At 67.6% G+C, this 54,588-nt stretch carries 54 protein-coding genes, 2 tRNA genes and 1 pseudogene (2 of these 57 running past the window's edge); 21 read left to right on the top strand and 36 right to left on the bottom strand.

Features of this window, described 5'->3' with window-relative positions; translation table 11 throughout:
* The 4 genes in view from AC3A6Y_RS26150 to surE are tightly spaced (at most 11 nt apart) and all read right to left on the bottom strand, a layout consistent with a single transcriptional unit that may run on beyond the window.
* On the bottom strand, positions 1–208 hold the beginning of the coding sequence (locus AC3A6Y_RS26150; RefSeq protein WP_487871143.1) for a sigma-70 family RNA polymerase sigma factor. The gene continues 824 nt to the left of window position 1, outside the view; the window shows 208 of its 1,032 coding nt (coding positions 1–208); it begins with the start codon at positions 206–208; the stop codon falls past the left edge of the window.
* Positions 209–216: 8 nt separating this feature from the next.
* Positions 217–1,152 carry a peptidoglycan DD-metalloendopeptidase family protein gene (locus AC3A6Y_RS26145; protein ID WP_487871142.1) on the bottom strand — a complete coding sequence of 312 codons (936 nt, stop codon included), beginning with the start codon at positions 1,150–1,152 and terminating at the stop codon, positions 217–219.
* A gap of 11 nt (positions 1,153–1,163) precedes the next feature.
* Positions 1,164–1,937, bottom strand: a complete 774-nt coding sequence (locus AC3A6Y_RS26140; protein WP_487871141.1) for a protein-L-isoaspartate(D-aspartate) O-methyltransferase — start codon at positions 1,935–1,937, stop codon at positions 1,164–1,166.
* 2 nt (positions 1,938–1,939) lie between these two features.
* Positions 1,940–2,704, bottom strand: coding sequence for a 5'/3'-nucleotidase SurE (gene surE, locus AC3A6Y_RS26135; protein WP_487871140.1), 765 nt, complete (start codon positions 2,702–2,704; stop codon positions 1,940–1,942).
* A 123-nt stretch (positions 2,705–2,827) separates the two neighbouring features.
* Between surE and AC3A6Y_RS26130 the strand changes: the two genes are divergently transcribed.
* Positions 2,828–3,814, top strand: coding sequence for an NADPH:quinone oxidoreductase family protein (locus AC3A6Y_RS26130; RefSeq protein ID WP_487871139.1), 987 nt, complete (start codon positions 2,828–2,830; stop codon positions 3,812–3,814).
* A gap of 64 nt (positions 3,815–3,878) precedes the next feature.
* Here AC3A6Y_RS26130 and AC3A6Y_RS26125 read toward each other — a convergent pair whose 3' ends face one another.
* From AC3A6Y_RS26125 to AC3A6Y_RS26095, 7 genes are all read right to left on the bottom strand, one after another.
* A complete protein-coding gene (locus AC3A6Y_RS26125; RefSeq protein WP_487871138.1) occupies positions 3,879–4,328 on the bottom strand; it encodes an H-NS histone family protein in 450 nt (149 codons plus the stop codon).
* Positions 4,329–4,336: 8 nt separating this feature from the next.
* Positions 4,337–4,412, bottom strand: a tRNA-His gene (locus AC3A6Y_RS26120).
* Between the two features lie 30 nt (positions 4,413–4,442).
* A complete protein-coding gene (locus tag AC3A6Y_RS26115; protein WP_487871137.1) occupies positions 4,443–6,371 on the bottom strand; it encodes a peptidylprolyl isomerase in 1,929 nt (642 codons plus the stop codon).
* Positions 6,372–6,433: 62 nt separating this feature from the next.
* Positions 6,434–6,509: transfer RNA gene (locus AC3A6Y_RS26110), tRNA-Val, on the bottom strand.
* A gap of 16 nt (positions 6,510–6,525) precedes the next feature.
* Complete coding sequence (locus AC3A6Y_RS26105) at positions 6,526–6,798, bottom strand: HU family DNA-binding protein (RefSeq protein WP_007830705.1); 273 nt, start codon at positions 6,796–6,798, stop codon at positions 6,526–6,528.
* Positions 6,799–7,043: 245 nt separating this feature from the next.
* Positions 7,044–8,129 (bottom strand): tartrate dehydrogenase, encoded by a 1,086-nt coding sequence (locus AC3A6Y_RS26100; RefSeq protein WP_487871136.1) that lies wholly within the window; start codon positions 8,127–8,129, stop codon positions 7,044–7,046.
* The gene (locus tag AC3A6Y_RS26095) at positions 8,126–9,028 is read right to left on the bottom strand and encodes an alpha/beta fold hydrolase (RefSeq protein WP_487871135.1); all 903 of its coding nucleotides are present in this window, start codon (positions 9,026–9,028) and stop codon (positions 8,126–8,128) included. Before AC3A6Y_RS26095 ends, AC3A6Y_RS26100 begins: the two co-directional genes overlap by 4 nt.
* Positions 9,029–9,102: 74 nt before the next feature.
* Between AC3A6Y_RS26095 and AC3A6Y_RS26090 the strand changes: the two genes are divergently transcribed.
* Positions 9,103–10,050, top strand: a complete 948-nt coding sequence (locus AC3A6Y_RS26090) for a LysR substrate-binding domain-containing protein (protein ID WP_487871134.1) — start codon at positions 9,103–9,105, stop codon at positions 10,048–10,050.
* A gap of 12 nt (positions 10,051–10,062) precedes the next feature.
* On the opposite strand, the gene AC3A6Y_RS26085 is transcribed toward AC3A6Y_RS26090, so the two are convergent.
* From AC3A6Y_RS26085 to uvrC, 3 genes are read right to left on the bottom strand one after another with little or no spacing between them, the layout of a single operon-like run.
* Positions 10,063–10,950: a DMT family transporter gene (locus tag AC3A6Y_RS26085; RefSeq protein WP_487871133.1), complete on the bottom strand. Its 888-nt coding sequence runs from the start codon at positions 10,948–10,950 to the stop codon at positions 10,063–10,065.
* Positions 10,947–11,513, bottom strand: a complete 567-nt coding sequence (pgsA, locus tag AC3A6Y_RS26080; RefSeq protein ID WP_487871132.1) for a CDP-diacylglycerol--glycerol-3-phosphate 3-phosphatidyltransferase — start codon at positions 11,511–11,513, stop codon at positions 10,947–10,949. The genes AC3A6Y_RS26085 and pgsA overlap by 4 nt, the downstream gene beginning before the upstream one ends.
* A gap of 44 nt (positions 11,514–11,557) precedes the next feature.
* Complete coding sequence (gene uvrC / locus AC3A6Y_RS26075; protein ID WP_487871131.1) at positions 11,558–13,522, bottom strand: excinuclease ABC subunit UvrC; 1,965 nt, start codon at positions 13,520–13,522, stop codon at positions 11,558–11,560.
* Between the two features lie 77 nt (positions 13,523–13,599).
* Between uvrC and earP the strand changes: the two genes are divergently transcribed.
* The 3 genes from earP (at position 13,600) to AC3A6Y_RS26060 (ending at position 16,421) form a co-directional block, all read left to right on the top strand.
* A complete protein-coding gene (gene earP / locus AC3A6Y_RS26070; RefSeq protein WP_487871130.1) occupies positions 13,600–14,670 on the top strand; it encodes an elongation factor P maturation arginine rhamnosyltransferase EarP in 1,071 nt (356 codons plus the stop codon).
* Positions 14,671–14,804: 134 nt separating this feature from the next.
* Positions 14,805–15,359: an elongation factor P gene (gene efp, locus AC3A6Y_RS26065; protein ID WP_487871129.1), complete on the top strand. Its 555-nt coding sequence runs from the start codon at positions 14,805–14,807 to the stop codon at positions 15,357–15,359.
* Between the two features lie 195 nt (positions 15,360–15,554).
* Positions 15,555–16,421, top strand: coding sequence for an LOG family protein (locus AC3A6Y_RS26060; RefSeq protein WP_487871128.1), 867 nt, complete (start codon positions 15,555–15,557; stop codon positions 16,419–16,421).
* 84 nt (positions 16,422–16,505) lie between these two features.
* Here the strand turns inward: AC3A6Y_RS26060 and AC3A6Y_RS26055 are convergent, their stop codons facing one another.
* From AC3A6Y_RS26055 to pncB, 5 genes are read right to left on the bottom strand one after another with little or no spacing between them, the layout of a single operon-like run.
* A complete protein-coding gene (locus AC3A6Y_RS26055) occupies positions 16,506–17,666 on the bottom strand; it encodes an MFS transporter (protein ID WP_487871127.1) in 1,161 nt (386 codons plus the stop codon).
* On the bottom strand, positions 17,663–19,012 hold the full coding sequence (locus AC3A6Y_RS26050; RefSeq protein WP_487871126.1) for a DNA recombination protein RmuC: 1,350 nt from the start codon (positions 19,010–19,012) through the stop codon (positions 17,663–17,665). Before AC3A6Y_RS26050 ends, AC3A6Y_RS26055 begins: the two co-directional genes overlap by 4 nt.
* Positions 19,013–19,019: 7 nt before the next feature.
* Positions 19,020–20,006, bottom strand: coding sequence for a 2-hydroxyacid dehydrogenase (locus AC3A6Y_RS26045; RefSeq protein ID WP_487871125.1), 987 nt, complete (start codon positions 20,004–20,006; stop codon positions 19,020–19,022).
* 2 nt (positions 20,007–20,008) lie between these two features.
* A complete protein-coding gene (locus tag AC3A6Y_RS26040) occupies positions 20,009–21,439 on the bottom strand; it encodes a sodium:proton antiporter (protein ID WP_487871124.1) in 1,431 nt (476 codons plus the stop codon).
* Positions 21,436–22,647 (bottom strand): nicotinate phosphoribosyltransferase, encoded by a 1,212-nt coding sequence (gene pncB, locus AC3A6Y_RS26035; protein ID WP_487871123.1) that lies wholly within the window; start codon positions 22,645–22,647, stop codon positions 21,436–21,438. Before pncB ends, AC3A6Y_RS26040 begins: the two co-directional genes overlap by 4 nt.
* A gap of 188 nt (positions 22,648–22,835) precedes the next feature.
* Between pncB and AC3A6Y_RS26030 the strand changes: the two genes are divergently transcribed.
* Positions 22,836–23,069 (top strand): CsbD family protein, encoded by a 234-nt coding sequence (locus tag AC3A6Y_RS26030; RefSeq protein WP_487871122.1) that lies wholly within the window; start codon positions 22,836–22,838, stop codon positions 23,067–23,069.
* Positions 23,070–23,099: 30 nt separating this feature from the next.
* Entirely contained in the window at positions 23,100–23,519 is a 420-nt protein-coding gene (locus AC3A6Y_RS26025; RefSeq protein WP_487871121.1) for a hypothetical protein, read from the top strand.
* 63 nt (positions 23,520–23,582) lie between these two features.
* On the opposite strand, the gene AC3A6Y_RS26020 is transcribed toward AC3A6Y_RS26025, so the two are convergent.
* The 3 genes and pseudogenes from AC3A6Y_RS26020 to AC3A6Y_RS26010 form a co-directional block, all read right to left on the bottom strand.
* Positions 23,583–24,020 carry an acyl-CoA thioesterase gene (locus tag AC3A6Y_RS26020; protein ID WP_487871120.1) on the bottom strand — a complete coding sequence of 146 codons (438 nt, stop codon included), beginning with the start codon at positions 24,018–24,020 and terminating at the stop codon, positions 23,583–23,585.
* Between the two features lie 4 nt (positions 24,021–24,024).
* Positions 24,025–24,165 carry a hypothetical protein gene (locus AC3A6Y_RS26015; protein ID WP_487871196.1) on the bottom strand — a complete coding sequence of 47 codons (141 nt, stop codon included), beginning with the start codon at positions 24,163–24,165 and terminating at the stop codon, positions 24,025–24,027.
* Positions 24,137–24,656 (bottom strand): annotated as a pseudogene (locus tag AC3A6Y_RS26010) (arginase family protein); the annotation flags it as partial. The pseudogene AC3A6Y_RS26010 and the gene AC3A6Y_RS26015, both read right to left, overlap by 29 nt.
* A 175-nt stretch (positions 24,657–24,831) precedes the next feature.
* Between AC3A6Y_RS26010 and AC3A6Y_RS26005 the strand changes: the two are divergent.
* Together AC3A6Y_RS26005 and AC3A6Y_RS26000 are read left to right on the top strand one after the other, a co-directional pair.
* The gene (locus tag AC3A6Y_RS26005; protein WP_487871193.1) at positions 24,832–25,392 is read left to right on the top strand and encodes a phasin family protein; all 561 of its coding nucleotides are present in this window, start codon (positions 24,832–24,834) and stop codon (positions 25,390–25,392) included.
* A gap of 146 nt (positions 25,393–25,538) precedes the next feature.
* Positions 25,539–26,297: a 3-hydroxyacyl-CoA dehydrogenase gene (locus tag AC3A6Y_RS26000; protein ID WP_487871119.1), complete on the top strand. Its 759-nt coding sequence runs from the start codon at positions 25,539–25,541 to the stop codon at positions 26,295–26,297.
* Here AC3A6Y_RS26000 and AC3A6Y_RS25995 read toward each other — a convergent pair.
* Positions 26,245–27,198, bottom strand: coding sequence for a YihY/virulence factor BrkB family protein (locus AC3A6Y_RS25995; protein ID WP_487871118.1), 954 nt, complete (start codon positions 27,196–27,198; stop codon positions 26,245–26,247). The two genes, AC3A6Y_RS26000 and AC3A6Y_RS25995, sit on opposite strands and share 53 nt — an antisense overlap.
* Positions 27,199–27,287: 89 nt before the next feature.
* Here AC3A6Y_RS25995 and dnaG point away from each other — a divergent pair, with 89 nt between their 5' ends.
* From dnaG to AC3A6Y_RS25975, 4 genes are all read left to right on the top strand, one after another.
* Positions 27,288–29,171, top strand: a complete 1,884-nt coding sequence (dnaG, locus tag AC3A6Y_RS25990; RefSeq protein WP_487871117.1) for a DNA primase — start codon at positions 27,288–27,290, stop codon at positions 29,169–29,171.
* A 318-nt stretch (positions 29,172–29,489) separates the two neighbouring features.
* Positions 29,490–31,832, top strand: coding sequence for an RNA polymerase sigma factor RpoD (rpoD, locus tag AC3A6Y_RS25985; protein WP_487871116.1), 2,343 nt, complete (start codon positions 29,490–29,492; stop codon positions 31,830–31,832).
* A gap of 154 nt (positions 31,833–31,986) precedes the next feature.
* Positions 31,987–33,225 (top strand): multidrug effflux MFS transporter, encoded by a 1,239-nt coding sequence (locus AC3A6Y_RS25980; protein ID WP_487871115.1) that lies wholly within the window; start codon positions 31,987–31,989, stop codon positions 33,223–33,225.
* A gap of 4 nt (positions 33,226–33,229) precedes the next feature.
* The gene (locus AC3A6Y_RS25975; RefSeq protein WP_487871114.1) at positions 33,230–34,387 is read left to right on the top strand and encodes an HPP family protein; all 1,158 of its coding nucleotides are present in this window, start codon (positions 33,230–33,232) and stop codon (positions 34,385–34,387) included.
* Here the strand turns inward: AC3A6Y_RS25975 and AC3A6Y_RS25970 are convergent.
* Positions 34,305–35,258: a LysR family transcriptional regulator gene (locus tag AC3A6Y_RS25970; RefSeq protein ID WP_487871113.1), complete on the bottom strand. Its 954-nt coding sequence runs from the start codon at positions 35,256–35,258 to the stop codon at positions 34,305–34,307. The genes AC3A6Y_RS25975 and AC3A6Y_RS25970 overlap by 83 nt on opposite strands.
* Before the next feature lie 107 nt (positions 35,259–35,365).
* On the opposite strand from AC3A6Y_RS25970, the gene AC3A6Y_RS25965 reads away from it, so the two are divergent.
* From AC3A6Y_RS25965 to AC3A6Y_RS25950, 4 genes are all read left to right on the top strand, one after another.
* Positions 35,366–35,527: a hypothetical protein gene (locus AC3A6Y_RS25965; RefSeq protein ID WP_487871112.1), complete on the top strand. Its 162-nt coding sequence runs from the start codon at positions 35,366–35,368 to the stop codon at positions 35,525–35,527.
* Positions 35,524–36,177, top strand: a complete 654-nt coding sequence (locus AC3A6Y_RS25960; protein WP_487871111.1) for a DsbA family protein — start codon at positions 35,524–35,526, stop codon at positions 36,175–36,177. The genes AC3A6Y_RS25965 and AC3A6Y_RS25960 overlap by 4 nt, the downstream gene beginning before the upstream one ends.
* A gap of 43 nt (positions 36,178–36,220) precedes the next feature.
* On the top strand, positions 36,221–36,838 hold the full coding sequence (locus tag AC3A6Y_RS25955) for an NAD(P)-dependent oxidoreductase (protein WP_487871110.1): 618 nt from the start codon (positions 36,221–36,223) through the stop codon (positions 36,836–36,838).
* Between the two features lie 124 nt (positions 36,839–36,962).
* On the top strand, positions 36,963–38,099 hold the full coding sequence (locus tag AC3A6Y_RS25950; protein ID WP_487871109.1) for a branched-chain amino acid ABC transporter substrate-binding protein: 1,137 nt from the start codon (positions 36,963–36,965) through the stop codon (positions 38,097–38,099).
* A 54-nt stretch (positions 38,100–38,153) separates the two neighbouring features.
* Here AC3A6Y_RS25950 and AC3A6Y_RS25945 read toward each other — a convergent pair whose 3' ends face one another.
* From AC3A6Y_RS25945 to AC3A6Y_RS25910, 8 genes are all read right to left on the bottom strand, one after another.
* Complete coding sequence (locus AC3A6Y_RS25945; protein ID WP_487871108.1) at positions 38,154–38,858, bottom strand: ABC transporter ATP-binding protein; 705 nt, start codon at positions 38,856–38,858, stop codon at positions 38,154–38,156.
* Positions 38,851–39,573 carry an ABC transporter ATP-binding protein gene (locus tag AC3A6Y_RS25940; protein WP_487871192.1) on the bottom strand — a complete coding sequence of 241 codons (723 nt, stop codon included), beginning with the start codon at positions 39,571–39,573 and terminating at the stop codon, positions 38,851–38,853. Before AC3A6Y_RS25940 ends, AC3A6Y_RS25945 begins: the two co-directional genes overlap by 8 nt.
* Positions 39,574–39,665: 92 nt before the next feature.
* Positions 39,666–40,634: a branched-chain amino acid ABC transporter permease gene (locus AC3A6Y_RS25935; RefSeq protein ID WP_487871107.1), complete on the bottom strand. Its 969-nt coding sequence runs from the start codon at positions 40,632–40,634 to the stop codon at positions 39,666–39,668.
* Entirely contained in the window at positions 40,631–41,506 is an 876-nt protein-coding gene (locus AC3A6Y_RS25930) for a branched-chain amino acid ABC transporter permease (protein WP_487871106.1), read from the bottom strand. Before AC3A6Y_RS25930 ends, AC3A6Y_RS25935 begins: the two co-directional genes overlap by 4 nt.
* A gap of 16 nt (positions 41,507–41,522) precedes the next feature.
* Positions 41,523–42,698, bottom strand: coding sequence for an ABC transporter substrate-binding protein (locus AC3A6Y_RS25925; RefSeq protein WP_487871105.1), 1,176 nt, complete (start codon positions 42,696–42,698; stop codon positions 41,523–41,525).
* A gap of 168 nt (positions 42,699–42,866) precedes the next feature.
* Positions 42,867–43,877, bottom strand: coding sequence for a PDR/VanB family oxidoreductase (locus tag AC3A6Y_RS25920; protein WP_487871104.1), 1,011 nt, complete (start codon positions 43,875–43,877; stop codon positions 42,867–42,869).
* 17 nt (positions 43,878–43,894) lie between these two features.
* A complete protein-coding gene (locus AC3A6Y_RS25915; RefSeq protein WP_487871103.1) occupies positions 43,895–44,662 on the bottom strand; it encodes a GntR family transcriptional regulator in 768 nt (255 codons plus the stop codon).
* Positions 44,659–45,771 carry an aromatic ring-hydroxylating dioxygenase subunit alpha gene (locus AC3A6Y_RS25910; protein WP_487871102.1) on the bottom strand — a complete coding sequence of 371 codons (1,113 nt, stop codon included), beginning with the start codon at positions 45,769–45,771 and terminating at the stop codon, positions 44,659–44,661. The genes AC3A6Y_RS25915 and AC3A6Y_RS25910 overlap by 4 nt, the downstream gene beginning before the upstream one ends.
* Before the next feature lie 146 nt (positions 45,772–45,917).
* On the opposite strand from AC3A6Y_RS25910, the gene AC3A6Y_RS25905 reads away from it, so the two are divergent.
* The 3 genes from AC3A6Y_RS25905 to AC3A6Y_RS25895 are packed head-to-tail and all read left to right on the top strand — an operon-like array spanning position 45,918 to position 49,119.
* On the top strand, positions 45,918–47,039 hold the full coding sequence (locus tag AC3A6Y_RS25905; protein WP_487871101.1) for a 5-methyltetrahydropteroyltriglutamate--homocysteine S-methyltransferase: 1,122 nt from the start codon (positions 45,918–45,920) through the stop codon (positions 47,037–47,039).
* 38 nt (positions 47,040–47,077) lie between these two features.
* Positions 47,078–47,746: a glutathione S-transferase family protein gene (locus AC3A6Y_RS25900; RefSeq protein WP_487871100.1), complete on the top strand. Its 669-nt coding sequence runs from the start codon at positions 47,078–47,080 to the stop codon at positions 47,744–47,746.
* The gene (locus AC3A6Y_RS25895; protein ID WP_487871099.1) at positions 47,743–49,119 is read left to right on the top strand and encodes a phospholipase D-like domain-containing protein; all 1,377 of its coding nucleotides are present in this window, start codon (positions 47,743–47,745) and stop codon (positions 49,117–49,119) included. Before AC3A6Y_RS25900 ends, AC3A6Y_RS25895 begins: the two co-directional genes overlap by 4 nt.
* Before the next feature lie 8 nt (positions 49,120–49,127).
* On the opposite strand, the gene AC3A6Y_RS25890 is transcribed toward AC3A6Y_RS25895, so the two are convergent.
* Both AC3A6Y_RS25890 and AC3A6Y_RS25885 read right to left on the bottom strand, forming a co-directional pair.
* The gene (locus AC3A6Y_RS25890; RefSeq protein ID WP_487871098.1) at positions 49,128–50,255 is read right to left on the bottom strand and encodes an ROK family protein; all 1,128 of its coding nucleotides are present in this window, start codon (positions 50,253–50,255) and stop codon (positions 49,128–49,130) included.
* Between the two features lie 30 nt (positions 50,256–50,285).
* Positions 50,286–51,074 carry an alpha/beta fold hydrolase gene (locus AC3A6Y_RS25885; protein WP_487871097.1) on the bottom strand — a complete coding sequence of 263 codons (789 nt, stop codon included), beginning with the start codon at positions 51,072–51,074 and terminating at the stop codon, positions 50,286–50,288.
* Between the two features lie 110 nt (positions 51,075–51,184).
* Between AC3A6Y_RS25885 and AC3A6Y_RS25880 the strand changes: the two genes are divergently transcribed.
* Entirely contained in the window at positions 51,185–52,717 is a 1,533-nt protein-coding gene (locus AC3A6Y_RS25880) for an ABC transporter permease/substrate-binding protein (RefSeq protein ID WP_487871096.1), read from the top strand.
* A 32-nt stretch (positions 52,718–52,749) separates the two neighbouring features.
* Here the strand turns inward: AC3A6Y_RS25880 and AC3A6Y_RS25875 are convergent, their stop codons facing one another.
* Together AC3A6Y_RS25875 and kdgD are read right to left on the bottom strand one after the other, a co-directional pair.
* The gene (locus tag AC3A6Y_RS25875) at positions 52,750–54,186 is read right to left on the bottom strand and encodes an aldehyde dehydrogenase family protein (protein ID WP_487871095.1); all 1,437 of its coding nucleotides are present in this window, start codon (positions 54,184–54,186) and stop codon (positions 52,750–52,752) included.
* A 124-nt stretch (positions 54,187–54,310) separates the two neighbouring features.
* Positions 54,311–54,588 carry the end of a 5-dehydro-4-deoxyglucarate dehydratase gene (kdgD, locus tag AC3A6Y_RS25870; RefSeq protein ID WP_487871094.1) on the bottom strand. 634 nt of this gene lie beyond the right edge of the window, so the window shows 278 of its 912 coding nt (coding positions 635–912); its start codon lies off the right edge, out of view; it ends in the stop codon at positions 54,311–54,313.

The raw sequence follows: 54,588 nt of genomic DNA, 5'->3' as shown, positions 1-54,588 counted from the left end.
GCAGGTAGAGCGTCAGCGAATCGCCGCCCTCGCCGCCCAGATCGAGCGGGGCGGCTTCACGCGAAGTGTCTTGCGCCTCCTCGCCGCCGACACGCTCGCCCGCCTCGTCCGAAGGAACGGCAGGACCGAAGGCACCGAATGGGACTGTGCCGCCGTTACCCGCCGCGCGCCGCACGATGCGAGCGCGACGCAGGCGAGAGGCAGCCATGCATGGTCCTAGCGGGCGGGCAGATAGCGCGCCGGGTCGACAGGCTTGCCCTGCCGGCGAATTTCGAAGTGCAGCTTCACGCGGTCAGCGTCGCTGTTGCCCATCTCGGCGATCTTCTGCCCTTTCTGCACCGATTGGTCTTCCTTCACCAGCAGCGTTCGGTTATGCGCGTAGGCGGTGAGATAGGTGTTGTTGTGCTTGAGAATGATCAGGTTGCCGTAGCCGCGCAGGCCGGCACCCGCATAGACGACACGCCCATCGGCCGCGGCGAGCACCGAGTCGCCGGCCTTGCCGCCGATGTCGAGGCCCTTGTTCTTGGCCTCGTCGAAGCCTGCTATCAATGAACCCTGGGCAGGCCAGATCCAACCCACGTCTTCATCGCCCGAAGCCGTGGCGGCCGGCGTCGCGGGCGAAGCCGTGACGATGGAAGGCGTGGGCTTGGCAGCCGCGCTCGCCGCCGCTGCGGGAGCCGGCACTGCAGCGGCGGCAGTCCCTGTGGCGGGTGTGGCGACAGCGGTCCGTGCCGCATCGGTGGCAGCAGACCCGGGCGGCACTGCCGCGGTTGCGGCCGCACCCGCAGGCGGGATCACACGCAGCACCTGGCCCACTTCGATCAGGTCCGGATTGTCGAGATTGTTCCAGCGCGCGATATCGCGCCAGTTCTGGCCCGTCTCCGTGCCGATGCGGCGAATGGTGTCGCCGGGACGCACGGCGTAGTAGCCGGGCTTGCCGTAGTTCTCGATCCCCGGCAGCGGCTTGCCCGATGGATCGGTGGTGATGGGAGGTGTGCCCGGGACGGCTGGCGCGGCAACAGCCGGCGCACCGATCATCGTGCCGCGGTCCTCGACCGGAACGGGCCCGCGCTTCGCGGCACACCCCGCAATCAAGAGTGCGACCAGCAGCGTCACGCCAGCAAGCCAGCCCCGATTGCCAATACCCTGCATGTGTTCTTCCTTCAAGCAATTCCCGATTTTAGGGGGACAAAGTGAACCGCCTCAAGAACGCGGCGCTCGAGTCCGCGAGCGGTTTTGTCGATCACGACGAGGGACTGTCCACCCGCCGCCGACTGTGTCGGCGCGACGATGCGGCCGCCGACGGCGAGCTGCGCGAGCCATGTCTCCGGCACTGCCTCGCCGCCGGCCGCGGCGATGATGCCGGCATAGGGCGCACCCTTTGCATAGCCCACCATGCCGTCGCCCAGGAGCAGGTGCACGGTGGCCAAGCGGAAGTGACGCAGATTGGCGCGCGCGCGCTCGTGCAGGCCGCGCAGGCGCTCGATGCTGTAGACCTCTGCCGCGACATGGCTCAGCACGGCGGCCTGGTAACCGCAGCCCGTGCCGATCTCCAGCACGCGCCCGAGCCGATCGCCCGGCTTGTTCGCCAGGGCGGGCGCGCCGAGCAGCAGCTCGATCATCCGCGCCACCACGCTGGGCTTCGAAATGGTCTGGCCCAGCCCGATCGGCAGGCTGGTGTCTTCGTAGGCCTGATTGACCAAGGCGCTGTCGACGAAACGATGGCGCTCGACCGTGCTCATGGCCCGCAACACGCGCGCGTCGGCGATGCCCTGCGCGGCAAGCCGCTGGACCATGCGCGCGCGAACGGCGTCGGAGGCCATCGACGGCGTGTGATGAACGAGCGGCTTCGCCGGAACGGCGGAGGTGCGCCCGCGCGTCGCCGCGGACGCAGTGGGCGTGAGCCGCACGGGAAACCCAGGCCGTTGGCTCGCCATGGTCAGGAGAGCTCGCCCAGCCGTGCCACGGTGTCGCGCCACTGCCCGAGGTGAGCGTGGTCGGTCAGGTCGATCTGCAACGGCGTCAGCGCGATGTGGCCGGCGGCCGTCGCGTGGAAGTCGGTGCCCTCGCCACTGTCCTTGGCGCCGCCCGCGCCCGCGATCCAGTACATGGTCTCGCCGCGCGGGCTGTCCTGCGTGATGACCTTCTCCGCTGCATGGCGGCGACCCAGCCTGCACACCTTGATGGGCTTGAGCTCCTCGAAGGGCAGGTTCGGCACGTTGACGTTGAGCAGGAAGGTCGGGCCTGCGAGCATGCGCTCACGCTCGATCTGCTCCACCAGCCGCCGCGCCGCACGCGCCGCAGCGTCGACATGCGCCCAGCCCTTCTCGATCTGGGAGAAGGCGATCGCCGGAATGCCGAAGAGGTACGCCTCCATGGCGGCGCCGACGGTGCCCGAATAGATCGTGTCGTCGCCCATGTTGGCACCGTTGTTGATGCCGGACACCACGAGATCGGGCCGGTAGTCGAGCAGCCCCTTGAGCGCGATGTGCACGCAATCGGCCGGCGTGCCGGTCACATAGCGAAAACCGTTGTGTGCCTTGTGCACATACAGCGGTGCCGCGAGCGTGAGCGCATTCGACTTGGCGCTGTTGTTGTGCTCGGGCGCAACCACTTCGACTTCCGCTATCTCCTTGAGCGCATCGTGCAATGCAACGATGCCGGGAGCCTGGAAGCCATCGTCGTTTGAGATCAGTATCTTCATGGCGTTCGTAGTGCGCGCGATTGTAGGCGGCGGGCGCGTCACGACAGGGACAATGCCCGCCTGTGGTCCCGCCTATCATGACCTGGATCCGTTGCCCCCAGATTCACCCAAGGAGACCCGAGCATGCACGCATGGCTCTGCGAAAACCCGACCGGCGTCGACGCGCTGACCTGGAAAGAACTGCCGACCCCCACGCCCGGCCCGGGCCAGGTGCTGATCGAGATCAAGGCGGCCAGCCTGAACTTTCCCGATCTGCTGATCGTGCAGAACAAGTACCAGATCAAGCCGCCACTCCCTTTCGTGCCGGGGTCCGAATATGCCGGCGTGGTCTCCGCCGTCGGCGAAGGCGTCACTCACTTGCGCGTCGGCCAGAACGTCGCCTGTTTGTCGGGCACCGGCGGCTTCGGAACCCACACCCTGGCGCCCGCTGCGCTCTGTATGCCGCTGCCCGAGGGCTTCGGGCATGTCGACGCAGCCGCCTTCATCATGATCTACGCGACCTCCTGGCACGCATTGATGGACCGCGCGCAACTCAAAGCCGGCGAAACCGTGCTGGTGCTGGGCGCGGCCGGCGGCGTCGGCACCGCCGCGATCCAGATTGCCAAAGCCGCAGGCGCCAAGGTGATTGCCGCAGCATCGACGGACGAGAAATGCGAGTTGTGCCGATCCATCGGCGCGGACCTCACGATCAACTACACCACGCACGCGCTTCCCAATGGCTTTCGGGATGCAGTGAAGGGCGCGACGGACGGCAAAGGTCCGGACGTGATTTACGACCCCGTCGGCGGAGAATTCGCGGAGCCCGCTTTCCGCTCCATTGGCTGGAGGGGACGCTATCTGGTGGTGGGTTTCGCATCCGGGCCGATTCCCTCGCTCCCGCTCAATTTGATGCTGCTCAAAGGCGCATCGTTGGTGGGCGTGTTCTGGGGCGATTTCGCCAAGCGCGAACCCGCGGCCAATGCCCAGATGATGGCCGAATTGGCGAAGTGGTACGGCCAAGGCAAGATCAAGCCCGTGATCGACCGCACCATGCCCATGGCAGAGCTCAAGGCCGCCTATGCGCACATGGGTTCGCGCGGCGTCAAGGGCAAGCTCGTCATGGTCAACTGAGGGCGCCATTGGCTCCATTGAAAAAGCCCGCAATGCGGGCTTTTTCAATGGAGAGGACAAAAGACTAGCGGATCTCGAAGTCGGACAGCGATTTGCCGGCGGCCAGCGCCTCGGTGATCCAGCGCGGCTTGCGCCCACGTCCACCGGACCAGGTTTCGCCGGTAGGGCTGCGGTACTTCGCAGCAGACTTCACCGCCGCAACGGGAGCTCCCCGCCGGCCACTGCGGCCTGTGAGCTTCAAATCGGCCGCGGTCAGCCCGTATTCGGCGATCTTCTTGCGCAACTCCTCGACCACGCCCGCGCGCTCTTGATTGCGCAGTTCCTCGGCTTGCTTGCGCAATTGCGCAATCTGCTCGTCGTGCTTCTTGATCTGGGAATTGATGTCGGCAAGTGTTGAGGCCATCGGTGAAAGCTCCTCCGAATTAGGAAGCCCGAATTCTAATTCAAGTCCGAATTGCCGCAAGCGCGGCCGGCCCAAAAAAAAAGCGCCGGTCGATTGACCGGCGCTTTTCATCAAAGGTTTGGGGTGGCTGATGGGACTCGAACCCACGACGACCAGAATCACAATCTGGGACTCTACCAACTGAGCTACAGCCACCGCAGAGCCGGCAATTGTAGCCGGAAAAAACTAGCGCCCGACGACCATGCCCGCATCGACGGGCTTCGGCGCCAGGATCTCGGCCTTGAACCGGCTCTTCAGCAGTTCGTAGTAGGCAGCAGCCTCCGCCGCAGCCGTGGTCATTGCGACCTGCTGGATTTCCTGCTGCGCCGCTTCCGGCGCAGGCGGCGTGCGCGGAACGGCCTTGTTGACGCGAACGACCGCATAGCCTTGTGCGCCCAGATCCACCCCCACCACCGAGGGCAGCTTGGCCGGGTCGGCGCGCAGCGCACTCTCGATGATCGGCGTGGGCTGCGACTGTGCGTCGAGCCGGGAAACCGTCACCGCCGCGCCGAAGTTCGCCCCTGCCGCGTTCGATTGCCAAGCCGCGAGCTTGGCCTCGCCTTCGGTCTTGGCCAGCGCCGACGCGCGCTCGGCGACGAGTTGCATGCGAACCTTGTCCTTGACCTCGTCGAAAGGCTGCGCCCGGGCCGGCGAGTGCTGCGTCACCCGTCCCGATGCAAGCTGGTTGGGGCCAATCTCGATCGCCTCCGTGTTGTGCTTGCGCTCGAGGGAATCGGCGGCAAACAGGGCGCTCATGAAATTGCGGCTGGCCAGGGCGCCCGTCGCCCCGGGCGCCGGCGTCCGCTGCACCTTGTCCGCAGTCCGAAGCGTGAGCTTCAGCTTGTCGGCCGCCGGCTTCAAGCTGTCGGGCTGCTGATAGACGGCATCGGTGAAGGTCTCGGCCGCCTTGGCGAACTCCTGCGTGGCTTGTTGCGCGCGGACCTCGTCCTCGATCTTCGCGCGCACCTGCTCGAAAGGCGCCACCACGCCCGGCTTGATGTCGTTGAGCTGGATGATGTGGTAGCCGAACTCGGTCTCGACCACGTCGCTGACCTCGCCCTTCTTCAGAGCGAACATCGCGTCCTCGAAAGGCTTCACCATCGCGCCGCGCGTCACGAAGTCGAGGTCGCCGCCCTTCTCCGCCGAGCCAGGGTCCTGCGAATTCTTGCGCGCGAGCTCGGCGAAGCTGCCCGGTGCCTTCTTGATCTCGGCCAGCAACTGCTGCGCCTTCTCGCGCGCCTTTTCACGCTCTGCGGCAGGGCCCCCTGAGGCCGCGGTAATCAGGATGTGGCTGGCACGCCGTTCCTCCTTCGTGCCGAAGCGCTCCTTGTTCTGTTCGTAGTAGGTCCGTAGGTCCGCCTCGTTGACGGCGATGTTCTTCTTGGCAGCCTCGAGATCCAGCACGAGGTATTCGATGTTCGCCTGTTCCGGCACCTGGAACTGCGCAACGTGCTGCTTGTAGTAAGCCTCGAGATCCGCATCGCTCACATTGACCTTCGCCGCGAACTCGCCGGGGGCGAAACGCGCGACCTGGATCTCGCGCTGGTCATAGAAGGCATTGAGCGTCGCGGCGGCCTGCGCCGGCGCTGCGAAGGCGGTATCCGCGATGCCCTTCAGCACCTGCTGGCGCGTCATCTGCGCAGCGAGCGCGGCCTGGTGCTGCTCGGGCGTCATGCCCGTGGCACGCTGAAAGAGCTCGCGATCGAACTGGCGCTTGCCATCCTTGACAACCACGAAGCTGGCCAGCCCCGGGTCGTTCTGGAAGATCTCCAGCTGCCGCTGCTCCGTCACCACGAAGTGATCCTGCGCCGCGGCCGCCGCCAGCACGCGGTCGCGCACCATGCGCTCCAGGGTCGCGAAGCGTTCCGTATCGGTATCGAACATCGCCGCATCCACGTCCGGCCTTTGCTGGCGGATGCGATCGATGTCGTTGCGATGTTGCGCGTCCCAGTCGGGACGGCGAATGCTCTCGCCTGCCACGCTGGCAACCTTCTCGCCCTTGTCGCCCGAACCGCTGTAGCGATCCAGCACGCCGACCACCACGAAAGACGGCACGATCAACAGGAACAAGACGACCATCAGGACTTTGTTGTGCTGTCGGATGAAATCGAACATGGATGGGTGTCTCTGTAGCGAAAAACAAAAAAGGCGAACTGCTTGTTCGCCTTTGCATCGGTTGGTGGGTGCTGAGGGGTTCGAACCCCCGACCTACGCCTTGTAAGGGCGCCGCTCTACCAGCTGAGCTAAGCACCCAACCGGAAACCGTTCATCAGTTCAGCGCATCTTTCAGCGCCTTGCCGGGACGAAACTTCGGGATCTTGGCGGCCTTGATTTTAATCGCGTCGCCGGTGCGCGGATTGCGACCGGTGCGCGCAGCGCGTTTGCCCACAGCGAAAGTACCGAAACCGACGAGCGAGACCGAGCCGCCCTTTTTGAGCGTCGTACGAATGGCGCCGATCGTCGATTCCAAGGCGCGCGTGGCAGCGGCTTTGGAGATGTCGGCGTTTTTTGCGATGTGCTCAATCAGTTCGGTTTTGTTCACAAGGACCCCTTGTAGGAAAAGATAGTTGATCGGGTAGCGTCAGAAGCGGTGCCGGCCCCGTGACGAAGCCAAGGGGTCCGATGAAGAAAAAAGGATGGCAGTTCTGACGCGCCGGCAGCGCACTGCCGAGAAGGATTACAACCACTGGTCCACAGGGTGTCAATATGACACTCACCCGTGCAATCCAGCGAGGACCGCGATTTTAGTGGGGTTTGGCGCCGGTCCTCCTTTCCGGCGCCTGGCGCTCAGAGCGCCTGCGCGATCGCGCGGCCCAGGTCGGCCGTGGTCGCATTGCCGCCGATGTCCGGCGTGCGCGGCGCCCCGCTCGCCGGCGCCAAGACCTTCTCGATGGCACTCAGGATCGCATCGTGCGCGTCCTTGTGGCCGAGGAATTCGAGCATCATGGCCCCGCACCAGATCTGGCCGATCGGATTGGCGATGCCCTTGCCGGCGATGTCGGGGGCTGAACCGTGCACCGGCTCGAACAGCGAGGGCGTCGTGCGTTCCGGGTTCAGATTAGCGCTCGGCGCGATGCCGATGGTGCCGGTGCAGGCCGGACCCAGGTCCGAGAGGATGTCACCGAACAGGTTGCTGGCCACCACCACGTCGAAGAAGTCGGGACGCTGTACGAAGTGCGCCGTCAGGATGTCGATGTGGAACTTGTCGAGCTTGACGCCCGGATAGCTCTTCGCCATCTCGGCCACCCGCTCGTCCCAGTACGGCATGGTGATCGAGATGCCGTTGGACTTGGTCGCGCTGGTCAGGTGCTTCTTCGGCCGCGACTGCGCCAGCTCGAAGGCGAACTCGAGGACGCGGTCCACGCCCGTGCGCGACATCACCGTCTCCTGAATGACGATCTCGCGCGCCGTGCCTTCGTACATCCGCCCGCCGATGCTCGAGTACTCGCCCTCGGTGTTCTCCCGCACGATGTACATGTCGATCTCGCCGGGCTGCCGCGGGGAGCCGTCGCGCCGCACCACCGGTGCGATGATGCCGGGCATCAGGCGCGCCGGCCGCAGGTTGACGTACTGGTCGAACTCGCGGCGGAACAGCAGCAACGAACCCCACAGCGAGACATGGTCCGGGATCTTCTCCGGCCAGCCAACGGCGCCGAAGTAGATGGCGTCGTGGCCGCCGATCTGCTCCTTCCAGTCGTCCGGCAGCATCTTGCCGTGCTTCTCGCAGTAGTCCCAGCTGGAGAAATCGAAGTGGTCGAAATGCAGGTCGATGCCGAACCTGCGGGCCGCGGCATCGAGCACCTGCAGTCCCTCGGGCATGGTTTCCTTGCCGATGCCGTCGCCGGCGATGACTGCGATGCGGTGCTTGCTCATGGTCTCTGTCCTTGGTCTGTGCGCTGAAGAAAGAAAGGCAGCGCCTCGGCCAGCAACTCGCTCGGCGCCTCTTCGGGAATGTAGTGGCCGCAGGGCAGCGTGCCACCGGACACCTCGAGAGCGCGCTCGCGCCACAGCGCGAGCACATCAAAGCAGCGGCCCACCACGCCATGCTCGCCCCACAGCACGCGCAGCGGCTGCGCGAGCTTGCGGCCGGCGACGATGTCCGCGCGATCGTGCTCGAGATCGATGCTCGCCGACGCGCGGTAGTCCTCGCACAGAGCCTGGGCCGTGCCCTCGATCGCGATGCAGCGCTCGTACTCGGCCAGCGCGTCGGGGGCAAAGGGGGCCAGCCCCGCGTAGCGGCCGCCCATGACGCTGCGCACATAGCGCACCGGGTCGGCATCGATCAACGCCTCGGGCAAGGGGGGTGGCTGGATCAGGAAGAACCAGTGCCAGTAGGCGCGCGCAAAGGCTTCCGTGGTGTTCTCGTACATCGCGAGCGTGGGTGCGATGTCCAGCAGCATGAGGCGCTCGACTGCAGAGGCATGGTCCGCCGCCAGCCGATGGGCCACGCGCGCGCCGCGATCATGCGCGAGCACGCCGAAGCGGTCGAAGCCGTGGTGCTGCATGGCGGCCAGCGCATCGAGCGCCATCTCGCGCTTGCTGTAGTGCAGGTGTTGCGCGTCGGCCGGCGGCCGCCCCGAATCGCCATAACCCCGCAGATCGATCGCGACGACGGTGAAGTGCTCCGCCAGCGCCGGCGCCGCGCGATGCCAGATGGCATGCGTCTGCGGATGGCCGTGCAGCAGGAGCAAGGGCGCGCCACGCCCACCGATCCGGCCATGCAGGCGGACGCCGTCGCGCGACAAATCGAAGCTAGAGAAGGAGGTGAACACAGCGGAATTGTGCGTTGCGCCCCAGACGGGAGCAAGCAACAATGAGCCAATTCATACTTTCCACAATTGCACCAATGGATCGCGCAGATCTCGAACTCGTGACCGCCATCCGCGACCGCGGCAGCCTTGCAGGCGCGGCGGCGGTGCTGGACGTCGTGCCCTCCGTCGTCACCAAGCGACTGGGTGCGCTCGAGGCACGGCTCGGGCAGCGCCTGTTTGATCGCACGACGCGTCGACTCAGCGCTACCGCCGAGGGCGAAACGGTCTGCCTGCACGCCCGGTCTCTGCTGCAGGGCTTTGCGGCACTGGAGAACGAGCTCGGCGAGCGGCAGAACGAACTGGTGGGCTCGATCCGGCTGGCCGCGACCTTCGGCTTTGGCCGACGCTGGCTCGGCCCGGCGCTGGCGAGCTTCCAGGCTCGCCACCCGGCGCTGCAGATCCAGCTGCAACTGGTCGAGCAGTTGCCCGAGCTCGGCGCGGAAGGCTATGACGGCGCCGTCTGGCTGTGGCCGGTGCAGCGCCGCCATGCGGGCGATTGGGTCACGCGCCGCATCGCACGCAACCAGCGCGTGCTCGCTGCGGCGCCCGCGTACATCGAGCGGCGAGGCCGTCCTGCCGACCTCGCCGCACTGGCCACGCACGATTGCCTGGTGGCACGCGAGAACGGCGGGGAGGCGGGCGAGCGCGATGCCACGCTGTGGTCGCTGCGCAATGCCAGAGACGGCAGCATCGCGCGGGTGCGCGTGCGCGGGCCGCTCGCCAGCAATTCGGGAGAGCTCGTGCGCGACTGGTGCCTGGCCGGCCACGGCATCATGCTGCGAAGCCTGTGGGACATCGCGCCGCAACTGGCGTCGGGCGAGTTGGTGCAGCTGCTGCCGCAGTACGCGATGCCGGATGCCGACATCCAGTGGGTCGCCCCCTGGCGCCCCAAGACGCCGCGGCGCGTGCGCGAGCTGGTCGATTTCCTGCTCGATGGCCTTCGCGGCGAGCCATGGAAGCCTGCGGCCCGCCGAACTCGCTGAGGGGGAGCCGGTTCAGCGCTCGCCGCGCACCACCAGGCTCACGCCGACAGCCGTCATCGCAATGCCCACCAGCGTCGGCACCGTGATCGGCTCGGCGAACAGGAGCCAGGCCATCAGCGCCGTGCAGGGCGGCACGAGGTACAGGAGGCTGGTCACCGCCGTCGCGGTGCCGCGCTGGATCAGCATGTAGAGCAGCGAACTGCCGCCCAGCGACAGTGCGAGCACCGACCAGACCATGGCGCCGCCCGATTGCAAGTTCCACTGGATGCTGTCGGCCTCCAGGGCCGCGAAGGGCAACGTGGCCAACAAGGCTGCGGCGAGCTGGACCGCGCCTGCGATACGCACGTCGCAAGGCGCGACGAAGCGCTTCTGATACAGCGTTCCGGAGGTGATGGAAACGAGCGCCATCAGCGCCAGCCCCATCGTGAGCGCATTCACCTCCCCGCCCTGCCCCAGCTTGCGCAGCACCACCAGCACCAGGCCGGCGAAGCCCAGCGCAAGGCCGGTCCATTGGCGGCGCGAGATCGAACCACCGCGCATCGACAGCCACACGGCCGTGAGCACCGGCTGTACGCCGACCAGCAAGGCGATCAGCCCCGAGCCCATGCCGGCCCGGACCGCAGCCCACACGCCACCGAGGTAGCCCGCCTGCATCAGGACGCCGGTGACCGCCAGATGCCCCCACTGCGCGCGCTCGCGCGGCCATTGCACGCGCGCCACCCACACCCAGACCAGAAAGCACAGCACCGACAGTGCATAGCGCACGGCGAGGAACTTGAGTGGCGGCGCATGGGGCATGCCGTAGCGCGCCACGATGAAGCCTGTGCTCCAGATCAGCACGAAAACCGCGGGCATGGCCCGCACCCAAGCGGAGGACGCCGGGACTGCAACCGCCGTCATTTGGCCCGGGCCCGGATCTCCGGTATGGCTTTCTGGAGGTAGTAGACCATCGACCAGACCGTGAGCACGGCCGAGACCCAGATCAGCCATTGGCCCCAGGTGCCGGTGTCGATCACGCCGAACAGGAGGCCGTCGAAAAGCAGGAAGGGGATCGCCACCATCTGCACGACGGTCTTGACCTTGCCGATCATGTGGACCGCCACGCTCTTGCCCGCGCCGATCTGCGCCATCCACTCGCGCAGGGCAGAGATGGCGATCTCGCGGCCGATGATGATGAGCGCCACGAACACGTCGGTGCGGTTCAGGTGCACCAGCACCAGCAGCGAGGCGCACACCAGGAACTTGTCGGCCACCGGGTCGAGGAAGGCGCCGAAGGCCGAGGTCTGGTTGAGACGCCGGGCGAGAAAGCCGTCAAGCCAGTCGGTGGCGGCAAACACGATGAACATCACCGTGGCCAAGAGGTTGCGCATGGGCTCGCTCAAGGGCAGGTAGAACACCCCCACGATCAGCGGAATCGCGACGATGCGCGTCCACGTCATGATGGTCGGAAGCGTCCAGAACATGCAGGCGAGTATATGGCCCGCCCCAGGCTTGTCCGCTGGGCGATCTAGTGAAGCGCCCGGTAGATTTCTTCCGCCAACTCGAGCGCGATGCCGTCGACCGATGCGATGTCTTCGACGCTTGCAGCCGCCACGCCGCGAATGCCGCCGAAGCGCTGCAGCAGACGCGCGCGCCGCTTGGGGCCGATGCCGGGAATGTCCTCCAGCTGGCTGCCGCCCACGCGCACCTTGGCCCGCCTCGCGCGCATGCCGGTGATGGCGAAGCGATGCGCCTCGTCGCGGATCTGCGCCACCAGCATCAGGGCTGCAGAGTCGCGCCCGAGGTACACCTTTTCACGGCCGTCGGCAAAGACGAGCTCCTCCAGGCCGACCTTGCGGCCCTCGCCCTTCTCCACCCCGACGATCAATGACAGCGGCAGACCCAGCTCGCTGAACACCTCGCGCGCCATCGACACCTGGCCTTTGCCGCCGTCGACCAGCACCAGATCCGGCATGCGCGCGCCGCGCGTGCCGGGCCGGGCATCGCTGCCGGCCCCTGCCGCGTCGCCCGCCGGCGGTGCCTCGGTCTCCGCGGCCATCGCCTCGGCCAGCTTGCCGTAGCGGCGATGCAGCACCTGGCGCATCGCCGCGTAGTCGTCGCCGGGCGTGATGCCGTCGATGTTGTAGCGCCGGTACTCGCGGTTCTGCATCGCGTGATGCTCGAAGACCACGCAGGAGGCCTGCGTGGCCTCGCCCGCCGTGTGCGAGATGTCGAAACACTCGACGCGAAAGTTGTCGAGATCGTCCGGCGCGAGCTCCAGCGCGTCCACCAGCGCACGCGTGCGCGCCTGCTGCGAGCCTTCCTCGGCCAGCAGGCGCGCGAGCTGCAGGCCCGCGTTGGTCAGCGCCATCTCCAGCCAGTGCCGGCGCTGCTCGCGCGGCTGGAACACGGCCGTCACGCGCGTGCCGGCCTGCTGAGAGATGGCCTCGATCAGCTCGCGGCCCACCAGCTCGCTCAGCACCAGCGTGGGCGGCACCGGAACGTCGATGTAATGCTGGGCGATGAAAGCCTCGAGCACCTGGACCTCGACCGATCCGGCGAAGGCGCCGGGGGCCTCCTCGCCTTCGACATCCTGCGTGCCGTACCGGATCTGCGTTGCGTCTTCCACGTGAACCGGGAAATAGGCGCGGTCGCCCAGGTGCCGGCCGCCGCGCACCATCGCCAGGTTGACGCAGGCCTTGCCGCCCTGAACCTTCACGGCGAGGATGTCCACGTCCTTGTCGGAGGCGATCTCGACCGACTGCTGGTGCAGCACGCGCGACAGCGCCGACATCTGGTTGCGCAGTTCGGCCGCCTGCTCGAATTCCAGCTTCTCGGCATGCGCCGTCATGCGCGCCTCGAGCTGGGAAAGCACCACCTGCGTGTCGCCCATCAGGAAGGCCTCGGCATTGGCCACGTCCTGCGCATAGGCCTCGGGCGTGATGTAGCCCACGCAGGGCCCGGTGCAGCGCTTGATCTGGTAGAGCAGGCAGGGCCGCGTGCGGTTGGCATACACCGTGTCTTCGCAGGTGCGCAGCTTGAAGACCTTCTGCAGCAGCTGGATCGACTCCTTCACCGCCCAGGCGCTCGGGTAGGGGCCGAAATAGCGATGCTTGCGGTCCACCGAACCGCGGTAGTAGGCCAGGCGCGGAAAGCTGTGCGACGCGATCTTGAGATAGGGGTAGCTCTTGTCGTCCCTGAACAGGATGTTGTAGCGGGGCTTGAGCGTCTTGATCAGGTTGTTCTCGAGCAGCAGCGCCTCGGCCTCGGATCGCACCACCGTGGTCTCCATGCGGGCGATCTTCGAGATCATGTGGCCGATGCGCGTGCCGCCGTGGTTCTTCTGGAAATAGTTGGCGACGCGCTTCTTCAGGTTGCGCGCCTTGCCCACGTAGAGCACCGCGCCCGTGGCGTCGAAATAGCGGTAGACGCCCGGCAGTTGCGGCAGCGCCGCGACCTCGCTGAGCAGTTGATCGGAATGCGTGTCTGACATCGGGCGCTATTGTGCTGGCGCGACCGCGGCGGGGTCGAGGAAACCGGCTGAAGAAACGGGCAGTAGAGTATCCCGCGATGCGCTGGGACATTTTCTGCAAGGTCATCGACAACCATGGCGACGTCGGCGTGTGCTGGCGCCTCGCGTGCGGGCTCGCGGCCGCCGGCGACACGGTGCGGCTGTGGATCGACGACGCGTCCGCGCTGGCCTGGATGGCGCCTGAGGGCCATCCCGCTGTACGCGTGGTCCCGTGGACCGCCGCCGGCGCCGCGCAGGAGGCCGCCGCCGCGCCGCCGCCCGACGTGCTGATCGAGGCCTTCGGCTGCGATCCCGCGCCCGAGCTCGTTGCGCGCTTCGCGCAGCCGGCGCTTCCGGGCGCGGCGCGCCGCGTGTGGCTCAACCTCGAATACCTCTCCGCCGAGCCCTACGTCGAACGCCTCCACGGGCTGCCCTCGCCCGTGTTCAAGGGCCCGGGCGCCGGCCTGACCAAGCACTTCTTCTACCCCGGCTTCACCCCATCGACGGGCGGCCTGCTGCGCGAGGCCGACCTGCCGGCGCGACGCGCACGCTTCGATCGGGCAGCCTGGCTCGCTCGGCAGAACATCCCATGGAACGGCGAGCGCCTGGTCTGCCTGTTCTGCTACGAACCGCCCGCGCTCGAGGCCTTGCTGGCCTACTTCGAGCACGCGGGCGAGCCCACCCGCCTGCTGGTGACCGCCGGCCGCGCCTCGCGCGCGCTGCCACCCGGGCCGGCCCGGCGCGGTGCGCTGTCCATCACCTGGTTGCCCTACTTGACCCAGGGCGATTTCGATCACCTGCTGTGGGCCTGCGACCTCAACTTCGTGCGGGGCGAGGATTCGCTGGTGCGCGCCCTCTGGGCCGGCGCGCCCTTTGTCTGGCAGATCTACGCCCAGGACGACGACGCCCATCACACCAAGCTCAATGCCTTCCTCGACTGGCTGGAGGCCCCGCCCGAGCTGCGCCGCCTTCATCACCTGTGGAACGGCATGGCCGCGGGTGAGCTGCCGGAGCTTGGCCGAGCGGCGCTTGCGCCCTGGCAGGCCGCCGTCGCTGCAGCACGCGATCGCCTGCTCCGTCAGGATGGCCTTGTGGGCCGTTTACGGCATTTCGTCGCCCAAAAAAGTTAGAATTGCAGGCTTTGCGGATTTCCGGCCCGTGCTTTCAGGCACTGCCGCACTCATCCGCTGAACCCGCCGCGGTGAATGTGTCAAGGGATCCAGGCCACAGACACGCCGAGCGGCCAACATCCGAGACCCTGACTATGAAAATCGCTCAAGAAATCCGCGCCGGCAACGTCATCATGCATGGCAAGGACCCGATGGTCGTCCTCAAGACCGAATACAGCCGCGGCGGCCGCAACTCCGCCACCGTGCGCATGAAGCTCAAGAGCCTGATCGCCAACTTCAACACCGAAGTGGTGTTCAAGGCCGACGACAAGATGGAGCAGATCGTCCTCGAGAAGAAGGACTGCACCTATTCCTACTTCGCCGATCCGATGTACGTCTGCATGGACGCCGAATTCAACCAATACGAGGTCGAGGCCGAGAACATGGGCGACGCCCTCAACTACCTCGAGGACGGCATGCCGGTCGAAGTGGTGTTCTACGACGGCAAGGCCATCTCGGTCGAGCTGCCCACCAGCGTCGAGCGCGAGATCACCTGGACCGAGCCGGCCGTCAAGGGCGACACCTCGGGCAAGGTGCTGAAGCCCGCCAAGATCGCCACCGGTTTCGAGGTTCCCGTGCCGCTGTTCGTCTCCCAGGGCGACCGCATCGAGATCGACACCCGCACGGGCGAATACCGCAAACGCGTTTGAACGGCACCCGCGCTTGCGTCAAAAGGCTCCTCCGGGAGCCTTTTTTGCGTACGCTGCGAGGATGAACGGCCCTTCCGTACGCACCGACATCGATGGCCGGTCAGCACCATCGTTCGGCCGCTTCCGAGGCTCTTCTCAATTTCGGGCTCGAATCCTGCTGCGCGCACAATCCGAGACTCGCCCTGACGACAGACCATGCCCAACAACACACACGACCTCCACAACAAGCGCCTCGCCGACGCCTGGGCCACCCTCCAGGCCCATGCCGACAAGGGCCTTCCCCTCCACTCGGACCCCTCGCGACTCGCCTTTGCCGACCCCGAGTTCCTGTTGCGGCGCGAAACGCGCGGGCTGCGCATGCAGCTGGAACTCATGAAACCCGACCTCGAGATGCGTGCCCACGGCATCGAGAACACGGTGGTGGTGTTCGGCAGCGCGCGCTTCCGCAGCGAGGAGGAATCCGGCGCCTTGATCGCCCAGGCCGATGCCGCCGGCGACGCGGTGGCCGCCGCACGCTGGCGCAAGCTGGCGCGCAGCTCGCACTACTACGAAAAAGCGCGCGCCTTCGGCAAGCTGGTCGCAGAGTACAGCGACGACAAGGAGCCGGAGGACAAGCTCTTCGTCGCCACCGGCGGCGGCCCCGGCATCATGCAGGCCGCCAATCGCGGCGCCTATGAGGGCGGCGGCCTCTCGGTCGGCCTGGCGATCGCGCTGCCGATGGAGGAGGAGGCCAACCCCTACGTCACGCCGGCACTGAGCTTCAAGTTCCACTACTTCGCCATCCGCAAGATGCACTTCATGATGCGGGCGAAGGCGCTGGTGGCCTTCCCCGGCGGCTTCGGCACCCTGGACGAGCTGTTCGAGGTGATCACGCTGGTGCAGACGCGCAAGGCCCGGCCGGTGCCGATCGTGCTCTTCGGCTCGGACTACTGGAAACAGCTGATCAACTTCGATTTCCTGGCCGAGGAAGGCGTGATCTCGCCCGAGGACGTGAGGCTGGTCGAGTACGTGGACACGCCGCAGGACGCATGGACTGCGATCAAGCGCTTCTATAAGCTCTAACCCCCGCGCCGGCGCGCGGGCCTCACTGGAGCACCTTCGCCGTCGGCTGCGGCAAGCGCGCCCTTGCGAACGGCCGGCGGGATCTCAGGCCTTCAGGCCCCAGACCGCCCGCGTCCCCAGCGCCACCACCCCGCCGGCCAGCCAGAACACGCCGCCGATGCCGATCAGCGCGCCGATCGAGCCGAACAGCATCGGCATGGCGACACTGGAGGCGTTGATGGTCATCAGCCGCAGCCCGAGCGCCTCGCCATGACGCGCATGCGGCGTGATCTGGTGCAGCATGCTCATCACCATCGGCTGCACCGCGCCCAGTGCGAAGCCCAGCACCACCGAGCACGCGCCCATCGCGAGCGCCGAGGACAGCAGCGGATAGACCGCGAACACGATGGCCGTCACCACGGACGAAGCGGCGATCACGCTGCGCTCCGACGCACGCGCGGCCACCAGGGGCAGCACGATGCGGATCACCGCCGCAGCAATGGCGAATGCGCCGAGGATGGACCCGATGACCGAGGCGCCGAGCCCGCGCTCGTGGCCCAGGATGGGCAGCAGGAAGGCATGCACGTCCCAGCTGGAGGACTGCAGCCAGTTCACGAACAGCAGGCGCCGGAACATGGATTGCCGCAGCAGGTCCCAGGCGCGCGGCTTGGCGCCGCCTACCGCCGGCGCGATGCGGGGCAGTTCCTGCGTGCGGCGAGCGAAGAGCCAGCCGGCGAGCGGCAGCAGCGCCAGCACGGCGAAGGCGATGCGAAAGCCCGGCAGGTCGGCCGGACTGCGGCCCGCATGGTCGATCAGCAGGCCGGCGCAGAACGGACCGACGAAGTTGGCGACCGCCGGCGCGATCGCCAGCCAGCTGAACACCCGCTTGAGCTGCACCGGGTTGCTTGCCGCACGCCCGACATGGCGCTGCAGCGCGATGACGGCCGCGCCGGTGGCGCCGCCGGTCAGCAGCGCCGACAGGCACATCACCGGAAAGGAGGGCAGGACGGCAGCCAAGGCGGCGCCCGAGGAGGCGGCGATCACCGCCAGCATCAGCGGCCGCTTCAGCCCGTGCCGGTCGGCAAAGCGCCCGGCCGGCAGCGCCAGGAACACCTGGGTCAGCGCGAAAAGCGCAATCAGCAGGCCGACGGCGGCCGCGCTGTAGCCCTTTTGCAGCGCCAGCAGCGGCGCGCCGAGGCGCATGCCGGCCATGGCCGCATGCAACAGAATCTGCGCCGCGATCAGCCGCAGCAGCTCGGCGCTCACGTCCCCGGTTCGCCGTCGTCGGCGGCCGGCAGCAGCGCCTGCGACTGCGCCTCCGGCAGCGCCTCGACCTTGCGCAGCGCCAGGCGCATCTGCTTGGCGCGGGTGTCGGCCTTGTCGAGCGTGTCGGAGGCCTTGGCCACCTGCTCCTTGATGCGCGCCACCCATTCGCCGTAGCGCTCGAACTCGGTCTTGACGGCGCCGAGCACCTTCCACACCTCGGACGCCTGCTGCTCCAGCGCCAGCGTGCGGAAGCCCATGTGCAGGCTGTTGAGCATCGCCAGCAGCGTGGTCGGCCCGGCGAGCGTCACGCGGTGCTGGCGCTGGATCGCGTCCATCAGCCCCGGGCGGCGCAGCACCTCGGCATACAGGCTCTCCACCGGCAGGAACAGGATCGCGAAATCGGTGGTGTGCGGCGCAGCCAGGTAGTTCTCGGCGATCGAGCGGGCTTCGCTTCGGATGCGCGCCTCCAGCGCGCGCGCCGCGAGTTCCGCGGCGCCGGCGTCGATGCGCTCATGGGCATCGAGCAGGCGCTCGTAGTCATCGCGCGGAAACTTGGCGTCGATCGGCAACCAGACCGGCGCGCCGTCGCTGCCGCGGCCGGGGAAGCGGATCGCGAAGTCCACCCGCTGCCCGCTGCGCGGCTTGGTCTCGACCTGCCGGGCGTACTGCTCGGGCGTGAGCACCTGTTCGAGCAGCGCTTCGAGCTGCACCTCGCCGAACACGCCGCGCGTCTTCACGTTGGTCAGCACGCGCTGCAGGCTGCCGACGCCGACCGCGAGCGTCTGCATCTCGCCCAGGCCCTTGTGCACTTGTTCCAACCGGTCCGCCACCTGCTTGAAGCTCTCACCGAGCCGCGCTTCGAGCGTGCTCTGCAGCTTCTCGTCGACGGTCCTGCGCATCTCGTCGAGCTTGGCGGTGTTGCTCTGCTGGAGCTGCGCGAGTTGCGCCTCCATCGTCGCGCGCACCTCGGCGAGCCGCCGCGCATTCGATTCGGACAGCCCCTGCAGCTGGGTATTGAGGGTGTCGGCCAGCGTTTTCTGCAACAGGCTCAGCTGCTGCGCGAAGGCGTCGATCTGCGCGTTTTGCGTGCGCGTGGCCTCGGCCCCCTGCTGCACCAGCGCCTGCTGGAAGGTGGCAAAGGCCTGGCTCGTCTCCTGCCGCGTACCGCGGGAGGACTCGCCGATCTCGTGCCGCAGCTCGCGCTCGATGCGTTCGTTGGCGGCGCCCAGCGTGGCAACAAGGGTGCTGTGGTCGGGTGGCGGCGGCTTGCGCAGCAGCAGCCAGAGCAACAGGACGACGTTGAGAGCGGCGAGGCCGATCAGAATCCAGGGTTCCGGCAAGGGCATGACGGGTCTACTTGCCTCCCAGCACCGCGGGATTGAGCGGCGTGACCGGCTTGCCGTCGATGAGGAAGCCCACCAGGTTGTCCGCCGCCAGTTCCGCCATGGCGCGCCGGGTCGGGATGGTGGCGCTGGCGATATGGGGTGTGAGCACGACGTTCGGCACCCGGAGCAAGTCCGGATGAACCTTGGGCTCGCCCTCGAACACGTCCAAGCCCGCAGCCGCGATGCGCTTGTCGCGCAGCGCCGCCGCCAGCGCCGCATCGTCGACGATGCCGCCGCGGGCGATGTTCACCAGCGTGGCCGTCGGCTTCATGAGGGCCAGCTCGGCGGCGCCGATGGTGTGGTGCGAGGCCGCCGAATACGGCACCACGAGCACGACGTGGTCGGCGGTCTTCAGCAGCTCTTCCTTGCCCACGTAGGCGGCCTTGCATTCGGCCTCGAGCTGCGCATCGAGCCGCGAGCGGTTGTGATAGATCACCTTCATGCCGAAGCCGTGCGCGCCGCGCCTGGCGATGCCTTGCCCGATGCGGCCCATGCCGATGATGCCCAGCGTGGCGCCGTGGACGTCGGAGCCGGCGAACATGTCGTAGCTCCACTTCTCCCACTTGCCCGCGCGCAGGAAATGCTCGCTTTCCGTGATGCGGCGCGCGGTGGCCATCAGCAGCGCGAAACCGAAGTCGGCGGTGGTCTCGGTCAGCACGTCGGGCGCGTTGGTCGCGAGCACGCCGCGGGCCGTCATCGCCTCGACGTCGAAATTGTTGTAGCCCACGGCCATGTTGGCGCAGATCTTCAGCTCGGGACAGGCTGCCAGCACCTCGGCGTCGATGCGCTCGCTACCGGTGGTGAAGGCGCCCTGCTTGCCCTGGAGCTTCTGGATCAGTTGCGCCTTGCTCCAGCTCTGGTCGTCCTGGTTGGAATCGACCTCGAAGTGAGTTTCCAGCCGGGCGATGGTTTCGGGAAATACCGAACGGGCGACGAGGATCTTGGGTTTGCTCATGATCAGCGGAAGAAGATGAAGGTGGAGAGAATGAACAGCGGCACCAGGATGGCGCCCGACCACATCATGTAGCCGAAGAAGCTCGGCATGCGCACGCCGCGGCTTTCTGCGATGGCCTTGACCATCAGGTTGGGCGCATTGCCGATGTAGGTGTTCGCGCCCATGAAGACGGCGCCGGCAGATATCGCGGCCAAGGTCGACGCGTAAGTGGTCATGAGTGCCTGTGCATCACCGCCCGCCGTGTTGAAGAACACGAGGTAGGTGGGCGCATTGTCGAGAAAGGAGCTCAGCGCACCGGTGGCCCAGAAGTACATCGCCGGATCAGGCTGGCCGTCGGGCCGCGTCACGGCCGCGACGACCGCGCCGAAAGGCCCTTGGACGCCCGCCTTGAGCATCGCGATCACCGGGATGATGGTGAGGAAGATGCCGGCGAACAGCTTCGCCACCTCCGCCATCGGCGCCCAGCCGAACTGGTTGTCGGCATGGACCTGCCGTGCCGTGATCCTGAGCGACAGCAACGTGATCGCAATCAGCCCGGCGTCGCGCACCAGGCCGGGAAGCCCCAGCACGGTGCCATGGATGTCGAAGCTGACGGGTGACTTCCAGATGCCGCTCAACAGCACGAGGAAGACGATGCCGCCCAGCAGCCAGAAGTTGGCGGCGCCATCGAAGCGAACGCCGCGGGTGTCGGGCGTGGGGTCGAAGGGCAGCAAGTCCTCCTTGCCGTAATACCAGCGGTCGAGCCCATGGAACAGCGCCAGCAGGATGCCGACGATGAACAGGGTCTCGGGCAGGATGTTGCGTGCCGTCCAGAAGAACTCCACGCCTTTCAGGAAACCCAGGAACAGCGGCGGATCGCCCAGCGGCGTGAGCGAGCCCCCCACGTTGGACACGATGAAGATGAAGAACACGATCACGTGCACCCGGTGCCGGCGGTTGTCGTTGGCGCGGATCAGGGGCCGGATCAGCAGCATGGAGGCGCCGGTCGTCCCCATCAGGCTGGCAAGCAAGGCCCCGATTGCCAGGATGCCGGTGTTGAGCCCCGGCGTGCCATGCAGGTTGCCCCGGATGTGAATGCCGCCCGCCACCACGAACAGGGCGGTCAGCAAGAGGATGAAGGGGATGTACTCGGCCAGCAGCGCGTGCAGGAGCTGCGCACCCGCCAGGTCCGCACCGTGGATTGCCGCGAAGGGCAGCAGGAAGGCCAGCGACCAGGCGGCCGATACCTTCCCGTAATGGTGGTGCCAGAACAGGGGCGTCAGCAGCGGCATCAGCGCGATGGACAGCAGGAGGCCCGCGAAGGGCAGGCCCCACCAGGGCGACAGGCCGCCGCCGTCGAAGTCGGCAGCGAAGGCGGTGGCGGGTAGCAGGGCCGGCAGTGCGACAGTGGCCAGCAGGCGAAGGAATCGGGTGACCGTTTGCGAAAGTGTCATGCGTTCGGCTGGGCAATCTCGAAGACCTGCCGCAGGTAGGCCAGGTAGCGCTCGTCGTCGCACATGTTCTTGGAGGGCGTGTCAGACAGCTTGGCCACGGGCTGGTCGTTGCAGCGGACCATCTTGATCACGATCTGCAGCGGCTCGTAGCCAAGGTCGTTGGTGAGGTTGGTGCCGATCCCGAAGGCCAGCTGGCAGCGGCCGCGGAACTGCTGGTAGAGCTCGATGGTGCGCGGAATCGTCAGGCTGTCGCTGAAGATCAGCGTCTTGGTTTGCGGATCGACGCGGTTGGCGACGTAGTGGGCCAGCATGCGCTCGCCCCACTGGAAGGGATCGCCGCTGTCGTGCCGGGCGCCGTCGAACAGCTTGCAGAAGTACATGTCGAAATCGCGCAGGAAGGCGCTCATGCCGTACACATCCGACAGCGCGATGCCCAGGTCGCCGCGGTACTCGCGCGCCCACGACTCGAAGCCGAAGACCTGGCTGTCGCGCAGCCGGGGACCAAGGGCCTGGCAGGCCTGCAGGTATTCGTGCGCCATGGTGCCCAGCGGGATCAGGCCCAGCTTCATGGCGTAGAGCACGTTGCTGCTGCCGGCGAACTGCGGCGGCTTGTCGCTGCGCTGCGGCGGCGAGGTCACCGGCCCAAGCCGGGCGCTCAGGGTGCGCAGCACCTCCTCGTGCCAATCCTTGGAGAAGCGGCGGCGGGTGCCGTAGTCCGCAATCTTCAGGTCTTGCAGCCCCGCGCCCTGCAGCTGCACGATCTTGGTCTCGAGGCGCCGCCGGCCCTCTGCGATGTCCGGATGCGGCTGGGTGTTGCGGAAGTAGACCTCGTTGACGATCGCCAGCACCGGGATCTCGAAGAGGATGGTGTGCAGCCACGGACCCACGATGCGGATATCGAGCTCGCCCGAGGCCTGAGGGATGATCTTGATGTATTTCTCGTTGAGGCGGAACAGCCCGAGGAAGTCGACGAAATCGCTCTTGATGAAGCGCATCGAGCGCAGGTAGCTCAGCTCCGCGTCTCGAAACTGCAGCGAGCACAGATGGCGGACCTCCTCGCGGATCTGCGCGGCGAACTGCGCGAGGTCGATGCCCGGGTTGCGGCATTTGAAGCGGTACTCGACGCGCGCCCCCGGGAAGTGGTGCAGCACCACCTGCATCATCGTGAACTTGTAGAGATCGGTGTCGAGCAGGCTGTGGATGATCATGATGATGCGGCGCGCTGGTGTCCGGTTTCTGCGTGCGTCCGATTATCACGGGCCGCGTCGGCATGTGCCTACGGGCCCTTTCCCGGGCGTCCTACCGCTTTCTGCGGACCCGCAAGCCAGAGTCCTTATTACGCCGGCCACAAGCAATGGGTCAGCGACAAAACCGTCATCTTGAAGGAGATAGGTCGATGAACAAGGACACCATCGAAGGCAACTGGAAACAGCTCAAGGGCAAGGCCAAGGAGCAATGGGGCAAGCTGACCGACGACGACTTCGATGTCATCGCCGGCAAGCGCGACCAACTGCTCGGACGCATCCAGGAACGCCACGGCATCAGCCGCGACGAAGCCGAAAGGCAGGTCAAGGACTGGGAGACGCGCGACGGCCGCACGCCGGATGCGCTCTGGTTCGAGAAGTACTGATCCAGCAACATCACACAAAGGAGTATCTCCATGAAGAAACATCTGCTCATGCTCGCGATCGCTTCGTCGTGCTTCGTGGTCACGCAGGCCAGTGCGATGACCCAGGACGAACACAAGGTCGCCAAGGAAAAGATCGAGGCCGCCTACAAGGTCGACAAGGCCAAGTGCGACGCGATGAAGGACAACGCGAAGGATGTCTGCGAGAAGGAAGCCAAGGGCAAGGAAAACGTGGCCAAGGCTGAACTCGAACAGCAATACAAGCCCAGCGACTCCAACGCACGCAAGGTCGAAGAAGAGAAGGTGAAGGCCACCTACGAGGTCGCGAAGGAAAAGTGCGACGACCAGAAGGGCGATGCCAAGAATGCTTGCGAGAAGCAGGCCAAGGCCGATGAGACCAAGGCCAAGGCCGACATCCGGGCCATGATGAAGCCGGCTGCCAAGACGCAATAAGAGTCCCGGCCACACAGGCGAAGCGGCGTCCGCACTGGACGCCGCTTTTTCTTGGGCGTGGCCTTAGCCGCGCAGTTCGTCCACCACCGCCTGCAGCGCCGCCGGCAGCTTCACCGGCCGTCTCGTCGTTCGGTCGACGTAGACATGGACGAAATGGCCCTGCGCCGCCGCGGTCTCGGCACCCTCGGCGAACAAGGCGATCTCGTAGCGCACGCTGGAGCTGCCCGCATGCGCCACGCGGACGCCCGCCTCCACCGTCTGCGGGAAGGCCAGCGGTGCGAAGTAGTTGCATTGCGTCTCGACCACGAAGCCGATCGTCTCGCCATGGTGGATGTCCAGCGCGCCGCGCTCGATCAGCAGCGCATTGACCGCGGTGTCGAACCACCCGTAGTAGATGACGTTGTTGACGTGCCCATACACGTCGTTGTCGGCCCAACGCGTCGGGATGCTCCGGAAGACGCGGAATGCACTGCGGTGGTGGGGAGTAGGTCTGGAGCTCATCTCATCAATGCCCTCTGGCCGCGGCATTCTGCCAGCGTCCCCGGTAGTCGATGGCCACACGGAAGGTGCCGAGCTGCACCTGCACGGTCTCGGCGATGTCGTCGGCATAGCCACCGGTCATCGCGAAAAATGCGGGCAGTGCCATTGCCCTGGTGCACGTCGAGATCGATCACCGCCACCCGCAGCGGCACGCGGCCGCGCCTTCCGTGTTCCGCCTGCATGAGCCGTGCCGCGACCGCGGCGTCATTGAAGACGCAGAAGCCCCCGCCCCGATCGGCGCTCGCATGATGGGTGCCGCCGGCCATATTGGCCGACACGCCCTCGGCCAGGGCGGCCCGGCAGGCGGCGACGGTCGCACCGGCCGAGCGGCGCAAGCGCTCGACCATGGCTTCGCTCCAGGGAAAGCCGATCTCCCGCATGGCTTGCGGCTCAACAGTGCCCTCGCTGATGGCGGAGATCCATTGCGGCGCGTGGGCCCAGCGCGAGCTCGCCGTCGCTGGCACGTGGTGCTTCCAGCATCTCGACCTCCGGCAGCTGCCGCTCCAGCTGCTCCCGCAACAGTACGTAGCGTCCCATCGGGAAGCGGTGGCCAGGGGGCAGCGGCAAGACGAAGTGGCCCGAGTAAAAAGCACGCATATGGAACATTGTCGGCACGGTTTTAGAAATCTGCTTCTAAATTGCTGCAAAGCAGCAAAAATCTCTTGGAGAGGGCGAAGGCGCTGCCTATACTTCCGCCATGCTGCGCCGCAACATAAAAAGAAGAGGGCAGCTCACCATGAACCGTCCCTTTTATCTAACTGGAGCTCCACAAATGGCACTGACTGCTGACCAAATCATCGCCTCCCACAAGGCCAACGTCGAAACGCTGTTCGGCCTCACCACCAAGGCCTTCGAAGGCGTCGAGAAGCTGGTCGAACTGAACGTGACCGCCTCCAAGGCCGCCCTGACCGAAGCCGCCGGCACGACGCAAGCGCTGCTGAGCGTCAAGGACGCACAAGAGCTGCTGGCCCTGCAAGCCGGCCTGTTCCAGCCCCTGGCCGAAAAGACTGCCGCTTACAGCCGCCACCTGTACGAAATCGCCCAAGGCACCAGCGCGGAATTCAGCAAGGCGTTCGAAAGCAAGGCCGCAGAAGCCCAGCAAGCCTTCGTCGGCCTGGTCGACAGTGCTGCCAAGAACGCCCCCGCCGGTTCGGAAACCGCTGTCGCCGTGATGAAGAGCGCCGTGGCCGCCGCCAACAACGCCTTCGAATCGGTCCAGAAGGCCGTCAAGCAAGCCACGGACGTTGCCGAAGCCAACTTCCAGGCCGTGTCGACCACGGCGGTGAACGCAGCCAAGAGCACCGCGCAGACCGCTGCCCGCAAGCGCGCCTGATCAGCAACAAGCCCGCCTCGAGCGGGCGACGATTGTCTCCTTGGGTCCTTCGGGATCCAATTCAAGGGCCCCGTCTTCGGACGGGGCCTCTTTTTTTTGCGCTCTATGATCGCCAGAACGGACGCATTCTTTGAGGAGCTGAGCACATGCAGATCGAAGGCAAGGTATTCATCGTCACCGGAGGCGCCTCGGGCCTCGGCGAAGGCACGGCGCGGATGCTGGCGTCAAACGGCGGCAAGGTCGTGATCGCCGACATGCAGGCGGACAAGGGCGAGGAAGTCGCCAAGGACATCGGTGGCGTCTTCGTCAAGTGCGACGTGAGCCAGGAGGCCGATGGCCAGGCCGCCGTGGCAGCAGCCCAGAAGCTCGGCAAGCTGGTCGGCCTGGTCAACTGCGCCGGCATCGCGCCCGCCGAGAAGACGGTCGGCAAGAACGGCCCGCATGCGCTGGCCGTGTTCAGCAAGACCGTCACCGTCAACCTGATCGGCAGCTTCAACATGATCCGCCTCGCGGCCGACGCGATGAGCAGGAACGAGCCGGAATCCACCGGCGAGCGTGGCGTGCTGATCTCCACCGCCTCGGTCGCGGCCTACGACGGCCAGATCGGCCAGGCCGCCTACAGCGCCTCCAAGGGCGGCGTGGTCGGCATGACCCTGCCGATCGCCCGCGACCTGGCACGCAACGGCATCCGCAACATGACGATCGCCCCGGGCATCTTCGGCACGCCGATGCTCTTTGGCATGCCGAAGGAAGTGCAGGACGCGCTGGCCGCCAGCGTGCCCTTCCCCTCGCGCCTGGGCACACCCGAGGACTACGCCAAGCTGGCGAAACACATCATCGAGAACGACATGCTCAACGGCGAGGTGATCCGACTCGACGGCGCGATCCGGCTGGCGCCGCGCTGACCGCTGCGATCTCGCCCGGGATCGGCTTCGCGCTTCCGGTGCGTTCGAGGCGTTCGTACTGCGCGATCACCTGGGCGCCGAAGAGCACCAGCGTGGCGGCGATCTCCAGGCTCAGAAGCACCACGATCGCCGTGGTCAGCGAGCCGTACACCACGTTGACCTGCGACAGCGTGGCGAAGTACAGCACCAGCACGCGGCGCGTGACTTCCCAGAGCAGCGCCGCGGTCACGCCGCCCAGCAATGCGTGCCGCAGTCGCAGCCGACCCACGGGCATCACCAGGTAGAGCGAGGTCAGCATGAAGATCTCGCCGCCCAGTCCGAGCAGATACAGCAGCACCCCCGACACGCCCGACAGCGACCACCGGCGGCCGAACAGCTCGACGCTTTCCTGCCCGATCACCTGCAACGCGCCCGCCACCAGAGTGACCAGCAACAAGCCGACGCACAGGCAAAGGATGTAGAGATAGGGCATCACCGCCGAAATCAGGAAGTGCCGTGAATGGTTTGCCTTGCGGTGATGAAAGATCACCGCCATCGCGCTTTCGAGCACCGTGAAGGCGAGCGAGCTGAAGAAGATCATCGTCACCAGCAGCACCGGTCCCATCACATCGCGATGGTCGAGAAAGTTCGACAGCTCGGCAACGATGGCCCGTGACTGGCCCGGCAGCAGCCACTCCAGATAGCGACCCACCGAGCTCAGCAGCTCCGCCTGGCCGACAAAGTGCGACATGGCGATCACGCTCAGGATAAGGATCGGCACGATCGACAGCAGGGCGTAGTAGGCGACCGCGCCCGCGAGCAGCAGGCCCTGGTTGGCCCGGAACGCCTTGGCTGCCTCCCAGGCGAACCGAAGGGGGTGGCGCAGCAAGGGCACTGCGTGGCGGACGGTATGGCGAATCATGCGAATGCGGCGCGGATTCGAAGCGCCCAGTATGCCGCCAGCCCACGGCGGCATGAGGTCTTGCGTATGATTTGCCGCTCCCCGCCTACATGACCATCCCCGCCTCTTTCATCCAGGAACTGATCGCGCGCGCCGACGTGGTGGAAATCGTCGGGCGCTACGTCCAGCTCAAGAAGGCGGGCGCCAATTTCATCGGGCTGTGCCCCTTTCATGGCGAAAAATCGCCCTCCTTCTCCGTCAGCCCGACCAAGCAGTTCTATCACTGCTTCGGCTGCGGAGCGCACGGCAATGCCATCGGTTTCCTGATGGAGCATGCCGGCATGGGCTTCGTTGAGGCGGTGCACGACCTCGCCGGCCAGTACGGCCTGCAGGTGCCCGAGGACGACGCCTCGCCCGAGGAACGCGCCCGTGCGGCCGGGCAACGCCAGAAGCAGGCGACCTTGTCCGAAGTGCTCGAGAAGGCGGGCGAGGCCTACCGCAGGCAACTGCGCCAGTCCCCCGCCGCCATCGACTACCTCAAGGGCCGTGGCCTCTCGGGCGAGGTTGCCCGGCAGTTCGGCATCGGCTACGCCCCGCCGGGCTGGCGCACGCTGGCCAGCGTCTTCCCCGACTACGACGACCCGCTGCTCGCCGAGAGCGGCCTGGTGATCGCCGGCGAGGCGGACGAAAACAGCGAAGGCAAGCGCTACGACCGCTTCCGCGACCGCGTGATGTTCCCGATCCGCAACGTCAAGGGCGAATGCATCGGCTTCGGCGGCCGCGTGCTGGGCGACGAGAAGCCCAAGTACCTCAACTCGCCCGAGACGCCGGTCTTCAGCAAGGGCCGCGAGCTCTACGGCCTCTACGAGGCCCGAGCGGCCTTCCGCGAGCGCGGCTACGCGCTGGTGACGGAGGGCTACATGGACGTGGTGGCGCTGGCACAACTGGGCTTCCCGAACGCGGTCGCCACCTTGGGCACGGCCTGCACCACGGAACATGTGCAGAAGCTCTTCCGCTTCACCGAATCGGTGGTGTTCAGCTTCGACGGCGACGCCGCCGGCCGGCGCGCCGCGCGCAAGGCGCTCGATGGCGCCCTGCCCTATGCCACCGATGTGCGCAGCGTCAAGTTCCTGTTCTTGCCGGCCGAGCACGATCCCGACAGCTTCATCCGGGAGTTCGGTGCCGATGCCTTCGCCCGGTTCGTCGGCGAGGCCACGCCGCTGAGCCGCTTCATGCTCGAGGCCGCCCGCGAGGGCTGCGACCTCGGCAGCGCCGAAGGGCGCGCCCACATGGCCAGCAACGCCCGGCCGCTGTGGAGCGCGCTGCCGGAAGGCGCGCTCAAGCGACAGCTCTTGACCGAAATCGCGGAAATGGTCCAGTTGAGCGCCCAGGAGCTGGGCGAGCTGTGGCTGCCGCCTGGGGCAGCCCGCTCCGCCGGGTCTGTCCCGCGCGAGCGTCGAGAGGGCCGGGCCCGCCCGCGGGAAGACCGCTACGCGTCGCGCCCTTCGCCGCCGCGCCCGCCCGCCCGCGGCCGCACCCTGCCTCCCGGGCGCGCCGACGTGGCGGCGCGCCTGCTGCTGTCGAACATGGCGGAATGGGAAGCCCTGCCTCACGAGCTCCATGCCCTGCTGTGCGAGCTCGCCGGGGAGCACGGGCAGCTCTTCGGCTGGCTGGACAGCCAGTTGCACGAACACGGAGTGCAGCCCTGGGCGGCCCTGCGCGAGGGCTTGCGCGGCCTGGACTTCGAGGCGCTGGCCCTGCGCGTCATGACCGGACCCGACGGCGGCCCGCTCGGCGATCCGGAGGGGGAGCAGGCGGCGGAGGCCGCGCGCGAGCTGCGCAACGTGCTCGATTTCATGCTGGACGACCGGCTCAAGGCCCAGCAGAGCGAAGCCATCGCGGCCGTGGGCAGCGACCCGCGGGCCCTGGAACGCTACAAGGCTTTGGAGGCGCGCCGGTTGGAGCTGCGCGCCCGCCTGCATCCGCCGCGTTGACCACCAGAGCCTTGCTTGAAAATTGCGCAGCGCGCTATAATGTAAGGCTTCGCCAACAAGCGAAATAGGCAAGAGCGACAGCAGCACCTCCGGGCCGACTCGATGCGCAACGCACTTTCCGATGAATCCACATCGGAATACGGGTCAAAAACCGCAAGGACTGCACACCAAATGTTCGCCCGACATCTTGTCTTTTGAAGAGCGCTCGAGAGGCCGCCAGCGGCCTTTTGTTCGTCCCTCTCTGTTTTTTGTGCTTCCGCCTGCGCCGGCCGTTGGCGCCTGTGATTGCGTTGGTTCATTCTTGTTGTACGAGGTCGTATGCCCAGTTCAAAGAAGCCTGCCGTGTCCGCCGCCAGCAAGCCCGTTGCAGAGAAACCGTTGAAAGCTGCGGCCCTGGCGGCAACTAAGACGGGTATCGCCGCGTCCAAGGCGACAGCCGCTACGAAAGTGAAAACCGTGCCCACCAAAACGTCTCCCACCGCCGAAACCAAGAAGTCCGCCGCAGCAGCGGTCGCCGACGCACCCGCCACCGCCGCCCGCAAGGTCGGGCGCCCGCCCAAGGCGGCAGGTGCGGCACCCGCCGCCGGCGGCGCCAAGCGTGGCCGCAAGCCCAAGGCTGCCGCCAGCGAGGCGCCGGCCAGCGATGTCGACCTGTCGGACATCGAAGACGAACTGGTCGGAGACGAACCCGCGGCGACCGAGGAAAAGGTCAAGCCCCTTCGCATGAAGATCAGCAAGGCGAAGGAACGCGCCTTGATGAAGGAATTCGGCCTCGACGAGACCGTGCTCTCCGAGGAAGACCTGGCCAAGCGCCGCTCCCGCCTCAAGACCCTGATCACCCTGGGCAAGACCCGCGGCTACCTGACGCACGGCGAGATCTCCGACCACCTGCCCGACAAGCTGGTCGACGCCGAGACCATGGAAGTCGTGGTCACCATGCTCAACGACATGGGCGTGGCGGTCTACGAGCAGACACCCGACGCCGAAACCCTGCTGCTGAACAACACCGCGCCGACCGCCACCACCGTCGAGGAAGCCGAAGAAGAGGCCGAAGCCGCCCTCTCGACGGTCGACAGCGAATTCGGCCGCACCACCGACCCGGTCCGCATGTACATGCGCGAGATGGGCACGGTCGAGCTGCTGACGCGCGAGGGCGAGATCGAGATCGCCAAGCGCATCGAAGGCGGCCTGATGGCCATGATGGAGGCCATCTCGGCCTCGCCCGCCACCATCGCCGAGATCCTGCGCCTGGGCCAGGAGATCCGTGAAGGCAAGGTGGTCATCTCCACCATCGTCGACGGCTTCTCCAACCCCAACGAGGCCGACGACTATGTGGCCGAGGAAGACTTCGACGAGTTCGACGAGGAAGACGACGACGACGGCAAGGGCGGCTCCAAGGCCCTGACCAAGAAGCTGGAAGAGCTCAAGAACGAGGCCCTCACCCGCTTCGACCGCATCGCCCTCCTGTTCGAGAAGGTCCACAAGATCTACGACAAGGAAGGCTACGGCACGCCGTCCTATCAGAAGGCGCAGCACGCGCTGTCCGAGGAGCTGATGACCATCCGCTTCACGGCCCGCACCATCGAGAAGCTGTGCGACCTGGTGCGCACGCAGGTGGACGACGTGCGCAAGAAGGAGCGCGAGCTGCGCCGCATCATCGTGGACAAGTGCGGCTTCCCGCAGGACGAGTTCATCCGCGACTTCAGCGGCTACGACAAGAGCGGCCACCGTGTGGCCTCCAACCTGCTCAATCTGAAGTGGGTCGAGAAGCAGGCCGCCGCCGGCAAGCCCTGGAGCGCCGTGCTGGCCCGCAACATCCCGCCGGTGCAGGAACTGCAGCAGAAGCTGGCCGACATCCAGTCGCGCGTGGTGGTGCCGCTGGCCGAGCTCAAGGACATCAACAAGCGCATGAACGAAGGCGAGTCCTCCTCGCGCGACGCCAAGAAGGAAATGATCGAGGCCAACCTGCGCCTCGTGATCTCCATCGCCAAGAAGTACACCAACCGCGGCCTGCAGTTCCTCGATCTCATTCAGGAAGGCAACATCGGCCTGATGAAGGCGGTCGACAAGTTCGAATACCGCCGCGGCTACAAGTTCTCGACCTATGCGACGTGGTGGATCCGCCAGGCCATCACCCGCTCGATCGCCGACCAGGCGCGCACCATCCGCATCCCGGTGCACATGATCGAGACCATCAACAAGATGAACCGGATCAGCCGGCAGCATCTGCAGGAGTTCGGCTTCGAGCCCGATGCCGGCATCCTGGCCGCGAAGATGGAGATCCCGGAAGACAAGATCCGCAAGATCATGAAGATCGCCAAGGAGCCGATCTCGATGGAAACCCCCATCGGCGACGACGACGATTCGCACCTGGGCGACTTCATCGAGGACAGCAGCAACACGGCGCCGATCGAGGCCGCGATGCAGGCCGGCCTGCGCGACGTGGTCAAGGACATCCTCGACAGCCTGACGCCGCGCGAGGCCAAGGTGCTGCGCATGCGCTTCGGGATCGAGATGTCGACCGACCACACGCTGGAAGAGGTGGGCAAGCAGTTCGACGTGACGCGCGAGCGCATCCGCCAGATCGAGGCAAAGGCACTGCGCAAGCTCAAGCATCCTTCGCGTTCCGACAAGCTGCGCAGCTTTATCGACACACTTTGACCCACCCCCGTTGCTTGCTCACTTCGGGTAGCCGCCTCCCCCCTCAAGGGGGCAACACCAGCGGCCCGGCCCTTCGCCGGGCTCAGGACAGGCCAAGGCCGGTTCCGCGGAGTTTCCCGAGCGGCCCTGGCTCCGCTCGGCGACAGCCGAAGGCATGAATCCCGACGCCGACAAACTCTGGCAAGCGCCCCGCTGGGCGCTCGCCGTGCTGCTGGCGGTGCTGGGCATGCTCGGCCCCTTTTCCATCGACACCTACATCCCGGCCTTCGCGGGCATTGCGCAGAGCATCGGCGCGACGCCGGCGCAGATGCAGCAAACCCTGTCGGCCTACCTCTTCGGCTTCGCCTTCATGAACCTGTTCCATGGCGCGCTGTCCGACAGTTTCGGCCGGCGGCCCGTGGTGCTGTGGGGACTGGCGGTGTTCACCATCGCCTCGCTGGGCTGCGCCCTGTCGCAGACCATCGCGCAGCTGGTGTTCTTTCGCGCGCTGCAGGGCCTGTCGACCGGCGCCGGCATCGTGGTTTCGCGCGCGGTGATCCGCGACATGTTCCCGCCCGCCGAGGCGCAGCGGGTCATGAGCCAGGTGACGATCTACTTCGGCATCGCACCCGCGATCGCGCCGATCATCGGCGGCTTCCTCTTCGTGCACCTGGGCTGGCACAGCGTGTTCTGGTTCCTGGTGGCCGTGGGCGTGGTGCTGTTCGCAGCCAACTGGAAGCTTCTGCCGGAAACCCTGCACAAGAGCGAGCGCCAGCCCTTCGAAGTGCGCCACCTGATGCGTGGCTACTGGAATCTCTGTTCCGATGCGCGCTTCCTGCTGCTCGCGCTGGCCAGCGGCGTGCCCTTCAACGGCATGTTCCTCTACGTGCTGGCGGCGCCGGCCTTCCTCGGCGACCACCTCGGCCTCGCGCCCACCCAGTTCTTCTGGTTCTTCCTGCTGACCATCGGCGGCATCATGACCGGCGCCTGGGCCAGCGGGCGCATGGCGGGCAAGGTGGCGCCCAAGCGGCAGATCCGCGACGGCTTCCTCATCATGCTGCTGACCTCCATCGTCAACGTGATCGCCAATGCGCTCTTCGCCCCCCACCCGGTCTGGGCGATATTGCCGCTTGCGGTCTTCGCGTTCGGCTGGGCGCTGATGGTGCCCGTGGTGACCTTGCTGGTGCTCGACCTTCATCCCGAGCGCCGCGGCATGGCTTCCTCGCTGCAGGCCGTGATCGGCTCGACCGCCAACGGCATCGTCGCCGGCGTGGTCGCGCCGCTGGTGATGCACTCCACCCTCGCCCTGGCGCTGACCTCGATCGGAATGATGAGCGTGGGCCTGGTGGCCTGGGCCTGGCTGCACGGGCGCTGGCCCGAGATCGGGCGAAGGGTCGCCGGCGAACTCGCCTGAAGACATGCCGAGGGAGCAACTGCGTACCTTCGCGCGCGCCTGGCTGCCGGCGCGCACCAACGTCGATGCCAGGGAGCGCCTGCGGGCAATCCTGGGTGCCGGGCTGGGCCTGCTGGTCACGGCACTGCTGTCCCAGTTGACGGGCGCTTCGATCGACAGCCGCTGGCTGATCGCGCCGCTGGGCGCCAGCGCCGTGCTGGTGTTCGCGCTGCCCGCCAGTCCGCTCGCGCAGCCCTGGTCGGTGGTTGCCGGGAACACCTTCTCGGCGCTGATCGGCGTCGCCTGTGCGCGATGGATGCCCGATCCGGTCTGGGCCAGTGCCCTCGCCCCCGCGCTCGCCATCGGGCTCATGTTCGGCTTGCGTTGCCTGCATCCGCCCGGTGGCGCAGTGGCGCTGTTCGCGGTGCTGAGCCAGACCACCCACTTTCCGTTTTCGCTCTATCCCGTGGCGCTCAATTCGGCGCTGCTCGTGCTGGCCGGCGTGCTCTACAACAGCCTGACGGGCCGGCGCTACCCGCATGTTCAGCTCGCGCCGCGCAAGCCCAGTGCCGATGCGCGCTTCAGCTCGGCCGACGTCGACGCGGTGCTCGCGCGCTACAACCAGGTGCTCGACATCAGCCGCGACGACCTCGAAGCGCTGATCCGCGAAACCGAGCTGGAGTCCTATCGCCGCCGCCTCGGCACGGTGCGCTGCGCCGACATCATGTCGCGCGACCCGGTAGTCGCCGAGTTCGGCACGCCGCTGCAGGAGGCCTGGGCCTTGATGCAGGCGCGCCGCATCAAGGCCCTGCCCGTGATCGACCGCACGCGCCGGGTGGTCGGCATCGTCACGCAGGCCGACTTCTTCCGCCACATCGACCTGGATCACCACGAGGGCCTGGCCGGTCGGCTGCGCGACTTCATCCGCGCGACGCGCACCGTGATGTCCAGCAAGCCCGAGGTGGTCGGCCAGATAATGACGCGCCAGGTGCGCGTGGCCAGCGAGGAGCGGCCGATGGTCGAGCTGGTGCCGCTGTTCTCCGAGGGCGGCCACCACCACATCCCGATCATCGATGGCGAGCGCCGGCTCACCGGCATGATCACGCAGTCCGACTTCGTGCGCGCGCTGTACCGCGCCGTGGGGCCGGAGGTCCCGCAGGAGGCCAGTGCCGCGGGTCGCTGAAACGGCCAGCAAGAAAGTCCAGCATGGCGCGCAGCGCAGCGGGCATCTGGCGCCGTGAGCTGTACACGCCGTAAACCCCCAGCGCCTGCGGGCGCCACTCCGGCAAGAGCGCGACCAGCCTGCCGCTGGCCATCAGGGGCTCGGCCGAGTACACCGGCTGCATGGCGATGCCGGCGCCCTCGAGCGCGGCGGCCAGCAGCACGCGTGATTCGTTGGCGCTGAGATTGCCGCCCACCGGCACCGCCAGCTGTTGCCCCTGCCGCTCGAACTGCCAGAGACTCTTGCCGAAGTAGGAATGGGTCAGGCAGTTGTGGAGCGCGAGCTCCTGAGGCAAGCGCGGCGTGCCGTGCTCGGCCAGGTAGGCCGGCGTGGCGCACACCAACGAGCCGCAGCTTCCCAGCGGCCGGGCGATCAGGTTCGGGTCCAGGTCGTTGGTGATGCGGATCGCGAGATCGATCCGCTCCTCCACCAGGTTCACCATGCGGTCGCTGATCTGCAGGTCGACGGCCGTCTGGGGATGCAGGCGCAGGAAGGCCGCCACCGCCGGCGCCAGGATGTCCTGCGCCAGCGATTGCGCGCAGCTCAGTCGCAGCAGGCCGCGCGGCAGCTCGTCCCGTGCATCGGCGGCGACCGGCATCTGCCCAGCGATCTCGAGCATCTGGCGGGAGCGCGCCAGCGTCTCCTCGCCCGCGGGCGTCAGGCTGATGCGGCGGGTGGTCCGGTGCAGCAGCCGGGCGCCGGCCCAACCCTCCATGTGCGCCAGGTAGCGCGTGACCATGGCGCGGGACATGCCCAGGGCCTCGGCGGTCGCGGTCATGCTGCCGCGCTCGGCCACGTTCAGGAAGACCTGCGAAGCGGTGATTCGGTCCATGATGATCTGATCGATTTGAGCAACAAACCATTGCATGTTAGGCGGTTTTTGGATCGGATCGAGCAACATAAGATTCGCTCCGTTCCCAACTCCCGGACGCTCACCACATGCTTCGCCGAACCCTTCTCACCACCGGCCTGGCCTCGCTCGCCGCGGTCCACCTGCTCCCGGCATCGTCCGCCGAAGCCGCGTTTCGGCTCGAGTGGGGGACAGTGAAGTTCACCGCCGACCATGTGAAGAACTTCGAGTTGAAATGGCCGGCCCAGTGAACGGCCCCACCCTCCACTACGTCTTCGACCCGCTGTGCGGCTGGTGCTACGCCGCGGCCCCGCTGGTCCAGGCGGCACGGGCGGTACCCGGCCTCGCGATCGCGCTGCACGGCGGCGGCATGATGACCGGGCCGAACCGGCGCACCATCACGCCCCAATGGCGCGACTACGTGATGCCGCATGACCGGCGGATCGCGCAGCTCACCGGCCAGCCCTTCGGCGAAGCCTACTTCGAAGGCCTGCTGCGCGACACCACGGCGGTGATGGATTCCGAGCCACCGACCACGGCCATTCTTGCGGCCGAGGCGCTGGGGGGCCGAGGACTCGATCTGCTCCAGCGCCTGCAGCGCGCCCACTACGTCGAGGGGCTGCGCATCGCCGATGCCTCGGTCCTGCGCGAGATGGCCGCCGACATCGGCCTCGACGGCCCGGCCTTTGCTTCCGCGGCCCTGGCGCATGCCGGCGAGCCCACGCGCGAACACTTCGCCGAGAGCCGTGCGCTTTTGGCGCGCATGGGCGGCAGCGGCTTTCCGAGCTTCGCCCTGGCGCACGGCGGCGGCCGCCTCGAACGCATCGACGCCAGCCCTTGGGTCGGCCGGCCCGAGGCCTGGCAGCAGCACCTGGCCCAGGCGGCGCGGCAGGCTGACTGAGACACCTTCTTCCATCTTCTTTTCTTCAACCAGGAGTTCTTCCATGAGCCATATCGCCATCCTCGGCATCACCGGTCGCGTCGGTTCCCGCATTGCCAACGAGCTGCTTGCACGCGGCCACACGGTCACCGGCATCGCACGCAACATCGACAAGGTTCAGCCCCATCCCGGTCTCGCGCTCAAGCAGGCCGACGCCACACGGCTCGATGCGCTGGTGCCGCTGCTTCGCGGCCATGACGTCATCGTCAGTGCGACCCACTTCGCGGGCGGCACCGATGCGGCCACCGCCATCGCCGCCGCCAAGCAGGCGGACGTGGAGCGCCTGCTGGTGGTCGGCGGCGCGGGCAGCCTCGAGATCGCGCCGGGCCAAGCGCTCGTCGACACGCCCCAGTTCCCCGAGGCCTACAAGGCCGAAGCGCTGGCGGGCCGCACCTTCCTGGAATCGCTGCGCGCCGAAAAGGAACTCGACTGGACCTTCCTCTCGCCCTCCGCCCTGCTCGAGCCCGGCGAGCGCACCGGCAGCTACCGTGTCGGCGGCAATCAACTGCTGGCCGACGCCAACGGCAAGAGCTGGATCTCGATGGAGGACTACGCGATCGCCATGGCCGACGAAATCGAGAAGCCCGCGCATCCGCGCCAGCGCTTCACCGTCGGGTACTGAACGGGCCGCCGCAGACGCCTCGACCGTCGTCATTGCGGCGAGAAAGACGCGAAATCTGTTCAGCGGCCCGCAATCGCCGTAGCCCTTCGTAGAATTTTTTTCTACAACTTTTCAATGGGGTTACATGAGACTTGTCGGCATTGGCTTTGCGGCACTCGCACTCGTCGGGCTCATCGCCTGTTCCAAGGTACCCGACACGGTGAAGATCGGCGTCGCCCAGCCTTTGTCGGGCCCGCTGGCCGCCCTGGGCAAGGACATGCTCCAGGGCGTCGAGCTGGCGGTGAAGGAGATCAACAGCAGCGGCGTCGAAGTGGACGGAAAGACGGTGCGTTTCCAGATCGTCGCCGTCGACGATCAATCGAGTGCGGGTGTCGGCGAGCAGGTTGCCCGACAGCTCGTCGACCAGGGCGTGGTGGCGGTCATCGGCCACCTCAATTCTGGCGTGAGCATCCAGGCTGCGCCGATCTACGCTGCGAAGAACATCCCGCAGCTCGCCATTTCCACCCAGCCCAAGTACACGCAGCTCGGCTTTCCCACGACGCTGCGGCTGGTGGCCAGCGACACGATCCAGGGACGCGCCATGGGCGCCTATGCGGCCACGACGTTGAGCGAGAGCGCCGGCGCCTGTGCCGTCGTCGACGACAGCTCGTCCTATGGCAAGGCATTGGCCGACCTGGCGGAAAAATCGCTCAGGACCCATGGCCGAACCGTCGCCCTGCGTCGGTCCTTCGACGACAAGACCACCGAGTTCGGCTCCCTGGTCAAGGAGTTGAAGACCCGTTCGGTCGAAACCATCGTCACGACCCTCGCCGACTTCCAGGTCGTGGCGCTCGTCGGGCAGTTGGCAGACGCCGGCCTGAACAACATCAAGATCGTCGGCGGCGACACCCTCAAGACGAACAAGCTGCTGGCGCAGAAGCTCCCGCTCGAAGTCTTCGCCACCTCGCCGGTTCTGGAGCCGATGGAGTTCTACCGCGGCGCCAAGTTCGTCCAAGCCTTCAGCGCTGCCCACGGCCACCCGCCGGTCTATGGCGCGCACTACGCCTACGATGCGATGTACCTGCTGTCCAACGCCGTGCAGCGGGCCAGGTCGGTCGACGGGAAGGTGCTCACTGCCAAGCTTCGCGAGCTCGACTTCATGGCCCCCGTCACCAACGTGATGAAGTTCGGGCCCGAGGGCGAGCAGCTCTACGGCAGCGTGGGTGTCTATCGACCGCGCGCGGGCCGCTGGGAAGCGCTGATGAGTTCAGACCGCTGGTAACCCGGTGGCGCGCGGCATGGTGATCGATCCAACCCGTGCAGGACCGATGCACCTTCAGCGCGCCACGCCCAGCAGCCGTTCCAGCACCTCCGGTTGCGCGCGCAAGCTCAGCGCGCGATCGGCATGCACCACCGTGCCGTGGTCCAGCACCACCGCCTCGTCCGAAATCGCGAGGACGGCCTGCGGATGCTGCTCCACGATGATGGCCGCCAGGCCTTCATCCTGCGTGATCCGGCGGATGGCGCGCAGCAGCTCCTCCACGATGATGGGCGCCAAGCCTTCCAGCGGCTCGTCCAGCAACAGCAGCCGCGGGTTCACCACCAGCGCCCGCCCCACCGCCAGCATCTGCTGCTCGCCGCCCGACAGCTGCGTGCCCAGGTTGCGCTTGCGCTCGGCCAGGCGGGGAAACATTTCATAGACCCGCTGCGGATTCCATTTGCCGGGCCGCTCCACCGCCGTCAGGTTCTCGTGCACGGTGAGCGACTTGAAGATATTGCGCTCCTGCGGCACCCAGCCGATGCCGGCCGCCGCGCGCTGGTGCGGCGACAGCTTGTGCAACGCCGCGCCCCCGAGCGTGATGCTGCCGCCGTGCTGGCGCGTCGCGCCTGCGAGCGTATTGATCAGCGTGGTCTTGCCGGTGCCGTTGCGTCCCAGCAGCGCCAGCGTCTGGCCTTCGCCGAGGGCGAGCGAGATATCGTGCAGCACCACGGCTTCGCCGTAGCCCGCGCTGAGCTTCTCGATGCGAAGCAGTTCAGACATCCACGGCTCCCTGGCCCAGGTAGACCTCCTTGACCTTCGGGTCGTTGGCAATCGTGTCGGGATCGCCCTCCGTGAGCAAGGCTCCATTGACCAGCACCGTCATGCGGTCTGCGAAGCTGAACACCAGGTCCATGTCATGCTCGATCAGCAGCACCGAGACATCGGCCGGCAACGCCGCCACGGTCTCCAGCAGCTCCTCGCGCTCGCCGGCCGGCACGCCGGCCACGGGTTCGTCGAGCAGCAGCACGCGCGGCTCGCAAGCCAGGGCGATCGCGATCTCCAGCAGGCGGCGCTTGCCGTAGGCCAGCTCGCGCGTCGGCTGATGCGCCACGTCGCCGAGGTGGAACTGCTCCAGCAACTGCACCGCGCGCTCCGAGACCCGGCCCGACGCGCCCAGCGGGCGCCACCACTGCGCCCCCAGGCCCGAGCGCTGCGACACCACCAGCGCCAGCGTCTCCAGCGGCGTCATCGAATCGAAGAGCTGGTTGATCTGGAAGGTGCGGACCATGCCGCGCGCAACGCGTGCGTGCGGCGCCAGGCGGGTGATGTCCTCGCCCTCCAGCACGATGCGCCCTGCGGTCGGCGTGAGCACGCCCGTGAGCAGGTTGACCAGCGTGGTCTTGCCAGCGCCGTTGGGGCCGATCAGCGCATGGCGCGCGCCGCGCTTCAGGTTCAGCGTGACGTTGTCGGTGGCGGTGATGCCGCCGAAGCGCATCACCAGCCCGGTGGCGGAGAGCACGATGTCCGTCGCAAGGCGAGCTTCGCCGTCAGCGGCGGTGCGAGCACCTTCGAGCGGCCGAGCGGTGCTCATCGCGCCGCTCCGGCCCGCCTGCCGAACCAGGTCCAGGGCTTCAGCAGCCGGTCGCGCCCGACCAGCACCAGCAGCACCAGGATGAGCCCGACCCAGAACATCCAGTACTGCGGCGTCACGGCCGAGAGCGTGTCCTGCAGCAGCTTGAAGACGATGGCGCCGGCAATGCCGCCGTAGAGCCAGCCGACGCCGCCGATCACCAGCATCAGCAGCACGTCGGCCGAGCGGTCGAAGGCCAGCACGTCGAGCGAGGCGAAGCCGGTCGTTTGCGCCAGCAGCGCGCCCGCCGCGCCGGCCACCGCAGCGGCCACGGTGTAGATCACCGCGATGCGCGAGACCACCGGAATGCCGATGGCCATCGCGCGCAGCCGGTTGTCCCGGATCGCCTTGAGCGTGGCGCCGAAGGAGGACTGCACGAGGCGCCGCATCACGACGAAGAGCAGCAGCAGCACGGCCATCGAATACCAGGCCGCCGTGCGCCCGTAGAGATCGAACTCGAACAGGCCCAGCACCGGCCCCATCACCACGCCCTGCAACCCGTCGGCGCCGCCGGTGAGCCAGTCCAGCTTGTTGGCCAGTTCCAGCAGCAGCAGCGCAGTGCCCAGCGTGACCATCAGCCGCGTGAGGTCGCTGCCGCGCAGGATGGTGATGCTGGCCACGGCGCCGAGCGCGGCCGAGGCGGCGATGGCGACCACCAGGCCCACGGTCGGGTCCGGCATCACGTGCTTGGCAAAGAGCGCGGACGTGTACGCGCCGAAGCCGAAGAAGGCCGCGTGCCCGAGCGAGACGATGCCGGTGTAGCCGAGGATCAGGTCCAGCGACAACGCGAACAGCGCGATGATCGCGATCTCGTTGATCATCAGCGCCTTCGACGGCAGCAGCGCCGGCAGCACGAAGACCACCGCCCAGAAAACGAACTCCCACGGCCGCCAGCGGGTCCGGGCGAGCAGCGCTGGTGGAGTCATGCCTTCCCTCCCCGGCGCGTGAACAATCCCTGCGGGCGCCACATGAGGATCAGGATCATCAGCAGGTAGACCGTGAAGGCCCCCATCTTGGGAATGAAGTACTTGCCCGCCACGTCGGCGATGCCCAGCAGCAGCGCGGCCAGCAGGGGCCCGGTGATCGACGAGGTGCCGCCGACCGAGACCACGATCAGGAAATAGATCATGTACTTGAGCGGGAAGGTCGGGTCCAGGCCCAGGATCTCGGCGCCGAGTGCGCCGCCCAGCCCGGCCAGGCCCGAGCCCACCGCGAAGGTCGCCAGGAACACCACGTTGACGTTGATGCCCAGACCGGCCGCCACGCGCGGATCGTCCACCGCCGCGCGCAGCCGGCTGCCGAAGCGCGTCTTCGACAAGATGAGCTGCAGCACCACCGTGAGCAGCGCGCACAGCACGATGATGAAGATGCGGTAGTGCCCCATGCCCAGCAGCAGCGCGCCGTCGCCGATCTCGGTGCGGCCGCGCAGCCACTCGGGCAGGTGGATGTTCTGCTGCGAGGAGCCGACGAAGAAGTCGATGGCCGCCACCGCCATGAAGGCCAGGCCGATGGAGAACAGCACCTGGTCGAGGTGCGACTTGCCGTACATCGGCCGGTACAGCGTGCGCTCCAGCAGTGCGCCGAGCAGCCCCACGAGCACGAAGGCGAGCACCAGGCAGGCCAGGAAGGGCACGCCCGCCTTCTGCATCGCGAACACCGTGAGATAACCCCCGGCCATCGCGAAGGCGCCATGCGCGAGGTTGATGAAGTTCATCAGCCCCAGCGTCACCGCCAGCCCGACGGCGAGCACGAAGAGCAGCATGCCGTAGGCGATGCCGTCGAAAAGAATGGTCAGCATCGGCCTGAGGGTGAGCCTATTGCTTGGCCTTGCCCGGGTCCTTGACGGCCTTGATCACGTCGAACTCCACGTTGTAGAGCTGTCCGTCCTTCTTCTCGACCTTGCGCAGGTACACGTCGTGCACGATGTCGCGCGTCTGGGCGTCGATCAGCACCTGGCCGCGCGGACTCTCGAAGAGCTGGCCCTTCATGGCGGCAAGCAGCGCGTCGCCGCCGCCCTGCCCCTTGGTGGTCTTGAGCGCCTCGTAGATCACGCGCATGCCGTCGTAGCCGCCCATGGCCATGAAGTTGGGGCGCATGTTCTTGTTGGCCTTCTGGAAGGCCTCGACGAACTTCTTGTTGAGCGCCGACGGGTGCGCGGCCGAGTAGTGGTGCGTGGTGACCACGCCCAGCGCGCCGTCGCCCATGTCGTTGAGCTGGTCGTCGTCGGTCACATCGCCGGTGGCGATCAGCTTGATGCCCGCCTTGTCCATGCCGCGCTCGATGAACTGCTTCATCACCGCCGCGCCGGCGCCCGAGGGCACGAAGACGAAGAGCGCGTCGGGCTTGGCGTCGCGCACCTTCTGCAGGAACGGCGCGAAGTCCGGATTGCGCAGCGGTACGCGCAGCTTGTCGAGCACCTTGCCGCCGTTGAGCTGGAAGCGCTCGGCGAAGTACTTCTCGGCATCGTTGCCCGGGCCGTAGTCGGTGACCAGCGTGACCACCGACTTGATGCCGTTCTTCGGTGCCCAGTCGCCCATCGCCACCGAGACCTGCGGCAGCGTGAAGCTGGTGCGCACGATGTAGGGCGAGGCCTCGGTGATGCTGGAGGTCGCCGCCGCCATCACCACCATCGGCGTCTTCGACTGCGTGGCGATGGGCGCGGTGGCCATGGCCGAGGGCGTGATGCCGAAGCCGGCCAGCACGTTGACCTTGTCGTTCACCACCAGTTCCTGCGCCAGGCGCTTGGTCACGTCGGGCAGGCTGGTGTCGTCCTTGACGATGAGCTCGATCTTCTTGCCCGCCACGGTGTCGCCGTTCTGCGCCATGTAGAGCCGGGCCGCCGCCTCGATCTGGCGGCCGGTGGAGGCCTGCTGCCCCGTCATCGGCAGCACCAGGCCGATCTTGAAGGTGTTGCCCTGGGCCTGCGCCAGCGGCATGGCCAGTGCGAGGGCAGTGAGGCTCGCGGCCTGCATGAGATGGCGACGTTGCATGGAAGTCTCCTTGTGGATGAAAGCGGGACGGGGCGTATTGTGATCAATTGAAACGACGTGCGCGCCTCGGCAAACACCTAAGGCGCCGGCCCGCGGCCGCTCTTTCTGCGCGATCTTTCGATCGATTGCGCGATCATCGCGCAAAGGGCCGAGGCCGGAGCCCGGGCTTCACGGCGCGTCGGGCCGCCACGCGGAATCGAGCGTGATGCTGCCGACCGCGCGCGACACGCAGGCGCAGATGCGGCGGCCCTCGCGCTTCTCCTGCTCGCTCAGGAACACGTCGCGGTGGTCGATCTCCCCGTCGACGCTCAGCACATCCATCGCGCACAGGCCGCATTCGCCGCGACGGCAGTCCCACAGCGTCTGCACCCCGGCGGCTTCGAGCGCTTCGAGCAGGCTGCTGTCGGCGGGCACCTGGATGCTCAGCGCGTGGCGCGGGATGCGCACCTCGAAGGCTTGCGCGGGCAGCCGGCCGCTGCTGCCGAAGGTCTCGAAGCGCAGGTCGGCCGGCGGCCGCCCCGCCGCCGCCCACGCGCGCTTGACCGCTTCCAGCATCGGCACCGGTCCGCAGGTGTAGAGCTGGCCGCCGCGCGGCAGGGCCGCGATCTCGGCGGCGAAATCGATGGGCGCGCTGCCGGTGTGGGCCTGCACGCTGCCGGCCCCCGAGGCGCCGAGCGCTTTCTGCAACAGCGGAAGGTAGGCCAGCTCCTCCGCGCTGCGCGCGCCGTACAGCATGCGCACGGGAACGCCGCGGCGTGCGCCCAGCGCGCCCAGGCGCTGCGCCATGAAGACCATCGGCGTGATCCCGATGCCGCCTGCCACCAGCAGGTAGCCCGGCGCCGTCGTATCGAGCCCGAAGTGGTTCTGCGGCTGGGTCACCAGCAGGCGATCGCCGGGCGCCAGGCGCCACATCGCGAGCGAGCCGCCGCGCCCGTCGTCCAGGCGCTTGACGGCGATGCGCCACGCGCGGCCGTCGGGCTCGCCGACGAGCGAGTAGTGGCGCGTCTGCATCCGGCCGGCGCCGGGCGCGCCGACCAGCAGCTGCACCTGGAGATGGGAACCGGGCTCGTAGGCGGCCGCGAAGCCGGTCTCGGGCGTGATCTCGAACTCGCGCACCGTGGGCGTGAGGTCGCGGCAGGCGGCGATGCGCGCCGGCATCCAGTGAACTTCGCTTGTCATCGTGATCGAGAAGGTTGTCAGGCCCGGCGGCGAATCAGTTGCACGCCCGGCAGGGGATGGTTGTGCGCGCCATGCAGCGCCTCGCGCAGGTTGCGCTGCGCAAGGCGGCTGTGCTCGCGCATGAGCGCCTCGGCGCGCGAGCCCTCGCGGTTCTCGATCGCGTCGAGCACCTGGCCGTGCTGGTCCTGCGCGATCACGAGCATGTCGCGCGCGGCCGGCGAGTTGGCCTGCACCACCACGAAGGCCGAGGGCGAGGCGAAGGGCAGATTGGTCGCGCGCTCCAGCTGCTGGGCGATCAGCGGGCTGCCCGCCATTTCCGACAGCAGCCGGTGGAACAGCCCGTTGAATTCGACATAGCGCGAGAAGGCGGCATCGTCGAGCGCGGGCTCCTTCAGGAGCTCGTCGATGCGCTTGAGGCAGGCGCGCGCTTCGCGCAGCACCACCGGCGCCGCTCCGCGCTCGGCGGCGAGCCGCGCCGCCAGCCCCTCCAGCGTGCCGCGCAGCTCGATGGCATCGGCCACATCGCGCTCGGAGAAGGTGCGCACCGCATAGCCGCCGTTGGGCAGTGCCTGAAGCAGGCCTTCCTGCTCGAGCCGCATGAGGGCGCTGCGCACCGGCGTGCGCGAGACGCCCAGCGACTCGGAGATCGCCACTTCGGCAATTCGGGTGCCGCCCGGCAGCTCGCCGGCCAGCACCATCTCGCGCAGCCGCAGCTGGGCCTTGACGGCTTGCGAGCTGCCGGCTTCCGCGGAAGGCTCGCCGCCGGAGCCGCCACCCGCGTTCATCGCGGCGCCTCCGCCACGGCCACCGGCCGGATCGGGATGGCGGCCGCGGCCGGCTGCTCCTTCGCGATCAACTGGTCGATCAGCCGCCGCGCCCACATGGCGCCGGCGTCGATGTTGAGGTTGTGGAACTCCTGCCCGGGACGATCGTCGATGGCGCGCTGCTGCGCCTCCAGCACCAGCTCGTCTTCGCGGAAGATGCCGGCCACGCCCTCGCGCAGCTCGTGCGTGAGGCGCTGCTCGCCGATGCAGTAGTTGCGCGCGAAGGCCCAGAAGTAAAGGCAGCTGGTCTCGGTCTCGGGCGTGATGGTGTTGAGCACGTAGCCGTTCACGCCGCGGCTGCGGTCGCCCGGCTGGCCCTCGCGCGGCACCGCGCCGCTGCCCGCCGGCGCCACGCCCACGTCGATGTTGACCGTGCACGGCCCTTCGAAGCGGATGATCTGCCAGCGGTCCACCTTGCCCTCGTAGCCGCGGGCGTGGCGGATCTGCGCGGCCCAGAAGGGCGGCGCGTCGATGTTCTCCATCCAGCGCGTGACGGTGGCCGAGCGGTCGCCGTGCGTGGCGACGAAAGGCGCCTCGGCCACCGCGCGATTGCCGATGGAGGAGCCGTGCACGAAGGTCTCGTGCGTGAGGTCCATCAGGTTGTCGACCACCAGCCGGTAGTCGCAGGCCACGCGGATCATCTTGCCGTCGCCGGCCCAGGCCGGGTCGTCGTTCCAATGCATGTCCGGCACCAGCGCCGGGTCGGCCAGGGCCGGGTCGCCGGGCCAGACCCAGACGAAGCGGTGCTTCTCCACCACCGGATAGGAACGCACGCAGGCCGAAGGGTTGAGCGTCTCCTGGCTGGGCATGTGGGTGCAGCGGCCCTGGCTGTTGTAGACCAGGCCGTGGTAGCCGCACACCAGCTCGTCGCCTTCCAGCCGGCCCAGCGACAGCGGCATCAGGCGATGCCAGCAGGCGTCTTCCAGCGCGGCGACCTGGCCGTCGCTGCGCCGGTACATCACGAGCTTCTGCTTGCAGATGGTGCGGGCGAGCAGGCTGTGCTTGAGCTCGACGTCGTAGGCGGCGGCATACCAGGCGTTGAGGGGAAAGGAGCTTGTGGAGCGACTCATGGGATACGCAATGTATACATTGAATGTCGATTAGCCAATACTTTCAGCTAAATTCAAGGGTAAATACGGGTATCGATGTATCCATTGGAGACGATCGCCGTGCGTTTACGATCGGTCGTTCTTTTCCAGATCCGACGGAGCCCACCATGTCCGAACACGCCCGCCTCCCTGCCCGCTACGACCATGTCGGCAGCTTCCTTCGCCCCAAGTACCTGCTCGAAGCCCGGGAGCAAAAAGCCAGGGGCGAGATCACGCCCGAGCAGCTTCGCCGGGTCGAAGACAAGGCCATCACCGAGATCGTGAAGTTCCAGGAGGACATCGGCCTCAAGAGCATCACCGACGGCGAATTCCGCCGCACCTACTTCCACATCGACTTCCTCGAGCAGTTGGGCGGCGTGAAGACCGACATCCCGGTCACCATCCGCAAGCCAGACGGCACCGAGGAACTCGCGCCGCCGGTGATGCGCGTCATCGACAAGGTCACGCACGCCAAATGCATCCAGCTGGCCGACTTCGAGTACCTCAAGAGCCAGGTGTCGGCCGGCAACACGCCGAAGGTCACCATCCCCTCGCCCACCATGCTGCACTTCCGCGGCGGCCGCGCCGGCATCAGCAAGGAGGCCTACCCGGAGCTCGACCCGGCGTTCTACGACGACGTGGCGAGGGCCTACGGCGACGAGCTGCGCTCGCTGGCCGCGGCCGGCTGCACCTACGTGCAGATGGACGACACCAACCTCGCCTACCTGTGCGACGAGAAGATGCGCGAGGCCGCCCGCCAGCGCGGCGACGACCCCAACGAGCTGCCGCACCGCTATGCCGCCTTCATCAACAAGGTGGTGGCGCAGAAGCCCGCGGGCATGACGCTGGCCATGCACCTGTGCCGCGGCAACTTCAAGAGCACGCACGCGGCGGCCGGCAACTACGAGCCGGTGGCCGAGGCCCTGCTCAAGGAGATGGACCTGGACGCCTACTTCCTCGAGTACGACGACGCCCGCTCGGGCGACTTCCGGCCGCTGCGCTTCCTGCCCAAGGGCAAGACCGTGGTGCTGGGCCTGGTGACCACCAAGTTCGGCGAGATGGAGGACAAGGACGAGCTCAAGGAGCGCATCGAGGCGGCCGCCAAGTACGCGCCGCTGGAGCAGCTGGCGCTGTCGCCGCAGTGCGGCTTTTCGAGCACGGTGCACGGCAACAACATCGCCGTCGAGGCCCAGCGCGCGAAGCTGCGCCTGGTGGTGGAGACCGCGCAGGAGGTCTGGGGCTCGACCTGAGGTGCACGCCCGGTGAAGTCGCGGCATGATCGCGCTTCATGAAGCTCTTCACCGGCCCTCTCAGCATGTTCGGCGCCAAGGCGCAGATCGCGGCGCTCGAAAAAGGCATCGCGATCGACGCCGTCATGGTGCCTTTCGACAAGGACGACAACTACCTGCCCAAGCACCCCGAGGTGCTGCGCATCAATCCAAAGCGGCAGGTGCCGGTGCTGATCGACGGCGAGGTCGAGATCTTCGATTCGACGCAGATCTTCGAATACCTCGAAGACGCAGCGCCCGAGCCGCCGCTGTGGCCCCGCGAGGTCGCCGGCCGCGCCCGGGCCCGCCAGCTCGAGCACCTGTCGGACGAGGTGTTCTTCCCCCACGTGATCAGGCTCATGGGCCTGCAGCACGACATGCAAGGCGAGGCGGCCGTCGCGGCCTGCGCCGCCTGCGCCCGCTTCTATGCGCAGATGGAAGAGCGGCTCGCGCACGCCGAGTACCTGGCCGGCCCCTACTCCTTCGCCGACATCGCCTTCTACATGGCGCAGGTCTTCGCCGACCGCAAGGGCGCCGGCATGACGGATGCCACGCCGCGCCTCCTGGCCTGGCGCGAGCGCGTGGGCGCGCGCCCGGCGGTGCGCGCCGTGGTCGGGCCGATGATGCGCTTCCTGGCCTCGGAGGGACGGCCGGTGCCCGCATCCCTCCAGTCGCACCTCGCCGCGTGAACCGCATCGACGACTGGCTGGACTGGCTGCCCTCGCCGTCGCAGCACTTGCTGGTCGTGACCTTCGCGCTGCTGGTCTACGTGCTCACCACGCGCGGGCGGCGCGAGCACCGCGCCCCCACCACCGCGATCGCCTGGGTCATGGGCCTGGTGCTGATGCCTTACCTCATCCTGCCCATGTACCTGCTCTTCGGCCAGCGCAAGCTGCGGCCCGCGGGCTCGCGGCGAACGCAGCGCTCGGTCCCGGCCGGGCACTGGGCGGCCGACCTGATCGAGAGCTTCGGGCTCGCCCCGCCCGGCCCCTGCGCGGTGCGCTTCCATGCCGACGGCGGCGCGGCGCGCGACGCGCTCTGGGCTGTGATCGAGGGCGCGCGCAAGCGCATCGACGTCTGTACCTTCATCATCGGCGACGACGCGCTCGGCCACGAGGCGATCAACCGGCTGTCGCGGCGTGCGCGCGAGGGCGTCAAGGTCCGCGTGCTGCTCGACGGCTTCGGCGCCCTGTCGCTGCCGCGCCATCACTTCGACACGCTGCGCGAGGCCGGTGCCGACGTGGCCGTGTTCCGCCCCCTCTTCAGCCTGCGCCGCACGGGCCCGCGCAACCTGCGCAACCACCGCAAGCTCACCATCGCGGACGACGGCTGGCTGTGGTCGGGCGGGCGCAACCTGGCGGGCGAGTACTTCCTCGGCAACGACGAACACCCGGATGCCTGGCACGACCTTTCCTTCGACCTCCAGGGCAGCGTGGCCGCAGCGGCGGCGCGCCAGTTCGACCACGACTGGGCCTCGGTGCGCGGACGCAGGCCGCGCGCCATCGTGGCCGCTGCACCGCCCTCGGGCGAGCTCGCGCAGTTCCTGCCCAGCGGGCCCGACCAGACCGAGGACACGGCCCACGCGCTCCTGATCGATGCCTGCTTCCGCGCCGAGCACCGGCTGCTCGCGATCACGCCCTACTTCGTGCCCGGCGACGGCCTGCGCGATGCCCTGCGCCTGGCGGCGCGGCGCGGCGTGCAGGTCACGATCGCGATGCCGGCGCGATCCAATCACCGGCTGGCCGACTTCGTGCGCGCCCGCGCCATGCGCGACCTCGCGCGCGCCGGCGTCAGCTTTCGCATGCTGCCCTTCATGGCCCATGCCAAGGCGGTGGTGGTGGACGAGCAGCTCGCGCTGTGCGGCTCGATCAACCTCGACATGCGCAGCCTGCTGCTGAACCACGAGGCGGCGGTCGTGTTCTACGGCGCCGAACAGATCGACTGGCTGGCGCAGTGGATCGAGACCACCGCGTCGGCCGGCGAAAGCTATCGCGCGCGCCGCCCGGGGCTGGTGCGGGACGTGGCGGAAGGGCTGCTGCTGACGGTCGCGTTCCAGCTCTGAGCGGAGCGCTAGGAGGGCTTGGGACTCTTCGAGGACTCCAAGTTGCTGTAGCTCGCATTGCCCAGCCCGGTGCCGATGGTCAGCACCGCCCAGCGCTTCACGTCGCGCATGAAGGGCAGCTCGCTCAAGCCCTGCACCACTGCGTCGTTGTGCATCAGCACCATCGTCGGCACGCCGCGGATGGTGGGGATCTTCTTCGCGAGCGCGGTGGGCAGGTGGAAATGCTCGCTGGTCCAGTCGCCGGGCATGTTCTGCGCGCCGCGCGCGATCGAGCCGTCCTTGCGGATCAGGCCCGGGCAGCCGATGCCGACGAAGGGAGCGAGGCGAATGCCCTTCTTCTTGCAGTAGCGCACCTGCTCCTCCAGCATCTCGGCCAGCCGCGCGACCAGGGCGCGGCGGTTCGGGCCGTCGTCGCGATGGCGCCACTTCTCGCGCCGCACCACCTTCGCCTTCGACAGGTCGGGCGCGCGCTTGCGCCGCGTCCTCACGATGCCGCAGCGCACGTTGGTCCCGCCGATGTCCAGCGCCAGGATGGCGTCGTAGTGTTCCAGCAGTTCCGGCGGCGCCAGGTGGACCCAGCCGAGCAGCCCGCCGTCGTCGGTCTCGTGGCAGATGCGCGCGAGCTCCACCTGCACCTTCATCTCCTGCAGGATGGCGGCCGCCTGCAGCACGGCCCGCTCGCCCACGTCGCTTTCCGGGAAGCCGCCGCCGATGACGATGCGCTCGACACCTGCCCAGGAGGGCTGGCGCAGAAAGCTCCGGATGACCTCGGCCAGCGCTTCGGCGAATTGCTCGATGGCCGCGTGGACCACGTCGGTCGCTTCCGTGGCCTGGCCTTTCTTCAGCGCTGCATCGAGCGTGCCCTTAGCCAGGTCCTTCGAATGCTGCTCGCCCAGCGGGTCCTTCTTGCCTTTCTTGCGCAGCCGCCGGCGCCAGCCCTCCAGCAGCTCGCGGAAGGCCGTCTGGCTGGCCTGGTCGCCCAGGAAGCCCTCGTCGCCGCGCAACTGAAGGCTGTACCCCTCGACCAGCACGGCCGGCAACTCTTTCGCGCCATGGATGTCGGCCGACGGAGGCGTCGGCGCCTGGCGGGCGTTGCTCTTGCTCTTCTTCGATCGCGTCTTGTCTTCTGAAGCCATGAAGTCCTTCGCGGGTTTCGGGTTGCGCGGTCAATCGGCCGTCGCTTCGAGGATAAGGCGCGTCGTCTCCTCGGGCGCATCCCAGTGCGGGAAGTGGCCGCAGCGCTCGAACCAGTGCAGTTGCGCGCCGGGGAACAGCTGCAGCGCGCGCGCCGCCTGCCGCGGCGGGCAGATGCGGTCGAGCCGCCCCCAGCCGATCACGAGCGGCTTGGACAGGCGGCTCGCGTCCGTCCCCACTTGCGCCGGCTGGCGCAACAGCGCGTGCAGCACCGCCTCGAAGGAGCGCGCGGATGCATAGCTGCGCATTTCCTCGAGCACCATCGACGGCGGCAGCGCAGCCGGCTCGACCGAGAACCGCGCCAGCAGCAGGCGCCGCGACCATTCGTGCGCGATGAGGCTCGGCATGGCGAATTGCAGGGTGCGCGCCAGGCGGCGCGAGAGCCGGGCCGACGCGACGAAGAGGATGCGCTCCCAGCCGACCCAGAAGCCGCCCGGCCCCATCGAGATCACCGAGCCGAGCACGCCGCCGCGGCTCGCCAGCTCGAGCAGGAGCCGCGCGCCGATCGAGCTGCCGGCCGCATCGGTGCCGATCAGCTCGTGTTCCCGCAGAAACTGCGCGAGCGCGTCGGCCATCGTCTGCACCGAGATTTCGCCGTCCAGCGGCGGGCTCTTGCCGAAGCCGGGCAGGTCGATCGCCGTCACGCTGCGCCGGGCCGCGAGCGGTTCCATGATGCCTTGCCACGAGCGCCAGCTGCTGCCCAGTCCATGGACGAGCAGCAGCGACTTGCCTTGACCACGCCGGACGTAATTGATGAGCACGGTTCGCCACTGTGCAGGCGGGCGGCTGCAGAATCGCATCAGCCCCGCGCACGATCTCCTGTAGGAATGTGACGTGTCGCGATCCGCGGCACGCCGATACACTGCGCCGGATGCATTGCCTGCACCGCCTGCGGCTTCTCGCCTTGTCCTGCCTGGGCCTACTGTGCGCTGCCGCGCCTTCGCAGGCGCAGGACGCGGCCATGAAGATCGGCTCCAAGCGCTTCACCGAGTCCTACATCCTGGCCGAGGTCATGGCGCAGACCGCCGCGCCTCACCTGCCCGCGCCGCCGCAGCTGCGGCAAGGCCTGGGCAACACCGCGATCGTCTACGAAGCCCTGCGCGCGGGCAGCATCGACCTCTACGCCGAGTACACCGGCACGGTGGCGCTGGAGATTCTCAAGAACCCGCAGCCGATGACGCGCGAGGCCCTGAACGCCGCGCTGGCGCCGCTCGGCCTGGGCATCGCGATCCCGCTGGGCTTCAACGACGGCTACGCGCTCGCCATGCGCGCGGCCGACGCCGAGCGGCTCGGCTTCAAGACCCTGAGCGACCTGGCGCGCCATCCCGAGCTGCGGCTGGGCCTGTCGAACGAGTTCATCGGCCGCGCCGACGGCTGGCAGGGCCTGGCCGCGCGCTACGGCTTCGCGCAGAAGCCCACCGGGCTCGACCATGGCCTGGCCTACGACGCGATCGCGGCGAAGCAGATCGACGTGATCGACATCTACACCACCGACGCCAAGATCGATCACCTCGGCCTGCGCGTGCTGGCGGACGACCGCGCCTACTTCCCGCGCTACGACGCCGTGGTGCTGTACCGGCTCGACGTGCCCAAGCGCTGGCCGGCGGCCTGGGCCGCGCTGCAGAAGCTCGAGGGCCGCATCGACGAGCGCGCGATGATCGCGATGAACGCGCGCGCCGAGCTGCAGAGCGTGGCCTTCGACGTGATCGCGCGCGATTTTCTGGCGCAGGGCGAAACGGGCGCGAAGGCCGGCGCGGCGGGCAGCGAGGGCGCGCGCGGCTACGTCGCCAAGCTCTTCGGCCCCGACCTCGGCCGGCTCACGCGCCAGCACCTGCTGCTGGTGGCGATCTCGGTCGGGCTGGCGATCCTGGTCGCCGTGCCGCTGGGCATCCTCGTGTTTCCGCATCTGCGGCTGCGGGCCGTGGTGCTCGGCCTGACGGGGCTGCTGCAGACGGTGCCCTCGCTGGCACTGCTGGCGCTGCTGATCTCGCTGATCGGCGCCATCGGCACCCTGCCGGCGCTGATCGCGCTCACGCTCTACTCGCTGCTGCCCATCATGCGCAACACCGTGACCGGCCTGGCCGAAGTGCCGGCCGGGCTGCGGCAGGCGGGCACGGCGCTGGGCATGACGGGCGGGCAGAGCCTGCGCCTGGTGCAGCTGCCCCTGGCGCTGCCGACCCTGCTGGCAGGCGTGCGCACGGCGACCACCATCGCGATCGGGACGGCGACCATCGCGGCCTTCATCGGCGCGGGAGGATTCGGGGAACGGATCGTGACGGGGCTGGCGCTCAACGACCGCGGGCTGCTGGTCGCGGGCGCGGTGCCGGCGGCCGTGCTGGCCTTGCTGAGCGAGGGGCTGTTCGAGGCGATCGAGTGCTGGCTCCGGCGCGGCCGGGCCGCTTGACTCCCTCCCCGTCGGGGGAGGGAGCAAAGACCTCAGGCCAGCGTATAGGCCGTCTTCACCACCGTGAAGAACTCCTGCGCATACCGCCCCTGCTCGCGCGGCCCGTAGCTGGAGCCTTTGCGCCCGCCGAAGGGCACGTGGTAGTCCACCCCGGCCGTCGGCAGGTTCACCATCACCATCCCGGCCTGGCTGTGGCGCTTGAAGTGCGTCGCGTACTTCAGGCTCGTCGTGGCGATGCCGGCCGACAGCCCGAACTCGGTGTCGTTGGCCGTGGCCAGCGCCTCCTCGTAGTTCTTCACCCGGATCACGCTGGCCACCGGCCCGAAGATCTCTTCCTTGTTGATGCGCATGCTCGCCACCGACTCGCTGAACAGCGCCGGCGACATGTAGAAGCCCTCGGTCGCCAGCTTCAGCCGATCGCCGCCCGCGGCCAGCGTGGCGCCCTCGCCCTGGCCGATCTCGATGTAGTCCAGGTCCTGGCGCAGCTGGCTCTCGCTGGAGACCGGGCCGATGTCCGTGCCCTGCGCCAGCGCATCGCCGACCTTGATCTTGGCCATGCGCGCCTTCATCGCCTCGATGAACTTCGGGTAGATGCCCTCGGTCACGATCAGCCGGCTCGACGCCGTGCAGCGCTGGCCGGTGGAATAGAAGGCGCTCTGCACGCTCAGCTCCACCGCCTGGTTCAGGTCGGCGTCGTCCAGCACCACCTGCGGGTTCTTGCCGCCCATCTCCAGCTGCACCTTCTTGCCCTTGGTCGCGCACGCCACGGCGATGCCGCGGCCCACGCCGACCGAGCCGGTGAAGCTGATGGCATGGATGCCGGGGTGGTCGACCAGCGCATTGCCGATCACGCTGCCGCGGCCCATCACCAGGTTGAAGACGCCCGCCGGGATGCCCGAGCGGCTGATGATCTCGGCCAGCGCCCAGGCGCAGCCGGGCACCAGGTCGGCCGGCTTCAAGACCACGCAGTTGCCGAAGGCCAGCGCCGGGGCGATCTTCCAGGCGGGGATGGCGATGGGGAAGTTCCACGGCGTGATCAGCCCCACCACGCCCACCGGCTCGCGCGTGATCTCCACGCCGATGCCCGGGCGCACCGAGGGCAGGACCTCGCCCGACAGGCGCAGGCACTCGCCGGCGAAGAACTTGAAGATGTGGCCGGCGCGCGTGGCCTCGCCGATGCCCTCGGCGCGGGTCTTGCCCTCCTCGCGCGCCAGCAGCGTGCCCAGCTCTTCCTTGCGCGCGAGGATCTCGTTGCCGATCTTGTCCAGCGCATCGCTGCGCGCCTGCACGCTGCCGGTGGACCAGCCCGGGAACGCCGCGGTGGCGGCCGCCACGGCCTCGTCGACCTGCACGGCATCGCCCTGGGCGTAGTGGCCGAGCACGTCTTCCAGGTTGCTGGGGTTGGTGTTGGGGCTGTAGCTGGCGCCCGCGCGCCATTCGCCGTTGATCAGGTTGTCGAAGTTCTGCATGGCAGTGTCCTTGGGGTCGGTCGAAAAAAGCACGGGGCCGCCTGGGCGGCCCCGCACGCTGTCAAACAAGAATAGGCCGGGCGCTGCGCCTTCGCCGGTCGCCTGCTCGGCCGCTCGCGATGGCCTACTGCGGCCCGAGCTTGTCGATCAGCGCCGCCAGTGCATCGTACTCGTCGGCCTTGAGCTCGGTCAGCGGCGTGCGCACCGGGCCCGCGTCGTGCCCCACGATGCGTGCGCCGGCCTTCACGATGCTCACGGCGTAGCCCTGGCCCTTGTTGCGGATCTCCAGGTAGGGCATGAAGAAGTCCTTGAGCAGGCGGTGCTGCGTGGCCATGTCGTCGGCCGCCACCGCCTTGTAGAAGTCCATCGCGGTCTTCGGAATGAAGTTGAAGACAGCCGAGG

Source organism: Variovorax sp. Soil_C_17, assembly GCF_057657265.1.
Note: the sequence above shows the minus strand (reverse complement) of the source record. Positions and strands in the feature narration are given on the sequence as shown.

Bases quoted from the DNA above. Each gene is read 5' to 3' on its own strand.
- AC3A6Y_RS26030 (WP_487871122.1), top strand. From the start codon at position 22,836: ATGAACAAGGACACCATCGAAGGCAACTGGAAACAGCTCAAGGGCAAG.
- AC3A6Y_RS26140 (WP_487871141.1), bottom strand. From the start codon at position 1,937: ATGGCGAGCCAACGGCCTGGGTTTCCCGTGCGGCTCACGCCCACTGCG.
- dnaG (WP_487871117.1), top strand. From the start codon at position 27,288: ATGACCATCCCCGCCTCTTTCATCCAGGAACTGATCGCGCGCGCCGAC.
- AC3A6Y_RS25915 (WP_487871103.1), bottom strand. From the start codon at position 44,662: ATGAACGCGGGTGGCGGCTCCGGCGGCGAGCCTTCCGCGGAAGCCGGC.
- AC3A6Y_RS26115 (WP_487871137.1), bottom strand. From the start codon at position 6,371: ATGTTCGATTTCATCCGACAGCACAACAAAGTCCTGATGGTCGTCTTG.
- AC3A6Y_RS25935 (WP_487871107.1), bottom strand. From the start codon at position 40,634: ATGACTCCACCAGCGCTGCTCGCCCGGACCCGCTGGCGGCCGTGGGAG.
- efp (WP_487871129.1), top strand. From the start codon at position 14,805: ATGAAAATCGCTCAAGAAATCCGCGCCGGCAACGTCATCATGCATGGC.
- AC3A6Y_RS26085 (WP_487871133.1), bottom strand. From the start codon at position 10,950: ATGACGGCGGTTGCAGTCCCGGCGTCCTCCGCTTGGGTGCGGGCCATG.
- pgsA (WP_487871132.1), bottom strand. From the start codon at position 11,513: ATGTTCTGGACGCTTCCGACCATCATGACGTGGACGCGCATCGTCGCG.
- AC3A6Y_RS26025 (WP_487871121.1), top strand. From the start codon at position 23,100: ATGAAGAAACATCTGCTCATGCTCGCGATCGCTTCGTCGTGCTTCGTG.
- AC3A6Y_RS26000 (WP_487871119.1), top strand. From the start codon at position 25,539: ATGCAGATCGAAGGCAAGGTATTCATCGTCACCGGAGGCGCCTCGGGC.
- AC3A6Y_RS25925 (WP_487871105.1), bottom strand. From the start codon at position 42,698: ATGCAACGTCGCCATCTCATGCAGGCCGCGAGCCTCACTGCCCTCGCA.
- AC3A6Y_RS25920 (WP_487871104.1), bottom strand. From the start codon at position 43,877: ATGACAAGCGAAGTTCACTGGATGCCGGCGCGCATCGCCGCCTGCCGC.
- AC3A6Y_RS26145 (WP_487871142.1), bottom strand. From the start codon at position 1,152: ATGCAGGGTATTGGCAATCGGGGCTGGCTTGCTGGCGTGACGCTGCTG.
- AC3A6Y_RS25890 (WP_487871098.1), bottom strand. From the start codon at position 50,255: ATGGCTTCAGAAGACAAGACGCGATCGAAGAAGAGCAAGAGCAACGCC.
- AC3A6Y_RS26125 (WP_487871138.1), bottom strand. From the start codon at position 4,328: ATGAAAAGCGCCGGTCAATCGACCGGCGCTTTTTTTTTGGGCCGGCCG.
- AC3A6Y_RS26100 (WP_487871136.1), bottom strand. From the start codon at position 8,129: ATGAGCAAGCACCGCATCGCAGTCATCGCCGGCGACGGCATCGGCAAG.
- AC3A6Y_RS25940 (WP_487871192.1), bottom strand. From the start codon at position 39,573: ATGCGCTTCGGCGGCATCACCGCCACCGACAACGTCACGCTGAACCTG.
- AC3A6Y_RS26015 (WP_487871196.1), bottom strand. From the start codon at position 24,165: ATGGCACTGCCCGCATTTTTCGCGATGACCGGTGGCTATGCCGACGAC.
- AC3A6Y_RS26090 (WP_487871134.1), top strand. From the start codon at position 9,103: ATGGATCGCGCAGATCTCGAACTCGTGACCGCCATCCGCGACCGCGGC.
- AC3A6Y_RS25875 (WP_487871095.1), bottom strand. From the start codon at position 54,186: ATGCAGAACTTCGACAACCTGATCAACGGCGAATGGCGCGCGGGCGCC.
- AC3A6Y_RS26050 (WP_487871126.1), bottom strand. From the start codon at position 19,012: ATGCCCTTGCCGGAACCCTGGATTCTGATCGGCCTCGCCGCTCTCAAC.
- AC3A6Y_RS26020 (WP_487871120.1), bottom strand. From the start codon at position 24,020: ATGAGCTCCAGACCTACTCCCCACCACCGCAGTGCATTCCGCGTCTTC.
- AC3A6Y_RS25980 (WP_487871115.1), top strand. From the start codon at position 31,987: ATGAATCCCGACGCCGACAAACTCTGGCAAGCGCCCCGCTGGGCGCTC.
- rpoD (WP_487871116.1), top strand. From the start codon at position 29,490: ATGCCCAGTTCAAAGAAGCCTGCCGTGTCCGCCGCCAGCAAGCCCGTT.
- AC3A6Y_RS26060 (WP_487871128.1), top strand. From the start codon at position 15,555: ATGCCCAACAACACACACGACCTCCACAACAAGCGCCTCGCCGACGCC.
- AC3A6Y_RS25950 (WP_487871109.1), top strand. From the start codon at position 36,963: ATGAGACTTGTCGGCATTGGCTTTGCGGCACTCGCACTCGTCGGGCTC.
- AC3A6Y_RS25930 (WP_487871106.1), bottom strand. From the start codon at position 41,506: ATGCTGACCATTCTTTTCGACGGCATCGCCTACGGCATGCTGCTCTTC.
- AC3A6Y_RS25955 (WP_487871110.1), top strand. From the start codon at position 36,221: ATGAGCCATATCGCCATCCTCGGCATCACCGGTCGCGTCGGTTCCCGC.
- surE (WP_487871140.1), bottom strand. From the start codon at position 2,704: ATGAAGATACTGATCTCAAACGACGATGGCTTCCAGGCTCCCGGCATC.
- AC3A6Y_RS25975 (WP_487871114.1), top strand. From the start codon at position 33,230: ATGCCGAGGGAGCAACTGCGTACCTTCGCGCGCGCCTGGCTGCCGGCG.
- AC3A6Y_RS26040 (WP_487871124.1), bottom strand. From the start codon at position 21,439: ATGACACTTTCGCAAACGGTCACCCGATTCCTTCGCCTGCTGGCCACT.
- AC3A6Y_RS25880 (WP_487871096.1), top strand. From the start codon at position 51,185: ATGCATTGCCTGCACCGCCTGCGGCTTCTCGCCTTGTCCTGCCTGGGC.
- earP (WP_487871130.1), top strand. From the start codon at position 13,600: ATGCGCTGGGACATTTTCTGCAAGGTCATCGACAACCATGGCGACGTC.
- AC3A6Y_RS25910 (WP_487871102.1), bottom strand. From the start codon at position 45,771: ATGAGTCGCTCCACAAGCTCCTTTCCCCTCAACGCCTGGTATGCCGCC.
- AC3A6Y_RS25945 (WP_487871108.1), bottom strand. From the start codon at position 38,858: ATGTCTGAACTGCTTCGCATCGAGAAGCTCAGCGCGGGCTACGGCGAA.
- uvrC (WP_487871131.1), bottom strand. From the start codon at position 13,522: ATGTCAGACACGCATTCCGATCAACTGCTCAGCGAGGTCGCGGCGCTG.
- AC3A6Y_RS26045 (WP_487871125.1), bottom strand. From the start codon at position 20,006: ATGAGCAAACCCAAGATCCTCGTCGCCCGTTCGGTATTTCCCGAAACC.
- AC3A6Y_RS25970 (WP_487871113.1), bottom strand. From the start codon at position 35,258: ATGGACCGAATCACCGCTTCGCAGGTCTTCCTGAACGTGGCCGAGCGC.
- AC3A6Y_RS26005 (WP_487871193.1), top strand. From the start codon at position 24,832: ATGGCACTGACTGCTGACCAAATCATCGCCTCCCACAAGGCCAACGTC.
- AC3A6Y_RS25905 (WP_487871101.1), top strand. From the start codon at position 45,918: ATGTCCGAACACGCCCGCCTCCCTGCCCGCTACGACCATGTCGGCAGC.
- AC3A6Y_RS26130 (WP_487871139.1), top strand. From the start codon at position 2,828: ATGCACGCATGGCTCTGCGAAAACCCGACCGGCGTCGACGCGCTGACC.
- AC3A6Y_RS25900 (WP_487871100.1), top strand. From the start codon at position 47,078: ATGAAGCTCTTCACCGGCCCTCTCAGCATGTTCGGCGCCAAGGCGCAG.
- AC3A6Y_RS25995 (WP_487871118.1), bottom strand. From the start codon at position 27,198: ATGATTCGCCATACCGTCCGCCACGCAGTGCCCTTGCTGCGCCACCCC.
- pncB (WP_487871123.1), bottom strand. From the start codon at position 22,647: ATGATCATCCACAGCCTGCTCGACACCGATCTCTACAAGTTCACGATG.
- AC3A6Y_RS25965 (WP_487871112.1), top strand. From the start codon at position 35,366: ATGCTTCGCCGAACCCTTCTCACCACCGGCCTGGCCTCGCTCGCCGCG.